The sequence below is a fragment of the Arthrobacter sp. NPDC089319 genome (assembly GCF_040684925.1).
Lineage (GTDB): Bacteria > Actinomycetota > Actinomycetes > Actinomycetales > Micrococcaceae > Crystallibacter.
In genome coordinates, this window is sequence record NZ_JBFBGZ010000006.1 from 227,989 (window position 1) to 281,042 (window position 53,054).

The 53,054-nt window shown below is 66.0% G+C and carries 52 protein-coding genes and 2 pseudogenes; 21 read left to right on the forward strand and 33 right to left on the reverse strand.

The features are described 5' to 3' along the window. The 6 genes and pseudogenes from AB0N75_RS11195 to AB0N75_RS11220 all read right to left on the reverse strand — a co-directional run. A pseudogene (locus tag AB0N75_RS11195) lies at positions 1-305 on the reverse strand (hypothetical protein); the annotation flags it as partial. A gap of 272 nt (positions 306-577) precedes the next feature. After that, the gene (locus AB0N75_RS11200) at positions 578-1,723 is read right to left on the reverse strand and encodes a hypothetical protein (protein WP_364649392.1); all 1,146 of its coding nucleotides are present in this window, start codon (positions 1,721-1,723) and stop codon (positions 578-580) included. 122 nt (positions 1,724-1,845) lie between these two features. Continuing rightward, complete coding sequence (locus tag AB0N75_RS11205; RefSeq protein ID WP_364649395.1) at positions 1,846-3,027, reverse strand: FAD-binding domain; 1,182 nt, start codon at positions 3,025-3,027, stop codon at positions 1,846-1,848. 84 nt (positions 3,028-3,111) lie between these two features. Beyond that, positions 3,112-4,125, reverse strand: a complete 1,014-nt coding sequence (locus tag AB0N75_RS11210; protein ID WP_364649397.1) for an LLM class flavin-dependent oxidoreductase — start codon at positions 4,123-4,125, stop codon at positions 3,112-3,114. 47 nt (positions 4,126-4,172) lie between these two features. Next, on the reverse strand, positions 4,173-4,937 hold the full coding sequence (locus AB0N75_RS11215; RefSeq protein ID WP_364649400.1) for a glucosamine-6-phosphate deaminase: 765 nt from the start codon (positions 4,935-4,937) through the stop codon (positions 4,173-4,175). Between the two features lie 253 nt (positions 4,938-5,190). After that, positions 5,191-6,279 (reverse strand): DNA alkylation repair protein, encoded by a 1,089-nt coding sequence (locus AB0N75_RS11220; RefSeq protein ID WP_364649568.1) that lies wholly within the window; start codon positions 6,277-6,279, stop codon positions 5,191-5,193. A gap of 178 nt (positions 6,280-6,457) precedes the next feature. On the opposite strand from AB0N75_RS11220, the gene AB0N75_RS11225 reads away from it, so the two are divergent. From AB0N75_RS11225 to AB0N75_RS11245, 5 genes are all read left to right on the forward strand, one after another. Next, a complete protein-coding gene (locus AB0N75_RS11225) occupies positions 6,458-7,180 on the forward strand; it encodes an alpha/beta hydrolase (protein WP_364649403.1) in 723 nt (240 codons plus the stop codon). Then, positions 7,177-7,695, forward strand: coding sequence for a YbaK/EbsC family protein (locus AB0N75_RS11230; protein WP_364649406.1), 519 nt, complete (start codon positions 7,177-7,179; stop codon positions 7,693-7,695). The genes AB0N75_RS11225 and AB0N75_RS11230 overlap by 4 nt, the downstream gene beginning before the upstream one ends. Before the next feature lie 84 nt (positions 7,696-7,779). Next, a complete protein-coding gene (locus AB0N75_RS11235; protein ID WP_364649409.1) occupies positions 7,780-8,286 on the forward strand; it encodes a ferritin in 507 nt (168 codons plus the stop codon). Between the two features lie 177 nt (positions 8,287-8,463). Beyond that, positions 8,464-9,165 (forward strand): dihydrofolate reductase family protein, encoded by a 702-nt coding sequence (locus tag AB0N75_RS11240; protein WP_364649412.1) that lies wholly within the window; start codon positions 8,464-8,466, stop codon positions 9,163-9,165. Between the two features lie 72 nt (positions 9,166-9,237). Continuing rightward, the gene (locus AB0N75_RS11245) at positions 9,238-9,441 is read left to right on the forward strand and encodes a cold-shock protein (RefSeq protein ID WP_127512273.1); all 204 of its coding nucleotides are present in this window, start codon (positions 9,238-9,240) and stop codon (positions 9,439-9,441) included. Positions 9,442-9,503: 62 nt separating this feature from the next. Here the strand turns inward: AB0N75_RS11245 and AB0N75_RS11250 are convergent, their stop codons facing one another. Together AB0N75_RS11250 and AB0N75_RS11255 are read right to left on the reverse strand one after the other, a co-directional pair. Further along, positions 9,504-9,875: a VOC family protein gene (locus AB0N75_RS11250; RefSeq protein ID WP_364649416.1), complete on the reverse strand. Its 372-nt coding sequence runs from the start codon at positions 9,873-9,875 to the stop codon at positions 9,504-9,506. 129 nt (positions 9,876-10,004) lie between these two features. Beyond that, positions 10,005-11,570 (reverse strand): amino acid permease, encoded by a 1,566-nt coding sequence (locus AB0N75_RS11255; protein ID WP_364649418.1) that lies wholly within the window; start codon positions 11,568-11,570, stop codon positions 10,005-10,007. 197 nt (positions 11,571-11,767) lie between these two features. On the opposite strand from AB0N75_RS11255, the gene AB0N75_RS11260 reads away from it, so the two are divergent. Both AB0N75_RS11260 and AB0N75_RS11265 read left to right on the forward strand, forming a co-directional pair. Then, complete coding sequence (locus AB0N75_RS11260) at positions 11,768-12,229, forward strand: hypothetical protein (protein WP_364649421.1); 462 nt, start codon at positions 11,768-11,770, stop codon at positions 12,227-12,229. A 17-nt stretch (positions 12,230-12,246) separates the two neighbouring features. Then, entirely contained in the window at positions 12,247-13,050 is an 804-nt protein-coding gene (locus AB0N75_RS11265) for a hypothetical protein (RefSeq protein ID WP_364649424.1), read from the forward strand. Positions 13,051-13,350: 300 nt separating this feature from the next. Here the strand turns inward: AB0N75_RS11265 and AB0N75_RS11270 are convergent, their stop codons facing one another. The 9 genes from AB0N75_RS11270 to AB0N75_RS11310 all read right to left on the reverse strand — a co-directional run bounded on the left by AB0N75_RS11270 (position 13,351) and on the right by AB0N75_RS11310 (position 22,566). Continuing rightward, a complete protein-coding gene (locus AB0N75_RS11270) occupies positions 13,351-13,800 on the reverse strand; it encodes a hypothetical protein (RefSeq protein WP_364649427.1) in 450 nt (149 codons plus the stop codon). Positions 13,801-13,807: 7 nt separating this feature from the next. Further along, a complete protein-coding gene (locus tag AB0N75_RS11275; RefSeq protein ID WP_364649430.1) occupies positions 13,808-14,812 on the reverse strand; it encodes a squalene cyclase in 1,005 nt (334 codons plus the stop codon). Between the two features lie 145 nt (positions 14,813-14,957). Further along, positions 14,958-16,568 (reverse strand): benzoylformate decarboxylase, encoded by a 1,611-nt coding sequence (mdlC, locus tag AB0N75_RS11280; RefSeq protein ID WP_364649433.1) that lies wholly within the window; start codon positions 16,566-16,568, stop codon positions 14,958-14,960. A 34-nt stretch (positions 16,569-16,602) separates the two neighbouring features. Further along, entirely contained in the window at positions 16,603-17,637 is a 1,035-nt protein-coding gene (locus tag AB0N75_RS11285) for a hypothetical protein (RefSeq protein WP_364649436.1), read from the reverse strand. Between the two features lie 167 nt (positions 17,638-17,804). Next, positions 17,805-18,773 carry a zinc-binding alcohol dehydrogenase family protein gene (locus AB0N75_RS11290; RefSeq protein ID WP_364649439.1) on the reverse strand — a complete coding sequence of 323 codons (969 nt, stop codon included), beginning with the start codon at positions 18,771-18,773 and terminating at the stop codon, positions 17,805-17,807. After that, positions 18,770-19,219 (reverse strand): SDR family oxidoreductase, encoded by a 450-nt coding sequence (locus AB0N75_RS11295; protein ID WP_364649442.1) that lies wholly within the window; start codon positions 19,217-19,219, stop codon positions 18,770-18,772. Before AB0N75_RS11295 ends, AB0N75_RS11290 begins: the two co-directional genes overlap by 4 nt. Further along, the gene (locus AB0N75_RS11300; RefSeq protein WP_364649445.1) at positions 19,219-19,800 is read right to left on the reverse strand and encodes an SDR family NAD(P)-dependent oxidoreductase; all 582 of its coding nucleotides are present in this window, start codon (positions 19,798-19,800) and stop codon (positions 19,219-19,221) included. Before AB0N75_RS11300 ends, AB0N75_RS11295 begins: the two co-directional genes overlap by 1 nt. Before the next feature lie 178 nt (positions 19,801-19,978). Continuing rightward, positions 19,979-21,574, reverse strand: coding sequence for an MFS transporter (locus AB0N75_RS11305; RefSeq protein ID WP_364649448.1), 1,596 nt, complete (start codon positions 21,572-21,574; stop codon positions 19,979-19,981). A gap of 293 nt (positions 21,575-21,867) precedes the next feature. Continuing rightward, positions 21,868-22,566 carry a dienelactone hydrolase family protein gene (locus AB0N75_RS11310; RefSeq protein ID WP_364649451.1) on the reverse strand — a complete coding sequence of 233 codons (699 nt, stop codon included), beginning with the start codon at positions 22,564-22,566 and terminating at the stop codon, positions 21,868-21,870. Between the two features lie 237 nt (positions 22,567-22,803). Here AB0N75_RS11310 and AB0N75_RS11315 point away from each other — a divergent pair, with 237 nt between their 5' ends. Then, positions 22,804-23,667: a formate/nitrite transporter family protein gene (locus tag AB0N75_RS11315; protein WP_364649454.1), complete on the forward strand. Its 864-nt coding sequence runs from the start codon at positions 22,804-22,806 to the stop codon at positions 23,665-23,667. 171 nt (positions 23,668-23,838) lie between these two features. On the opposite strand, the gene AB0N75_RS11320 is transcribed toward AB0N75_RS11315, so the two are convergent. Genes AB0N75_RS11320 through nirB form a run of 3 tightly spaced genes read right to left on the reverse strand, consistent with a single transcriptional unit; the run spans position 23,839 to position 28,828 of the window. Next, a complete protein-coding gene (locus tag AB0N75_RS11320; protein WP_364649457.1) occupies positions 23,839-24,966 on the reverse strand; it encodes a uroporphyrinogen-III synthase in 1,128 nt (375 codons plus the stop codon). A gap of 14 nt (positions 24,967-24,980) precedes the next feature. Continuing rightward, positions 24,981-26,009 carry a uroporphyrinogen-III C-methyltransferase gene (gene cobA / locus AB0N75_RS11325; protein ID WP_364649460.1) on the reverse strand — a complete coding sequence of 343 codons (1,029 nt, stop codon included), beginning with the start codon at positions 26,007-26,009 and terminating at the stop codon, positions 24,981-24,983. Between the two features lie 59 nt (positions 26,010-26,068). After that, the gene (gene nirB, locus AB0N75_RS11330) at positions 26,069-28,828 is read right to left on the reverse strand and encodes a nitrite reductase large subunit NirB (protein ID WP_364649463.1); all 2,760 of its coding nucleotides are present in this window, start codon (positions 28,826-28,828) and stop codon (positions 26,069-26,071) included. 381 nt (positions 28,829-29,209) lie between these two features. Here nirB and nirD point away from each other — a divergent pair, with 381 nt between their 5' ends. Further along, positions 29,210-29,593: a nitrite reductase small subunit NirD gene (gene nirD, locus AB0N75_RS11335; protein ID WP_364649571.1), complete on the forward strand. Its 384-nt coding sequence runs from the start codon at positions 29,210-29,212 to the stop codon at positions 29,591-29,593. Beyond that, positions 29,590-30,330: a CbiX/SirB N-terminal domain-containing protein gene (locus AB0N75_RS11340; RefSeq protein WP_364649466.1), complete on the forward strand. Its 741-nt coding sequence runs from the start codon at positions 29,590-29,592 to the stop codon at positions 30,328-30,330. Before nirD ends, AB0N75_RS11340 begins: the two co-directional genes overlap by 4 nt. 44 nt (positions 30,331-30,374) lie before the next feature. Here AB0N75_RS11340 and AB0N75_RS11345 read toward each other — a convergent pair whose 3' ends face one another. The 3 genes from AB0N75_RS11345 to AB0N75_RS11355 are packed head-to-tail and all read right to left on the reverse strand — an operon-like array spanning position 30,375 to position 33,670. Further along, on the reverse strand, positions 30,375-30,887 hold the full coding sequence (locus AB0N75_RS11345; protein WP_364649469.1) for a flavin reductase family protein: 513 nt from the start codon (positions 30,885-30,887) through the stop codon (positions 30,375-30,377). A 9-nt stretch (positions 30,888-30,896) separates the two neighbouring features. Further along, positions 30,897-32,219 carry an NAD(P)/FAD-dependent oxidoreductase gene (locus AB0N75_RS11350; RefSeq protein WP_364649472.1) on the reverse strand — a complete coding sequence of 441 codons (1,323 nt, stop codon included), beginning with the start codon at positions 32,217-32,219 and terminating at the stop codon, positions 30,897-30,899. A 47-nt stretch (positions 32,220-32,266) separates the two neighbouring features. Continuing rightward, positions 32,267-33,670, reverse strand: coding sequence for an LLM class flavin-dependent oxidoreductase (locus AB0N75_RS11355; protein WP_364649475.1), 1,404 nt, complete (start codon positions 33,668-33,670; stop codon positions 32,267-32,269). Between the two features lie 245 nt (positions 33,671-33,915). Here AB0N75_RS11355 and AB0N75_RS11360 point away from each other — a divergent pair, with 245 nt between their 5' ends. After that, complete coding sequence (locus AB0N75_RS11360) at positions 33,916-34,704, forward strand: IclR family transcriptional regulator (RefSeq protein ID WP_364649478.1); 789 nt, start codon at positions 33,916-33,918, stop codon at positions 34,702-34,704. Positions 34,705-34,892: 188 nt separating this feature from the next. After that, positions 34,893-36,599, forward strand: coding sequence for an amidohydrolase (locus AB0N75_RS11365; protein WP_364649481.1), 1,707 nt, complete (start codon positions 34,893-34,895; stop codon positions 36,597-36,599). Positions 36,600-36,618: 19 nt separating this feature from the next. Here AB0N75_RS11365 and AB0N75_RS11370 read toward each other — a convergent pair whose 3' ends face one another. Then, positions 36,619-37,104 (reverse strand): SRPBCC family protein, encoded by a 486-nt coding sequence (locus tag AB0N75_RS11370; RefSeq protein ID WP_364649484.1) that lies wholly within the window; start codon positions 37,102-37,104, stop codon positions 36,619-36,621. 255 nt (positions 37,105-37,359) lie between these two features. On the opposite strand from AB0N75_RS11370, the gene AB0N75_RS11375 reads away from it, so the two are divergent. Genes AB0N75_RS11375 through xdhC form a run of 3 tightly spaced genes read left to right on the forward strand, consistent with a single transcriptional unit; the run spans position 37,360 to position 42,115 of the window. Further along, positions 37,360-38,820 carry an FAD binding domain-containing protein gene (locus tag AB0N75_RS11375; RefSeq protein ID WP_364649486.1) on the forward strand — a complete coding sequence of 487 codons (1,461 nt, stop codon included), beginning with the start codon at positions 37,360-37,362 and terminating at the stop codon, positions 38,818-38,820. After that, positions 38,817-41,192 (forward strand): xanthine dehydrogenase molybdopterin binding subunit, encoded by a 2,376-nt coding sequence (gene xdhB / locus AB0N75_RS11380; protein WP_364649489.1) that lies wholly within the window; start codon positions 38,817-38,819, stop codon positions 41,190-41,192. The genes AB0N75_RS11375 and xdhB overlap by 4 nt, the downstream gene beginning before the upstream one ends. Then, a complete protein-coding gene (gene xdhC, locus AB0N75_RS11385; RefSeq protein WP_364649492.1) occupies positions 41,192-42,115 on the forward strand; it encodes a xanthine dehydrogenase accessory protein XdhC in 924 nt (307 codons plus the stop codon). The genes xdhB and xdhC overlap by 1 nt, the downstream gene beginning before the upstream one ends. A gap of 145 nt (positions 42,116-42,260) precedes the next feature. Here the strand turns inward: xdhC and AB0N75_RS11390 are convergent, their stop codons facing one another. From AB0N75_RS11390 to AB0N75_RS11405, 4 genes are all read right to left on the reverse strand, one after another. Then, positions 42,261-43,289, reverse strand: coding sequence for a D-2-hydroxyacid dehydrogenase (locus tag AB0N75_RS11390; RefSeq protein WP_364649494.1), 1,029 nt, complete (start codon positions 43,287-43,289; stop codon positions 42,261-42,263). Positions 43,290-43,504: 215 nt separating this feature from the next. After that, a complete protein-coding gene (locus tag AB0N75_RS11395) occupies positions 43,505-44,194 on the reverse strand; it encodes a PspA/IM30 family protein (protein ID WP_364649497.1) in 690 nt (229 codons plus the stop codon). 1 nt (position 44,195) lies between these two features. Then, positions 44,196-44,903 (reverse strand): hypothetical protein, encoded by a 708-nt coding sequence (locus AB0N75_RS11400; protein ID WP_364649500.1) that lies wholly within the window; start codon positions 44,901-44,903, stop codon positions 44,196-44,198. A 116-nt stretch (positions 44,904-45,019) separates the two neighbouring features. After that, complete coding sequence (locus tag AB0N75_RS11405) at positions 45,020-45,226, reverse strand: cold-shock protein (RefSeq protein ID WP_127512299.1); 207 nt, start codon at positions 45,224-45,226, stop codon at positions 45,020-45,022. 305 nt (positions 45,227-45,531) lie between these two features. Between AB0N75_RS11405 and AB0N75_RS11410 the strand changes: the two genes are divergently transcribed. Continuing rightward, positions 45,532-46,635, forward strand: a complete 1,104-nt coding sequence (locus AB0N75_RS11410) for an acyl-CoA desaturase (protein ID WP_364649503.1) — start codon at positions 45,532-45,534, stop codon at positions 46,633-46,635. 72 nt (positions 46,636-46,707) lie between these two features. On the opposite strand, the gene AB0N75_RS11415 is transcribed toward AB0N75_RS11410, so the two are convergent. From AB0N75_RS11415 to AB0N75_RS11430, 4 genes are all read right to left on the reverse strand, one after another. Beyond that, positions 46,708-47,538 carry an aldo/keto reductase gene (locus AB0N75_RS11415; protein ID WP_364649506.1) on the reverse strand — a complete coding sequence of 277 codons (831 nt, stop codon included), beginning with the start codon at positions 47,536-47,538 and terminating at the stop codon, positions 46,708-46,710. A gap of 30 nt (positions 47,539-47,568) precedes the next feature. Then, positions 47,569-48,000, reverse strand: coding sequence for a hotdog fold thioesterase (locus AB0N75_RS11420; RefSeq protein WP_364649509.1), 432 nt, complete (start codon positions 47,998-48,000; stop codon positions 47,569-47,571). A 101-nt stretch (positions 48,001-48,101) separates the two neighbouring features. After that, positions 48,102-48,395 (reverse strand): DUF503 family protein, encoded by a 294-nt coding sequence (locus AB0N75_RS11425; RefSeq protein WP_353918177.1) that lies wholly within the window; start codon positions 48,393-48,395, stop codon positions 48,102-48,104. 10 nt (positions 48,396-48,405) lie between these two features. Then, positions 48,406-48,912 (reverse strand): MarR family winged helix-turn-helix transcriptional regulator, encoded by a 507-nt coding sequence (locus AB0N75_RS11430; protein ID WP_364649513.1) that lies wholly within the window; start codon positions 48,910-48,912, stop codon positions 48,406-48,408. Between the two features lie 95 nt (positions 48,913-49,007). Here AB0N75_RS11430 and AB0N75_RS11435 point away from each other — a divergent pair, with 95 nt between their 5' ends. Both AB0N75_RS11435 and AB0N75_RS11440 read left to right on the forward strand, forming a co-directional pair. Beyond that, positions 49,008-49,658 (forward strand): NAD(P)-binding domain-containing protein, encoded by a 651-nt coding sequence (locus AB0N75_RS11435; protein WP_364649516.1) that lies wholly within the window; start codon positions 49,008-49,010, stop codon positions 49,656-49,658. Positions 49,659-49,687: 29 nt separating this feature from the next. Continuing rightward, positions 49,688-50,731 (forward strand): LLM class flavin-dependent oxidoreductase, encoded by a 1,044-nt coding sequence (locus tag AB0N75_RS11440; RefSeq protein ID WP_364649518.1) that lies wholly within the window; start codon positions 49,688-49,690, stop codon positions 50,729-50,731. A gap of 54 nt (positions 50,732-50,785) precedes the next feature. On the opposite strand, the gene AB0N75_RS11445 is transcribed toward AB0N75_RS11440, so the two are convergent. After that, positions 50,786-51,388 (reverse strand): NAD(P)H-binding protein, encoded by a 603-nt coding sequence (locus tag AB0N75_RS11445; RefSeq protein ID WP_364649521.1) that lies wholly within the window; start codon positions 51,386-51,388, stop codon positions 50,786-50,788. 73 nt (positions 51,389-51,461) lie between these two features. Between AB0N75_RS11445 and AB0N75_RS11450 the strand changes: the two genes are divergently transcribed. From AB0N75_RS11450 to AB0N75_RS11460, 3 genes and pseudogenes are all read left to right on the forward strand, one after another. Then, on the forward strand, positions 51,462-52,205 hold the full coding sequence (locus AB0N75_RS11450; protein WP_364649524.1) for an NUDIX hydrolase: 744 nt from the start codon (positions 51,462-51,464) through the stop codon (positions 52,203-52,205). Positions 52,206-52,276: 71 nt separating this feature from the next. Then, complete coding sequence (locus AB0N75_RS11455) at positions 52,277-52,516, forward strand: PLD nuclease N-terminal domain-containing protein (protein ID WP_364649526.1); 240 nt, start codon at positions 52,277-52,279, stop codon at positions 52,514-52,516. Between the two features lie 254 nt (positions 52,517-52,770). After that, positions 52,771-53,054, forward strand: a pseudogene (locus tag AB0N75_RS11460) (ABC transporter permease); the annotation flags it as partial.

Below are 53,054 nucleotides of genomic sequence, written 5' to 3' on the forward strand. Positions count from 1 at the left end.
GGTGCTTCCTCGGCGGGCGCCTCATCAACCGGTGTTACGGGCAGCTCCTCCACTGGCGCCGGCTCCTCAACCGGCGTTTCGGGGGAAACCTGGTTGGCGACCAACAGCGAAGGCGAGATGTACACATTCTCGGCAGTGATGGACACCAACGAATCTTGCGTTTCGGTGACGGCCGAGGTGACTTCTGCTTGTACAGCGGTCGGATTCTCGGCGGCTGACGCGATTCCTGCTCCTGCAGTGGTCACCACTCCTGCGGTAACTACAGCTGCTGCGAGACGGCCGGTCTTGGCAATTCGAAACGACATTCTTTGCTCCAATTCTTTGTGGGAATGTTGCGGTTTAACCGTTACATCCGACATCGGGCAGTCGCAAACGAAGAGGAAATTTAGATGAATTGAGGGTCGGACCCGCTTAACGATCCGGACAAGGCGGCCCTATCTGTGTCACCCTGCTCCTTGCACATCCGACGCGTGCATTCGTCGACTGGAACACCCGGAGCAGCTCAGAATCCGGTGCATCCACGAACAGTCTGCGCACCTGGGCGGCAACGGCTGCCATCCGGCCATAAGCCCGACGGTCAGGGTTTCTTGCCGGCCAAGATGTTCTTAGCAGCCGTTCCGCGTGGTCCCTTGCAGTCTTGCGTGTACCAGTTGACCGCAGCGTTTCGATCGGCGCCCATCCGGTAGGCCATGCAGTCGGCGACCATCTCGACGCCGTTGCTGGACTTGAAGATCTTGTTCAACCGCCTGTCCATCGCGTCCAGACCGTGGCCATAGAGGCGGAAGGTGATGATGTGCGCGCACTCGTGCAGGGCGATCGCCTTGTGCTGGCTGCCCTGGTATCCCGGTGCCATTTCAATCCGGAACGAGCCGGAGTGGGCGGTGCTGGCTGACCCGCCCTTCTTCACAGTGATGATCTGGTTGGGGCAGTACTTCTTCATATAGTCATAGGAAAGCTTGCGGTACCCGGTGTAGCTGCGCGGGTTCTCGTGACGGACGGTACCGGTTTTGGAGGTCCAGCCTTTTTCGTATGCCGACGCGTTCACAACAATCCGATATTTCCGCGTGACGGTGGACTTCGTCTTCGGGGTCTTCGCAATGGCCAGGGGCGGCGTGCCGCTGCTCTTCTTCTTCCAAGAGAGCTTCTGCACGGTGACCCATTTGCCGTCCTTGCGCATTTGCAACGAGCCGGTCCGGGCAGATCTGCCGGTCCAGACGTAGACCCCGTGCCGGGCTTGGTCGCCCGCGGCCACCTTGCCTTCGGCCTCGGCGAACGGCTTGGTGTAGTTCGAGTAGCGGTGTTGGATGGCCGAGCGGTCACGCTTCCAGATGACCTTCTGGGCCGGGCTCGCGGAAAGCGTTCTGCTGCCCTCGGTCGCCGCGATGCGCACCTGTACGGTGCCCTCTTTGGCCATCTTGTAGCCGAGCGTTGTCTCACCTTGCTCGCCCGGCGCCTTGGAGGCGACCGTCTTCCAGCTAGTTCCGCTCTTCTTCTGCAGCGCGATCCGGTATCCGGAGGACTCCGGGCCATGCCAAACCGTGAACTTTTTGGACGGCTCCCAGCGGTAGCTGTTCAAGGAAGATCCGTAGAGGACGGGCGCCTCGTAGGCTGGGGCGGCAGGAATCGTCACGGGTCCCGCAGCGGCGGCCGGCTGTCCGGCAAAGACCATGAGGCCAACCGCGGCGGCGGCCGATGCAAGGGCGACGAGCAGGCGTGCGGACATGGCCTCTTCTTCCGGATGCTTTACCAAGAACGGTGCGTAGAGTCATCCGGACGGGGCAGGCTACGACTCATCGCAATCGGATTCTAGCGGCCCAAAGCGGTTCCACGGCGCAACACGGGGAATCAATCTCGTGGCCAAAGAGGAAGCTCGATCGGGTCGCGCAGACTCCGTCCCATCGCGAGCTTGGCGATCAGCGGGATTCCCATCAGGCCCAGCACGGTGTTGCGCAGCAGCAACTGTCCGCTGTTGCGTGGTGCGAACGCTGCGCCTAGGCCGATCGCCGCATCCTGCTTCACACGTACCAGCGATGCCAACTGCCGCTCGTACGAAGCGAACGCCGCGGCATGCCCGGCTCCCGGTCTCTGCAACTCGGCCGCCAAGACGTAGGCCTCCACCATCGCGAGAGCGGACCCTTGGCCGGCCAATAACGACGGACACGCGGCGGCGTCGCCAATCAGCGCCACCCTGCCGCGCGACCACGCCGGCATCCGGATCTGGCTTGCCCGATCAAGGTAGAAGGTCCGGGCCTCGGGCATCCGCCGCAATATCTCCGAAACTTCCCAGCCGACGCCCCGCAGGCGAGTGCGGAGCAGCTCCTGCTGGGCCGCCACATCCTCCACCGGCACGTCCCCGTCATAGCGAAAGGTGAAGCAGAACATTGTCGCGCCGTCGCGCAGCGAAAAGCGGAGCGCCTGCACGCCCACCTCGGTGTGCGTCACCGCGACCAGCTCGTCACGCGGACCGTAGCCGTCCACGTCGAAGGCGGCCACCGTGATGCCGAGGTGGCGCTCGAACTCCTCCTCGGGCCCGAAAGCCAGCGACCGGACCCGGGAGTGCAGGCCATCGGCGCCGACGACGAGGTCGAATTCGCGGGGAGCGCCGCGGGCAAACTCCACGCGCACGCGCCCGCCGTCGTCGTCGAGCGCCTGGATAGTGTCGCCAAAGATCGTTTCCACCCGGCCGGCCAGCGCATCGTAGAGCGCAGCGGACAGGTCGGAGCGGCCGACGCTGACATACCGGCCACCGGCACCGCCGATGACGTTGCGCGGATCCAGATGAACGATCCGCCGTCCGGCGACCGACACCTCGCGCAGTTCGCGGACCCGATAGCCGTCGGCCATCAGCCGCGGGACGATGCCCATCCGGTCGGCCACCTCGAACCCGGACCCCCAAAAGTCCACCAGGTAGCCGCCCCGCCGCAGCCGGGCAGCGTGCTCAACAAGAGTCGGCTCGTGTCCGGCCCGCCGCAGCCAGTAGGCGAGCGTGGGACCTGCGATCCCCGCCCCGACGATCAGCACCCGCATGCCCGCCGCCCTCAACGATGGTTCCCCGAAGAGTCCCAGACTAGTGCGCGGCCGCTGTCCCCCGGAAGGCCTGCAAACTTCCGGTCAGGGCGTCCGGCCGGCCAGCCCGAAGAGGGCCGCCAAGCGTCGGTCGTTGCCGGTGAGGGCGGCAGTGTCGAAGGTGGTGGTGGTGACCATGAGTTCGTCGGCGTCGGCGGCCTCCAGCAGCAGGCCGAGCCGGTCAGCCACCTGGTCCGGGGTCCCGTGCACCGCGGCGCCCAGGGTCTCGGATACGAGAGCCTGCTGCCGCTCCGACATCGACAAGGCCCGAATGGAGTCCGCCGATTCGAGCGGCGGGAACTCCCCGCGGGTCCGGGACTGCGCCATCGCCCATGCCTCGGGCAGCAACAGTTCCCGCGCGGCTTCGGCCGAGTCGGCCACCGCCACATTCGCCGACGCGATCACGTACGGCTGCGCGTAATAAGCGGAGGGCCGGAAGTTCTTCCGGTACCGCTCCAGCACGCCGCGGGCCAATTCCGGCTTGCGCCCGGTGAAGGCCGGACCCCCAACAACGACGGCGAGGCCCGCCTTGGCAGCGATCTCCGCACCTTTGCCGGTGGACAGCACAAAAGGCGGCGTTGCACCGCCGTCGTACGGGCGGGCCGTGATGGCAGCGGTCCCACCCAGATAGGACAGCAGTTCGGCCAAGTCCTCCGCGAAGCGGTCCGCGGCGTCCTTGTCCTGCCGCAGCGCCGACCGCACCGCGGGCGTGAAGCCCACCGAGCGGCCGATGCCGAGATCGATCCGGCCGGGGAAGAGCGCCTGCAGGGTGGCGGCTTGTTCGGCAACCACCAGCGGCTGGTGGTTGGGCAGCATCACACCGCCGGAGCCCACGCGGATCCGGTTGGTCTGCGCGGCCACCGCGGCCATCAGCACCGTCGGGGCGGAACCGGCGATCCCGGGCACGCCGTGATGCTCGGCCACCCAGAACCGGTGGTAGCCCAGCTGCTCGGCATGCTCCGCCCGCCGGACGGTGGCGGCCAGCGCGTCGGCCGCCGAACAGCCTGCGCGGGCATTGGCGCGGTCCAAGATGGAGACGGGAATCGACGGAAGCTGCATACCAGTCACAACAGGGTCAGCCGGCGGCTATTCCGGCGGCCGGATATTCATGATGCCGGTGCGGCCCCGGCCGGCAGCAGCGAGGCTGCCTCCGGATCGGTGAGGACGGTGACGTCCGGGTGCAGTTGGAGCACGGAGGCCGGGCAGTCCGGGTGGACCGGGCCGGTCAGGGCCTCGCGGAGCGCTTCGGCTTTGTCCCGGCCCTGCACCAGCAGCAGCAGCCGCTTGGCGGCGAGGATGGTGCCGAGGCCCTGGGTGATGCAGCGGGTGGGGACATCGTCGAGGCGGTCGAAGAATCGGGCATTGGCCCGGCGCGTGCTGTGGGTCAGCGCTTCCACCCGGGTGCGTGAATCGAGGGCTGAACCGGGCTCGTTGAAGGCAAGGTGGCCGTTGTGGCCGATGCCCAGGATCTGCAGGTCGATGCCGCCGGCGGAGGCGATGGCCGCCTCGTAGTCAGCGGCCGCCCGATCCACATCCGGCCGGCCGGCGTCCGGCAGCAGAACCGTGGCGGGGTCGAGGCCCAGCGGAGTGATCACTTCCCGTTCGATGACCGCGGCGTAACTCTCGGGATGACCTGCGGGCAGCCCGATGTATTCGTCCAGCGCGAACCAACGGACAGCAGACAGGTCCAGGCGGCGGCGGGCCAAGGATTGATAGAGCGGCAACGGGGAGGACCCGGTGGCCAGCCCAATGACGGCTCCGGGCACGTCTTCCACCAGCCCGGCGACCAAGTCAGCGGCCACCGTCCCGATCTCCGCGGCGTTGTGGTGCGAAATGTGCAGCTTGCGTTGCTGATCGACCGTGGCGTTCATGGGAGCCCCGTCTGTTTCGCCAGTCCGGTGTGGAGGGGGTGTTGAGCGGCGCCCGTTGGCGGGGGCGTGGGCAGGTCAAAGTTCATGACACGTTCCTTCATCGGTACTTGTCGCATCTGCCGGAGGCGGTGTATCCGCTGGCATGACAAAAACAGGTTGCAGAAAGGTTATCGAATGGTGCCGGCCGGGCACCGCGATCAGCCCAGGATCATGCGCTCAGCGAACCCGGGCAGGTCTGCCCCGCCGCCCGCCGTCAGGTCACGACGTCGAAGCCAGCCTGGGGAGACAGGGTTCCGTTGGCCTGGACCTGGACCAAGTGCCGGCCGGGGTAATGCACGCGCGTGGTCATCTGCCGGAAGCCGTGTGATTTGCGGAATCGGCGCATCTCGCCCGGTGCCAGATCGGCCACCGCCAGCTTAAACACCTTCGGGGCCAGTGAACCGTTGGCCTTGACGTAGTGCACCACGTAGTCCACCGCAACGCGCGCCGGCACCGCCGCTTCATTGCGGAGCTCGACGGCGAAGCCCAGTTCCCCGGGCAGGCGGACGATGCTCTGGTCCAGTTGGGGAGCGGACACCGCCACGGCGCCGGAGGTGAAGCCAAGCGTGGCGAGGGCGCCGGGATCGGCTTTCTTCACCAGGGTGCGCAGCCCGTGCCGGACCACCCAGGCCGCGCGGTCGCCCGCCGTCGTGCTCCAGCGCTGGGCGGCGGCCACCGTTTCGGCCGGAGCATGCCGGGAAATGTCGTTCAGATGGTTGGCCACGGAGCGCCGGACGGTCTCGCTCTCATCCAGGTACAGCTCGTCGAGGATCGGCAGCGTCGCCGACGGTCGGGCGACGATGCCGGGTACGCGGACAGCCCAAGGAAGATACGGCCGGGTGCCTTCGCTGGCCAGCCGCCGGACGTGTTCGTCCGGATGCGCCGTCCAGCCGCGGATCACCCCCAGGGCTTGGTCCAGGTCCTCGATGAGCAGCCGCCGGATGGCGAACTCGCTGCTCATCCGCGGAGTCAGTTCCGCGAGCAGGGCCAACGCGTCATCGAAGGCCCGCTGGCCTCCATCCTGCAGTGCCAGAGTCACTGCGGCTTCGCCGACCGGCCACAGGAGCCAGCCGGTGAAGCCGTCATCGGCCAGGGCGGTGCGGAAAGCCGCGGCGGCCCGCTCGTAGCCAGCATCCAGATCGTCGATCAGCGCCGCTGCCAGCAGGCCGGCCCGGGCCCGCAGGGCCAGCGGTTCAAGCCGGTCGCCGGCCCTCCCGAGAGCCGGCCACGCAGGCTGGTCGGCAGCCACAGCCAACGAAGTGCGCAGTTGCGCCACCGCCGACGGACCCAGCAGGTCGTTCATGATCCCCAATGCGGTCCTCCGGGTCGGCTCAGCGATACTGTCACAACCCAGCCTATGGCTCCCCGGCGGCGCCACCCGGCCGCAGCCCGCCGGTAGCGCAGTCCTTAGGACGGCAGCTGTCCTGAATTCGGCTCGAAGGGTGTCCCGGGCCACTGTCCGGGCACTAGAGTCACCAGACATGGACATCATCTTGGTACCCGGATTTTGGTTGGACGCGTCGTCGTGGTCGGAGGTGACTCCGCCGCTGGAAGCCGCAGGGCATCGGGTCTATCCCCTGACGCTGCCCGGGCTGGAGTCCGTGGAGGCGCCGCGGGCGGGCGTCGGCCTGCGGGACCACATCGACGCCACGCTGAAAGCCGTGGACGAGCTGGGCGGGCCGGTGATCCTGGTGGGTCATTCCGGTGGCGGAGCCATCATCCACGGCGTGGTGGACCAGCGGCCGGACCGCGTTCTTCGCGCCATCTATGTGGACAGCGGCCCGTTGGGGGAAGGCGGCGTGATCAACGACGAACTGCCCGCCGAAGGGGACGAGGTGCCGCTGCCGGACTGGAGCCTCTTTGGCGACGAGGACCTGACCGATCTGGACGAGGGCCTCCGGGCTGCGTTCCGGGCCCGCGCCATTCCGCAGCCGCGGGGCGTGGCCCAAGACCCGCAGCATCTCTCCGATGAGCGGCGATTCAACGTCCCGGCCACGATCATCACGTGCGAGTTCACGCCGGAACAGCTGCAGGGCTGGATCGACTCCGGTGCCCCGCAGATGGTGGAACTGACCAGTATCAAGGATGTGGAATACGTCCATCTCCCCACCGGCCACTGGCCGCAATTCACCAAGCCGGCCGAACTGGGCGAGGCCATTCTGGCCGCAGTCACCAAGACGGCGGGGGCAACGCAGGCATCATGAGCGATGCCGCCCTGCTGCCCGCGGTTGCGGCGGCGCTCGCCGAGCACGGCCTGTCCTATGAGGTTTTGGCCTGCGATCCGGACCTGGCGGACACCGCAGCGTTCTGCGACCATTACGGCTTCTCCCTGGACCAGTCTGCGAACACCATCCTGGTGACGTCCAAAAAAGTGGAGCCTGCCAAGTATGCAGTCTGCGTTGTGCTGGGAACCACCCGGCTGGACGTGAACAAGGCGGTCCGCGAGTTGCTGGGAGTCAAACGCGCCTCCTTCGCCGATGCGGAAACCACCCAAGCGGTAACCGGGATGGAGATCGGCGGCGTGACCGCCATCGGCACCTCGGGCCACACCGTCTACATCGATGCGGCGGTGCTGCAGCGGGAGCGCGTGGTGATGGGCGGCGGCAACCGCACCAGCAAGCTGCTGCTCAAGCCGCAGGAACTGGCCAAGCTGCCCACCGCCGTCGTTGTTGAGGGCCTGGCCAAGCCCGCCGTGCCCGTCCCCGCCACCGGTAGCTGAGCGCACGGATAGCGCAGGCTTCCCTTATCTTGGCTTGCCTTACCTTGGTGGCGGTGATACAAACCGGCACATAATCTGGGAAGCATGGGACTCACAGGAAAACTTGCAGAAGCGTTTAACGACCAGGTCACGCTGGAACTTCAGGCCTCCGTGGTCTACCGCCAGCTCGCCATTGAAATGGACGCGGTCGACCTGCCCGGCATCGCCGGCTGGTTCCGGGCCCAAGCCGAGGAAGAGGTGGTCCACGCCAACAAGTTCATCGACCACATGATGGACCGCGGCGCGCACCCGAAGATCCAGGCGATCACCGCTCCCATGGTGTCCGCCGGGACCGTGCTGCAGGCGTTCGAAGCCTCACTGGCGCACGAGAAGAAGGTCTCCGAATCCATCCGCGACCTGTACCGGCTGGCACAGCAGGAGGGCGACATCGACTCGATCCCGCTGCTGAACTGGTTCGTCGAGGAACAGCTCGAAGAAGAAGCCGCCGTCGGCGAGATCATCGGCCGGGTCAAGCTGGTCAACGACGACGGGCCCGGCCTGCTCCGCCTGGACGAGCAGCTCGGCTCCCGCAAGGCCGCCGAAGACAGCTAACGCCCCGAGGTTCGCCGCCTCAACCACAACGCAAAGGACGACGTCGGTGCTCACCTGGGCGCCGACGTCGCCCTGTGAGCGGGGCAGGACCCTTGACAAGGTGTCGTTTCCCGGGTCGACTCGGGCTCAAGCTGCTCGGCGAGGAGCCGAGTCCGGAGCAGACCAGGAGAATCGAGCATGAGTACGGTTGTGGTGCAGGCGTTCATCACATTGGACGGCGTGGTCCAGGCGGGCGGCGGACCGGATGAGGACCGCGCAGGGGGCTTCGAGCACGGCGGCTGGCAGGCAGGTTACGACGATGGGGACATTGTCAGCGAGTGGGAGAGCAGGACCGAGGCGCTGCTGCTGGGCCGCAAGACCTACGAGATCTTCGCCGGCTCCTGGGGCGTGTGGGATGAGAATGCCGAAGGCCTGTTGGGGGAGCTGACCCGCAGATACCACCGCATCCCGAAGTACGTTGCATCGCGCACGTTGACCGATCCCGGCTGGAAGAACTCGCAGCTCCTGGGCCCCGACGTGCCGGCGGCAGTGCAGCAGCTGCGTTCCGAGCCGGGCGGCGAGATCCGCGTCTGGGGGAGTACCCAGCTGATCAGGACGCTGGCCGAGCACGACCTGGTCGACGAGTACCGGCTGGTTGTCTACCCGCTGGTGCTGGGCGCCGGCAAGAAGCTGTTCGGCGACGGGTTCCCGCTCAGCAGGTTCAGCCTGGCCGAGTCCCGCGCCTTGCCATCCGGCATCCTGATCAACATCTACAGGCGCACAGACGCTGGCTACGTTGCTTCCGCTTCTGCGGCGACAGAGCTCACGCCGGCCCACAAATGGTGTGCTGCTTCCATTGAGGTCCGCTGGGGTCTTGCCGCCGGTGTTCGAGGCCCCTAGGTTGGAGGTGGACGCCTGCGGGGATAGGTTCCCGACCGGGAGCCGGCGGTGCGCCCAAGAAGGATAATCAGCATGGCAACAGGCACCGTCAAGTGGTTCAACGCCGAAAAAGGTTTCGGCTTCATTAGCCAGGATGACGATGGACCGGACGTGTTCGCGCACTTTTCGGCCATCTCCTCTGGCGGCTACCGTTCCCTGGAGGAAAACCAGCGGGTGGAATTCGACGTGGTTCAAGGCCCGAAGGGCCTACAAGCCGAGAACATCCGCACGCTCTAACGACCCTAACGAACTGCGCCCCCGGATCCCTGTGGTCCGGGGGCGCAGTCGTGGATCGCTGCTTAGATGTGCTGGTCAACGATGATCGGGTTGCCGTCCGGGTCCAGCAGCATGAAGCTCGCGGGACCGGCCGTTTCCTCGTCGGCTTCCGACAGGAATTCCACGCCCTCCGCTTTCAGCTCCCGCTGGAGTCCACGCACGTCCGTGAACGAGTCGAGCGTCTTGGCATCCTGGTCCCAGCCCGGATTGAAGGTCAACGCGTTCTTCTCGAACATGCCCTGGAAGAGTCCGATGACCGTCTCGCCGTTCTTCAGGATCAACCAGTTCTGCGTGATATCACCGCCGTGATCGCTAAAACCGAGCTTCTTGTAGAACGCAGCGGAAGCCGCGATGTCCTTAACGGCGAGGCTGATCGAAAAGGCGCCGAGTTCCATGGGCTACTCCACTCTGCAGGCTGATGAATTCCCTCCGATGATAGCCGCGGGCCAGCGTGGCCAGTGACGATACGGGACGAATCGATGGGCTGGCGGCAAGGAGCAGGTCATCCCTTGCTGCCTGACAGGCTACGGCCCCGGCGGGTGCCGGTGTTCCTTTCGTTCACGCACACGCTGCTCGTGGTCCAGTCGGTGGTGTTCCTCGCGCTCGTGTTCCACCGGGATCAGTTCCGGATGGTTCAGCCTCGAATGTCGACGGCCGTACAGGAAGTAGATGGCCAGGCCGATGACTAGCCAACCCGCGAAGCGCAGCCAGGTGAGCGTGGTCAAGTTCAGCATCAGCCAGAAGCACAGCACCGCGGCAAGGATCGGCACCACCGGCGATCCCGGCACGCGGTAGGCGCGCGGCAGGTCCGGCCGCTTCTTCCGCAGCACGACGACGCCGATGCTCACCAGGATGAAGGCGGAGAGGGTGCCGATGTTGATCATCTCTTCCAGCACGTCCACATTGGTGAAGCCTGCGACCAGGGCAACCAAGGCTCCAGACAGGATTTGCACCCGGGCCGGCGTCTTCTGATGCTCGGTGGTGTGGCTCAGCCAGCGCGGCAGCAGGCCGTCGCGGCTCATCGCGAAGGCAACCCGGGCGAGGCCCATCAGCAGGACCATGATGACGGTGGTGAGCCCGATCAGGATGCCGACCGAGATGACCTGCGCGGCCCAGTCTGCCCCGACGTCGATGAACGCGGTGGCCAGGGAGGCCTCATCAGCCTGCGCAAGATCCTTATAGGAAACCATTCCCGTCAGGGCCAGGGCCACCAGGATGTACAGGACGGTCACGATGGCCAGGCCACCGAAGATGCCCCGGGGAAGCGTCTTCTGCGGGTTGCGCACCTCTTCCGCGCTGGTCGCAACGACGTCGAAACCGATAAAGGCGAAAAACACCAGCGCCGCGCCTGCCAGAATGCCCAGCACACCGTACTGCTGAGGCTCAGCACCGCTGAGGAAGGAGAACAGCGACTGGGTCCAGACGCTCCCTCCGGTGCTCGCGGTGGGAACCGGATCCGGTACGAACGGTGTGTAGTTCTCCGCCCGCACGTACATGAAACCGATGACGATCACGAACAGGACAATGGCCACTTTGATGATGGTAAAAACGTTATTCACCCGGGCCGAAAGCTCGGTGCCGAGCACCAAGAGCGTGGTGAAGATGGCAACGATCAGCAGCGGGCCCCAGGTCAGCTCAAGGCCGAAGACACTGACGGTGGAGGGGACATCCATGCCGAAGAGCAGGAAGACATTGCTGAGATAGATCCCCCAGTACTTGGCGATAACAGCCCCGGCGGTGAACAGCTCCAAGATCAGGTCCCAGCCGATGATCCACGCCAGCAGCTCGCCCAAGGTCGCGTAGGTGTACGTATAGGCGCTCCCTGCCACGGGAATGGCCGAAGCGAACTCGGCGTAGCACATGATGGCCAGCGCGCAGGTGACGGCCGCCAGAACGAATGACAAGGTCACGGCAGGGCCGGCAAAGCTGCCCGCAGCCTTCGCCCCGACGGAGAAGATGCCGGCCCCGACGGCAACCGCTACGCCGAGGATCATGAGGTCGAAGGTGCTCAGGGTGCGTTTAAGCTCCCGCCCCGGCTCCTCCGAATCCGCCATGGACTGTTCGATTGACTTGGTCCGAAAGAGGCTCATGGGACCAGTATTCTCAGGATGGCCTGTCACGGATAGCTCTTTTTTGCTGACCAGTGCGGGGCGGACAGCCCGCAGTCCCGGCCCTGATGGCTCGTCTCATTGAGGAAGTTATTGCTTCGCAACCTCGAATACCCTCGCGTACCTGTGGACCCGCGGCTAGCCTGAGACAAACATTGCCACGAAGAAGGGCGAAGCGCGTGAGAAAGCACCCGGGGAACCACTTCTATGCGGTGGCCGTACTCGGGCTCCTTGGAATCGTCTCCGCCTGCGGTAGCGAAGGTGCTGCCGGCCAGGAGTTGCCGGAATTCGCGTCGCTGGATGACGCGTACCAGGCCGTCGACGCGGTGTTGGGCTGCGCGGCCGATGTGGGCGATCCGCCGACCAAGCACCCCCTGTCGGGTGGGCCAACCGGTGAATCGGTGTTGTGTACAAAGACGGTTGAAGTTCTTTGGTTCGACAGCCAGGAAGCCTACGACAACGTGTACGCGTTGTATGCGGCCGCGGCGGGCAACCCCGGCTCGGTTTACCTCGTGCAGGGCCAGAACTGGTTTGTTGCGGACGTGGCGGAAGTGGCAATCGGCGTTGAGGATCCGCAAAGGAATACGAAGCTGGAAGACCTCGCCGAGAATCTCGGCGCCAAGTACGCAGTGAAGCGATAGTACTCACAGACAGGGGCATGATGCGCACACTGACCAAACTGACAGCCGGTGCCGCCGTACTCCTGGTGCTGGCAGGCTGCACCAGTGGAGCAAGGTCCGAGCCGTCGAATCCGGGAGCCTCGGCTGATTTGATCGACGCCACCGCAGCCGATTCCGGGAACGGGGCCGTCCAATCTTCCAACAAGCAGCTACTGGCGGAGGAAGGCGGTTACAAGTTCTACTCCTTGGTGCCGCTGGCGGGCAGCTCCGAGAGCAGCGGCGGCGCCAGCCTGTGCGTGGTCATTCAGGAGGGGACGAGCGAAGCTGTTGGATGCGGCGACTCCGCCACCTCCTACGTAGGCTGGGGGGTTGACGGAACTTCCGGCTTTCTTGAAGCGAAGCTGGCCTTCAACGGCTATGACGCAAGTAAGGACTTGGCCCAAGGCTGGCGCTACTTGCACCCCAACCTGTTGGTGCGCGGCCTGGATGATCCGCAGCCCCGGCTGGTTGCTCTCGAGGCTCCGGAAGAGCCGGACGACACTTTGACCGGCGACGCCAAGCATCTCTTCGGTGTGAAGGCAGACAGCGCGCGGCTGCTGGTCAAGGACGACGATCACGCGTTCTACGCCGCCATACCGAACGCACCGGATAAGGGCGATATCTGTTTGGTGGTGGAGAACCTGGCCACCGACATACCGTTTGCCAGCTGCGGTCGTGTCCCCAGCACGGAACTGAGCGCCGCTGGCGTGAAGGCGAAGCTCGTGGTCGATGACTACGACGCCAGCAACGAACTGGCTGGAGGCTGGCGCCAGCTGCACAAGAACCTGCTGGTGAGTCCCTGAGCAGCACTGTTGCCCACACCTCATTCCCGCTCATACTCTGAGCTCAACGACAGGAGACAGGCATGGAATTTGCCATCATATTCGCCGTCCTTTGTGCGGCGTGCATCGCCTGGGTGGTTCTCGGTGCCCGCGCTGACCGCCGGTCGGGACGGAGCAGGAGTTCCCGGGCTCCCGTGAACACGGAGGCAGCAAGCACGGCAGGCTTTGGAGCCACTGCCTACGGTGGAGACGCCGGAGGCGGCGGTGGTGGCGGCGACTGCGGCTGAGGGTTTGCCCGTAGTGCATCGTGATCGATCGCGGCTAGTCGATGAAGGCTGCCTTCGAGCTGTACTCCTGATAGAGCCTGGCGGCATCGCCGAGCGGCAGTTCACCGTACTTCAAGGCGGTCAGCAGCCCGTCGAGCTGCGCGCTGGCCGATTCTGCCGTCGAAATCTGGTCGGCGCTGTTGCGCGAGTTGGCAAGGCTGGACGCTATGGCAGCGACGAGGGAGAGGATCGAAGCCAGGATGCAGATGACCTGCCAGACGATGGCAGGGTTGGAGAGCGAGAAAACGCTGGCCACGGCTGCATTGAAACTGTCCTGGCCGAACCCCGGTCCGGCGGTCAACGCGGCGACGACGGCGCTGGAGACGATGCTGACGGTGGTCAGCCGGTTGCGTCTGGGACGCGCGTGGCGGAGAAAGGCCCTGATGTCATCACGCCGCTGGTCGATTTGCCGAGTCAGGTCCTGGCGGTTCTGTGCGTCATCCATGATGTCCTCATCCCTCGGCATCCCGTGATGCCGGCAGTTCACTGTGGTGGTCCCACCACGCCAAGATTCGGGTGCCGTAGAAGGTGAGCCATTTGGACGGTTCGCCGGGCGGCACATCGACCTCGAACCAGACGCGTCCGGGGTGGCGTCGTTCCTGCAGCCACGTCCCGTCGGGCCGGCGGGCGGAGCGGATCACTTCCACCGCATCGGCGAGCCTGGAGTCGGGTGCGCCGCCGTCGTTCAGGTAGGAAGACCTGAAATAGTCCACGGCGTGCAACGCACTGTGGACAAACCGGAACGGGTAGGCGAAGTGGGTGGCCCACGGGCCGACGATTTCTCCGGTGGACTTGCGGTAGATCAGGCGGCGTTCCAGCAGGTAGTTCTCGCCGGTGTGACGGGTGGCGCGAAGTTCGTCCGATCCGCCGGTGGCGGACTCGTAATACAGCAGCCCTTTCAGCGTGTTCAGGGTGGAATGGAACGAGGAGCGGGTGGAACCCTCGACCCACTGGCAGTTCCAACCGCCGTCGGGCAGCTGATGCTCAACGAACCAGCCGGCAATTCCGCTGACATCGGCGCCGAGCCAAGCGCCGTTGGCGAGCGTGAACGCGTTGATGCAGCAGTCCACTTCGCCGTCCCAGTAGGGCAGGTTGTCATATTCCCAGCGGCTGTGGACGGCGAGCCGTTCGGCGGTGCCGTCGAGCGCGGCCGCGTCGAGGCCCCAATCGCGCAGCGTGTTCAGCGTCCAGGTGGTGGCCGTCCACGGCTGCCCGGCGTCCTCGGCTGCTTCCGGGCCATCGAAGTTGAAGTCGGCCGGGAAGTAAGCGCCCCCGGCCCACTGGCCATCGGGGTCCTGATGCGCCAGCAGCTGCGCCCCGAAGCCCTCGGTTGCCACGCGGGCCCTGGTCGCCGTCCACTGGCGGGGCGGCGCGTGCGCGAGGTCCCGTTCGACCTGCCAGCGCAAGGCCGGGTCGGAGTCGAGCATCCAGTCGAGCGGCACCGTCTCGGGGTCCATGGGGAACAGAGTAGCGGCCGACCGGACCGAACAACACCGGCCGGGAGCCGCGGCGGCAGAAACGGTGGGGAAACCACAAGGACGGCGTCGGCACCCGGACGGGCACCGACGTCGTCCTCTCAAGCGCGCCGGGCGCTGTTCGGAATCAGCCGCCGACTACTTGCGCGTCGATCAGCACCGGGCCGGTGGCTTGCAGCGCCTTCTGGTAGGCCGCGTCGAACTCTTCGCGGGTGCTGGTGCGCTCGGCGGGCACGCCGTAGCCCTCGGCGATGGAGACGAAATCGATGCCGCCGAGCTTGAGGCCTGGCACGTCCGGCACACCCATCCGCTGGGCGAAGCCGGCGAGGGCGCCGTAGCTGGAGTTGTTGACGATGACGAAGACTGTCCGGGTCTGCCGCTGGGCTGCGGTGTACAGCGCCGTGATGCCGTAGTTCGCGGAGCCGTCGCCCACGGTGGCCACGATGGTCTTTCCGGGATCGCCGAGGGACATGCCGACCGCCACCGGCAGGCCGAAGCCCAGGCCGCCCGAGGCCGGGAAGTTGTACATGCCCGGCCGGTCGATGGCGATGCGCTCCAGGTAGTCCAAATCCAGCGTGGTGGTCTCGTTGACGTAGGCGACCGTGTCATTGACGTGGGCGTTCAGCACTTCGAGAATTTCCGTGCCGGTCATGCCGTCCGGGGAGGTCTTGGCCGCCGGCAGCTCCCGGCTGCCGGGCTCGCCGCGCCGCTGGCCCCGGTCCTTCACGCCTTGGGCCAGCGCCTTCGCCGCGCCTGCCACATCGGCGACGACGGACCGGCCGAACGGCGCGCGGGTCGCCTCGCGGGGGTCTTGGGTCAGCTGGATGACCTGGGTCCCGGGCGCCAGGTAGTTGCTCGGCTCCCAGCGGTGATAGCGGAAGACGGCGGCACCGAGAACCAGGACCACGTCGTGGCCGGTGAGGCGGTCGCGCACGGACTGGATGCCCGGGACGATGACACCTTTAAAGTTCGGGTGGGTGGTGGGGAAGGGGCCGCGCGAGGGCGACGGGGCGACGAAGACGGAGGCATCAGTTTTCTCCGCCAGCGCCACGACGGCGTCGAACACGCTGGGATCATCGACGGCGGCGGCGTCCACCTGCGGGCCGACGACAAGCGCGAGCCGTTTCGCGCCGTCGACTGCCGCGATGAGTTCCTGCGCCAGGGCATCGGTGAGGCCGCCGGCGGTGACCATCGACCGCTCGGTGAGCAGGACATCGTCGTCGAGGGCTGGTTCCGCCCAGTCATCGAGCGGGACCGAGACGTAGACCGGCCCGCGCGGCTGGGCGGAGGTCTCGAATACGGCCTGGGAGAGCGTGCGCGGAACGTCCGCGGCGGCCAGCGGTTCGTGAGAGTACTTGACCAGCGGGGCCGGCAGGATCGAGGCGTCGGCACTGGCCAGCATCGTCTCCTGGCCCACGGTGCGGCGGACCTGCTGTCCGGCCAGGATGACCATCGGGACATGGCCGTAGTGCGCGTTGGTCAGCGCGCCCATGGCGTTGCCCGACCCGGAGGCGGCGTGCAGGTTCACCAGCGCCGGCCTGCCGGTGGCGCGGGCGTAGCCCTCGGCCATCCCCACCACCACCTGCTCGTGCAGTCCCAGGATGAAGTCGAATTCATCGGTCAGGCCGGCGAGGAACGGGAGCTCATTGGACCCGGGGTTGCCAAAGATGGTGGTCATGCCGTGCGCACGGAACACATCCAAGGTCGTCTCCAGTACCGTCTTCTTTGTGCTGGCCACTGGTATGCCTTCCTAGTCTTTTCGTTGTCTGCGGTTACTGCGTTGGTCGGCCGGGGCGGCCCGGCTCTTGTGAAAGTTCTTGCGAATAACCTTGCGTGAGGGCGGCTGCCTCCCGCACGGACGCCGCGGCTTTGACGAGGGCCGCCTGCTCCTCGGCGGAGCCCTGCCACTCAGTCAGCTTGGCCCTGCCGGAGCTCATCGTTACCGGCAGGGCGATGAAGGCTTCAGCGAGGCCTTGGGCTCCCGCGGTCCACGCGGCTGCGGGAAAGGTTTCGCCGCGGGCCATCATGCCGATCATGCGGACCACACCGAGTGGGGTGGTCCAGCCTGAACTCCGGCCTGGTTCCAGCGCAGACCAGCGCTGGAACCAGCCATCGATATCCTCGCGGATGTGTTCCTGCTGGGCAGCGGACAAGGCTACCGGTGCCCCGTCAACCAGCAGGGAACTGAAGCATGGCACCTGTCCATTGCCATGCTCGCCCAGGACCTGGGCGCGGATCCGATGCGGTTCTATTCCGAGTTCCCTGGCTACCGCGGCTTGGAACCGCACAGAGTCGTTGATGCTGTAGCCCAGTATCCGGTCCGGGCTGATGTCGGTGATCCGGTGCAGGCAATCGGCCAGGACGTCGACCGGGTTGGACAGCAACAGGACTACGCCGTCCTCGCCCGAGAGCTTCTCAATTGTGGGGGCCAGCAACCTGAGCAACCGCAGATTCGCGGCCAAGAAGTCGCGCCGGTCCCCGCCGGGCACCTCCGGGGCCGACGCGGCCACGATGACCACGTCAACTTCGTCAAAGGAGTCGGCAGCGGCTGGATTAACAACGCTCAGTTGCGGTGCCCCGACACCGGCCAGGACCTGGGCCTCGGAGATGTCGATGGCATGGGCGCGCGCGACGTTCTCTTTGAGGTCGACCAACTGGATCGTGCTGCCGACACCTGCCAGTGCGAGTTGGTACACCACGCCCGACCCGATGAGTCCGGCAGCACCGATCACGGCGATGCTGCGGGGCCACGCCTGACCTTCGGCCGCGCTTTGCCCGGCACCCGGCGGATTGGTCTCAGCTTTCACAGGCTCTTCTTCCCGTTGAGGAGGAACTGATCGATCCAAGGAACTGATCGTCAATACTAGGGTCTTGTGCAGCATACCCACGTCCGAGCCCGGGTTGCAGCCGGGCGGCAAGTACGGCGCTGGCGCGCAGGTGGGTGAAGGTGCGGCCTTTTCTTGGCTCTCGCGTGTCAGGTGGTGACGACGAGCTTTCCTGTGGTTGTGCCTGCTTCCATGGCACGGTGGGCTTCGGCGATGTCGTTGAATTCGTACACTCGGTCGATCGGCAGGGGAGTCCGACCTGCGGCGACCGCATCCAAGTAGCTCTGCAGGACGTCGGCGGGGAGGTCGCCCGCGTTTCCGGAATATGCGCTGAGCCGGGTTCCGCGCGGGAGGTAGTCAATGGGATAGAAGTTATCCACCGTCCACCGGTTGGAGAGCATACCGGTGAAGCAGGCGACCCCGTGATAGCGGAGCGCGCGCAGCGTGTCCGGCAGCGTCGGAGTGCCGACCAGTTCAAGCGCGGCATCGACTCCTTCGGGGAGGATCGCGCGGACCTTCGAGGCGACGTCGCCGTCGTCCAGGAGCACGTGATCGACGCCGATGCCGGTGAGCGCCGCAAATTTGGCTGGATTACGTGTAGAGGAGAAGACCGTGGCGCCTTGCTGTTTGGCCAGGATGGCCGCCGCCATGCCGACGGAGGAAGTGCCGCCGCGGATCAGGACCGATTGCCCTTCCTGCACATCCATGCCCACGGTGAGGGACCCATAGGCGGTTTGCAGCATCTCCGGCACCGCCCCCAAAGCCGCCCAGTCGAGGCCGCTGCTGAAGGGGACTACCTGCTTGACCGGTACGCAGGTGAACTCCGCGTAACCGCCGTCGAAGGTGCGGCCCATGCCGCCCATCATGGCTGCGACCTGTTGTCCGGGTTGATACTCGCCGCCGGGGCACGACTCCACCACGCCCACGGCTTCGATGCCCAGGACGCGCGGAAACGTGACGCCTTCGGCAAGCCCTATCCGGGTATGAAGTTCGGAACGGTTCAGCCCGAATGCCTTGACCCGGATCAAGACCCAACCCGGTTGCGGGACAGGAATGGGCAATTCCCGAATGGCCAACGCTTCAACGGGGCCCGGAGCGTCCAGGACGATGGCTCTCATGAGCGGCGGCATCTGGCCAACCCTTCCAGTAACTGACGTGGACTTTGGTTCAGCGGATACAAACTAGCACGCAGGCCTATTGGCGCGTGTTGGCGTCGGTCCTGGGAGAGTTCCGGCGGGAGGGGGCGTCGCCCTTCAGGCTGGCGCCGCCTCTGCTCTTGGATGGCGGAATGGACGACGTCGGTGCTCGGGTGAGCATCGACGTCGTCCTTTGGGGCAGGGGAACGTGCCTGAGTTGTGGTCAGTATGAAGACCATACCGCCGTCGACCAGGATCGACTGCCCGGTGATGTAGTTGGAGTCGGGGCCGGCCAGGAACGAGACGATGCCTGCCACGTCGCTTGCCTCGGACAGCCGGTCGAGGGTGATGCCCTTGGTGAACTGTTCCCAGCCCCATTCTTCCGGCTGACCGGCAGACTCGGCAGTCTTTTTTGCCAGATCTTCCATCAGCGGCGTCCTGACGATGCCCGGGCATAGGTGTTGACGGTGATGCCGTACTGCGCCAAGTCCCTGGCGGCCGTCTGGGTCAAGCCCCGGACCGCAAACTTCGTGGCCGAGTACAGTGCGATGCCCGGGTTGCCCACATGACCGGCCTGGGAGGCGGCGCTGATGATCTTGCCGCCGTGGCCCAGTTCCTTGAACGCCTTCGTGGCAGCCTGGATGCCCCACACGACCCCGTTGAAGTTGATGGAGAAAATCTTCGCGATGCTCTCGGGAGTGATGTCCTCGATCGGGGACTGCGGTGCGATCCCGGCGTTGTTGACAATGACGTCCAGCCCGCCGAGCTCGGACACCGTCTGCTCGACGGCGGCAAACACGCTGTCCCGGACCGCAACGTTCACCGGCACGGAGATAGCGCCGCCAGCCTTGCCGCCCAGCTTCGCCGCGACCTTGCCCGCGCTCTCGGTGTTCAGGTCCGCGGTCGCCACCTCAAACCCGTCGGCATGGAGCCGCTCCGCGATGGCCTGTCCGATTCCCTGTCCGCCGCCCGTGACGAGCGCGACCTTGGCTACTTTGTTCTCCGACATTTAACCCAGAAATTGAGGTCCGACGTCGGCGCGCGGGTGAGCACCGACGTCGCACCCTTTGGCTTGGGGGTCTACTTCACCTTGTCCTTGAGGAACTGCACCGAGCGGCTCCAGGCCCGCTTGGCTGCCTACTCGTCAAGCCGGCCTTGCTGCTGTTCCACCCGCCTCGCGCGGAGGCTCAGCCCAGGAGTGTGCCTTCCCCGGCACCGGAGCGCTTGGAATCGGGGAGCTTCACCATGCGGAAGGAGTTGGCCAGGCCGGCGAGGCCGGCGAGTATCGGGATGAAGAGCGCGATTTGCAGTGCGATGGGCCGGGCATCTGTGTTGATGCGGATGATCTCGTCCTGAACGTCCTCCGGTTGGCCGGCGAGGAGTTCCTCGAGTTGCGTGTTGCTCAGTACTTGGGCATCATCTTCCAGCACCTGCGCGACCTGCTGCTGTTCGTCGGGCGCGAGTACCGTGCTCGACGTCGCCATGCTGGTGAAGATGATCGAGAGCGACGCCAGCATGATCGCGCCGGCAAACGCGAGACCGAATGACAGGCCGAACGATCCCGCGGCGGAGTTCACACCCGCGGCCTCGCTGACCCGCTCGTCCGAGATCGGGGACAAGGTGTAATCGTTGAGCTGGGAAACCAGCAGTCCCAGACCGCATCCCGCGATCACCAGCGGGAGCAGGAGCCACCAACCGGAGTCCGCGCGCGGCACCAGGGGCACGAGCACCAACAGGCCCACTGTCAGGATCAGGAAGCCCCACCTGATGAGGCCGGCTGGGCGTCGCGTCGCAGCCTTTTTTCCTGCGAGCATGGCGATCGCGAACATGGTGAGCGAGAGCGGGGCGATCGACAACCCTGCCTGCAGGGCATTGTATTCGAGCACCATCTGGAGGTAGATCGGCAGCACGATCATCGTGCCGCCCAAGGCGATCTGCTGGAGCATTTGGCCGGTGGCACCAAAACGAAAAGCCTTCGATTGGAACAGGTTCGGGTCCAGCAACGTCGGTTTGTCGCGGCGCTTGCGCCGCACGAGCCAGTAGACCAGGCCGCCCAGCGCGACGGCACCGACGGCAATGATTGCGCCCACTGCTTCGCCGCCTTCCTGCCAGACCAGGATGCCGAGCACTATTCCGCCCATTCCTACGAAGGAAAGAACGGATCCGACGACATCGAGCTCCCGCGGCCCCGTATACGGCACGTCGTGGACAAGCCTGATTCCGGAAAGCACGATCGCGATGATCAGGACTTCCAGCAGGAAGGCAACGCGCCATGAAAGGAACGTGGTGATGAAGCCGCCGAGCAGCGGCCCGACGGCCGCGGCGATCGCAGCCGAGGCTCCGACCAAGGCATAGGTCCGCTTCTGTGCCGCTCCCTCGAAATTTCCATGGATGAGGGACTGCATGGACGGAAGCAGCAGCGAGGCACCCAGTCCACCGATGAGCGCCCAGAAGATGATGATGGGGAGCAGGTTTTGGGCCAGCGTCATCGCGACCGCGCCGATGGCATAGCAAGCGAGACCGATCACGTAGGCGCGCTTGCGCCCGAACAGGTCGCCAATCTTGCCGCCGATGAGGATGAAAGCGGCGGATACGAGCGCTTCCAGCGCAATCGTCGATTGGAGGCCGCTGACCGTCGTGTCAATGTCCCTCACCACTGCGGAGATCGAGACGTTCATGATCGATGTGTCGACCACCAGCACGAACATCGCCATGGCCAGCAACAGCGCCAGCCGGCCGTTGAACGGCTCCGCTCGCGTGCCACCACCGGTCGGCGCGCTCATCGATGGCCGCCTGCGCGGCCCGCGGGTTTCAGACTAGTGGCGGACATGTCGCCTCCTCTGGCGTCGCCCCTAGCGGTAGCCGCCAGGGTGCGCGCTGTCCTGCACGAGCACATGAAACCATAACCGGCCGGAAAGCGAAAGGCCTGTGGTGCGGGCCCTGTCTGAATAGACGGCATCCGGGCGACGGCACCTGCGCGGACCCGCCGGAACATGGCCGGTCCCGGACTAGTCCGGAGGAAGGGAAGGCACGACGTCGGTGCCGCACCGACGTCGTACCTTTTGGGCTGTAGGGGCTACTTCACCTTGTCCTTGAGGAACTCCACCGCGCGGCTCCAGGCCAGCTTGGCCGCCTCGGGCCGGTAGTTGCCCTGCGGATTTTCGTCGTTGTGGAAGGCGTGCGGGGCGTCGTAGAAGTAGTAGTTCACTTCCGTGCCGGATTCGCGGCGGATCTGCTCCTCTTGTGCCTTGGCCTTCTCCACCGGGTAGGACGTGTCCTGCTCGCCGTAATGGCCCTGGATGGCGGCGCGGACACCTTCGTAGGACTTGGGGACGGCCTGGCCCACGCCGTAGAACGGCACGGCGGCGCTGATCTTCTCACCCTGCTGCGCGGCCAGTGCGAGGACAAAACCGCCGCCCATGCAGAAGCCGATGGCGCCCACGGTGGAACTGGTGACGGCCTCGTGGGCCAGCAGGTAGCCCACGGCTCCGGCCAGCAGGCGCGCGCCTTCCGCCTCGGGCAGCTTGGACATCATCTGCGCCGCTTCCTTGCCGTCGTGGGCTATGCGGCCGCCGAACAGGTCCGGAGCCAGCGCTACGAAGCCCTCGGCCGCCAGCCGGTCGGCCACGTCGCGGATGTGGTCCACCAGGCCCCACCACTCCTGGATGACAATCACGCCGGGGCCGGACCCTGATTCCGGCAGGGCCAGATAACCGTGGGCCTCGCCGCCTGCGGACTCGAAGGTGACATTCTGAAAGGTCGGGTTTTCAGCCAAAGTCCTACTCCTGATCGCTCGGGGCATACGGCATCAGTCTAGGGAGAGGCGGCGAAGTTGTCTTGCGGCTCAAAGGACGATGTTGGCGCTCGCCGGTCATCGTCCTCCGTAGCGGGGTTCTCACAGCCCTGATTGAGTGCGGTGAGCAGGGCTTTACGAGGGCGACACAGGCCGGCAATTCTGCCGGGACGGGAGGTTCGTACCGTGGCTGGTACCTGTTTCCTTCGGAAGGACATCATGAGTTACATCAAACCAACAGACGTGGTTAATGGGATGGTTGCTGCAGGGGCCGCCAAAGCCGGTGCAGGCACGGGCCAGCTGCTGATCCGCGGCGTTCTGGGCGGTGCGATACTTGCCTGCGCTACCACGCTGGCGTTAAACGCATCGGTCCAAATGAACGGCATAGTTGCCGCGATCGTCTTTCCGCTGGGATTTGTCATGATCGTGCTGCTGGGGCTGGAGCTGGTGACGGGGTCGTTCGCTCTGATTCCTCTTGCGGTACATCGCAAACAGGCTTCGATGGGGGACCTGGCCCGCAATTTCGCTGTGGTGATCACCGGACATCTCATCGGGTGCATCGGGTACGCGACGGCGTACGCTGCGGTGGTCACCAGAATGGGCACGTCGGATGCTGATCCGATGATCCAAATGTTGGTAAACCTAGCAGAAGCCAAAACCGTTGCCTATGCCGGGCTGGGCGCGTCGGGAATGCTTTTGGTGTTCCTGAAGGCTGTGCTGTGCAACTGGATGGTGACGCTGGGCGTGGTGATGGCGATGACCTCGACGTCGACCGGCGGGAAGATCGCCGCCATGTGGCTGCCGGTGACCTGCTTCTTCGGCCAGGGTTTCGAACACGCAGTGGTCAACATGTTCGTGATCCCTGCGGGCATGATGCTGGGCGCAGATGTCAGCATCGGTGATTGGTGGCTGTGGAACCAGGGCCCGGTACTGCTGGGGAACTTTGCCGGAGGTCTGCTGATGACCGGGGTCGGACTGTATCTGGCGCACCGGACGGCCCCTTCCGGGAAGTCCGGGCGAGCGGAGAGGGAGTCGTTGGACCAGGAACTAAGGTCGCTGACCTCGTCCTCCCAGGACATATAGTCGGGCGCGGGCCGGCCCCTGTGCGAAATGTCCCCTGCGTCCCGGCTGCGGCGAGCTTGCTCGTCGTCAGCCGGGACGTCAGTTGGTGGGCGGCTGAACAGCTCGTGCTGTGGACTTGGCCTTTTTACCTGCTCGGGACGTTGACGTTGTCGCATCCGGACCGCAGGATGCCTAAACATTCAGACGGTAACCGCGCTTAATCACGGTTCCCACCAGGGCGGGGTCCGGGAGCGCTTGACGGAGACGGCTGACGGCCATGTCCAGTGCATGTTCCCCGGCGCCGTCGGGCAGGCAGCGAACCATTTCGGCACGGGGCAAGACGGCACCTCCCGCCGCTGCCAACAACCGGAAAAGCGCCATGGGTGCCGGTGTCAGATCAACATAGCGCCCTGCCAAGCTGACGGAGCGGCCGCGGATTTCAACCAAGCCCAGCTGCGTTTCCACCCGCATGATGCGGTGCTGTGTCAGTTGCTCGACCACGAGGCGCACCAAGGCGCCCATCCGATAGCGTTCAGGCATGATCGGGTGAATGCCTGCGTCGAGCAGCGGCTGGGCGGTAACCGGACCTACGGCGGCTGCCACAACGTCACCGTTGCACGCCTCTACCAGGCTGTCATAGAGTCCCAGCTCGTGGGCGCTGCTCAGCAAAGCGTCCACCGCAGGGGCGCTGGTAAAGGTCACCGCATCCAGTTGGCGGGAGATGACGGCTTCGATCAGCTTGCCCAGCCTGATGTCGCTGCCCTCGGGCTTGACCCAACGGTACGGTGTGACGGTGAGAACCCGGGCACCTGCATCGCGCAGCCGCTGCAGCTGCCGATTGTCGGTGTAGCCGTGCAGCTGGACCGCTATCGTCATGCCACGGACGTTGCCCTCCAGCAGCATATCCACCAAGGTTGAAGTGCGTTCGTCGGCGCTGATTCCTGCATCATTCAGCCCTGCAGCCCGGACTGCGCCGCGCGCCTTCGGGCCGCGCACAAAAATCTTCGCGTCCTCGAGCAAGTCGGCCAGGTCTTCGCCCAGCCCGGCTGCATCTGCCGCTTCGGACCAGCGGCGCATGCCGTACGCCGTGGTGATGAGGACGATTTCCGGTCGCTCGCCAAGAATGGCCTCGGTGTCGGCCAGCAGCGGCATGTCCTCGGACACCGGAGCGATTTTCAGTGCCGGGGCGTGCAGAACGGCGGCGCCCCGACGTTCCAGTGCGGAAATCAAGTCGGCGGAGCGGCGGTCGGAAGTGACACCGATGCGGAACCCGGAAATGCTGTCCTGCCCGCCTGCGGCGGCAGGAGCCGGTGCTTGCATTGAGGACGCCGCTTTCATGCCCCGGCGCTCGCCAGTCTGGTGAGCTGGGCCAATTCCTGCCGGCCAGTTCTGCCGTCTGCTTGGCGGACTACTTCGCCGATCACCAAGACAGCCGGAGATTTGATCCGGGCCGATCCCGCTGCTGTCACAACGCCGGCAAGATCCGAGACGGTGGTGCGCTGGGACTCGCTAAAGCCCTGTTCCACGATGGCGACCGGCATGTCTGCCCTCATGCCTTCCCGGCGCAGACCGGCAACAAGTTGAGGGAGCGTGCCCACTCCCATGAGGATCACGAGGGTGCCGCCCAGTCCGGCCAAGTGCCGGTATTCCTCCTCGGCCAGCGGGAGATGCCCGGAGACGACGGTGAACATCCTGCTGACATCGCGATGGGTCACCGGAATACCTGCGGCGCCTGGAACGGAGATGGCACTGCTGATGCCCGGAACCACGGTGACGGGCACCTCGGCCTTAATGCAGGCAGCCACCTCTTCTCCGCCCCGCCCGAAGACGTAGGGATCACCGCCCTTGAGCCGGACCACGTGATGTCCTTGCAGAGCGGAGTCAACCATGCGCCGCTGAATGTCCTCCTGGCACACCGGGTGATGGCCGGGCCGTTTGCCCACGTCGACCAGTTCCGCTCCTGGAGCCAACCAGCGCAGATTGGCATGTGGGCCGAGCCGGTCGAAATAGACAACATCGGCATCCTTCAGGGCGGCCAGGGCGCGCATCGTGAGCAGATCGTCCGGACCCGGGCCACCGCCGATCAGTGTGACCAGACCGCCTCGAACAGCGGTCGCTTCCTTCACCAGCAGCACATGCTGCCGGCGGCAGGCTTCCGGCAGCATGTCCCAGCCGGGCGCGGCGTCTTCCACAGCGACGACCATCGCAACGCTGTCGAGCATCTCCTCCTGGAACGCTTCGGAGGCCGCCAGCGTGTGCACGGTGGCTCCCGCGGCCCGATACCGTCGGATGGCCCGCATCGCTGCCTTGGGGGCGCCGGCAACCAGTACCGTTTGGCCGGTGAGATCTGCGGTGAGGATCATGTCTGCTCCTGGGAATCGGCGGAAGTGGGAACGTCGGCGGGTGACCGGATGTCGAATGGTCAGCTGAGAGGACGAAGGGGGATGGTGGCACCAAGTGCCACCGGTTTCGGTGCAGCTGCCGCAGAAATGAGGGCTGATTGGTGTTCGTCAGCCGTGGCCGGCCGCAGCATGCCTCGTTCCCCGACCCGGATGATCGAATCGTCCTTCTGATCCGGGGCATTCACGAACGAGCGGAACCTGCGCAGCCGGTCGGGGTCCTTGAGGGTGGCAGCCCACTCGTCCTCGTAGTTGTCCACGTGCCTGGCCATGGCTGATTCCAGATCGTCTGCGATACCCAGCGAGTCCTCGATGACTACGGCACGGACGTGGTCAAGTCCGCCGTCGAGGGCTTGCAACCAGTGCGCGGTGCGCTGCAGCCGGTCTGCGGTCCGGATGTAGTACATCAGGTAGCGGTCCACGTAGCGGATCAAGGTCTCGTCGTCCAGATCCTTGGCCAACAGCTGGGCATGCGCCGGGTTTGCGCCGCCGTTGCCGCCAACGTAGAGGTTCCAGCCGTCCGCAGTGGCAATCACGCCCACGTCCTTGCCCCTGGCCTCCGCGCACTCGCGTGCGCAGCCGGACACCCCCATCTTAAACTTGTGCGGAGCACGCAGCCCGCGGTATCGAAGCTCCATCTGGATAGCCATGGCCACCGAGTCCTGCACGCCGTACCGGCACCAGGTGGAACCCACGCAGCTCTTCACATTGCGCAATGCCTTGCCGTAGGCCTGTCCGGATTCGAAGCCGGCTTCCACCAGTTCTTTCCAGATGTCCGGCAACTGTTCCAGCCTGGCCCCGAACATGTCGATCCGCAGGGCGCCGGTAATTTTTGTGTAAAGCCTGTACTTTTCGGCCACTCTGGCGATCACGCCAAGCTTCTCCGGCGTGATTTCGCCGCCCGGGATGCGCGGAACCACTGAATAGGTTCCATCCTTTTGCATGTTGGCGAGTGCACGGTCATTCGTGTCCTGCAGGATGCCGCGCCCGGCGTCGAGCACGTAGGCGCTGTGCTGTGAGGCCAGAATGGAACCGATCACCGGCTTGCAGATGTCACATCCCAGGGGGCGTTGGGCAACGGTGCCTCCGCCTGCCTTTTGCGCATCCACCGGTGTGCCGAAACGCTGCAGGATCTCCTCCGCCGACACCAATTCCAGCGCCCGAACGGCTTCAAACAGCTCGGCCCGGGACATGCTGAAGTGTTCGCAGAGTGCCTTCGAAACGGTAATGCCGGACTTGGCCAGTTCGTTTTCCAGCAGTTTCTTGACCATCGGCACGCAGGAGCCGCATTGCGTACCGGCCCTGGTGCAGGCCTTAAGGCCGGCCAGCTCTTGGACTGGCTCATTCCCCGCGCAACTGTCACAACCGTTGACGGCGTCGCGGATGCTGCCGGCGGAAACGTTGTTGCAGGAACACAAGATCGCGTCGTCAGGAAGCTCCGTGTCCGGGGCATCGCCGCCTCCGGCTGCAGAGAGATAGGCCCCCGGCTCGGCCGGCAGCTCACGGCCCAGGAACGGACGCAGGCTCTGGTAGGGCGCGGCGTCACCGACGAAGATCCCACCCAGCAGCGTCTTGGCGTCGTCGGTCACCACCAGCTTTTGGTAGACACCGCGTGCCGGATCCGCATACACGATCTCCAGCGCTCCGGAATGTGCGGCGTGGGCGTCACCGAAACTGGCAACCTCCACGCCGGAGAGTTTGAGTTTGGTGGCTGTATCGAAACCAGTGAACACTGCCTTCCCGCCGCTCAGCCTGTCAGCGACAATCTCCGCCATGGTGTTGGCCGGGGCTACAAGCCCAACGCACTTGCCACCGAAGTTGGCTACTTCACCCACCGCCCAGACATGTTCGACGTCGGTGGCACAGGTTTCGTCGACCACCACACCGCCGCGCGGACCCGTCCTGAAAACAGGGACGAAGTCCTCATCCTGCAGATCCTCGGCCAGTCTGCCTGCGACGGCGGCGGCTTCTGCTTTGGCGCGCCCATTGACCGCTCGGGCCAGTTCGTCACGAGGCCGGACGCCGATGGACACCACCACCAGGTCTGCGGGAATGATCCGCCCGTCGGCCAGCTCGACCCCGGTGACCTGGGTTTGGCCGTCGTCGTGGACCGAGGTGAGTACGGCCGAGGGGTAAACGCCACCGTGGACCTGCAGGCCGCGTGCGGCGACGAGCCTTCCCATGGCCTGGCCTGCGCCTTCATCGAGTTGCACGCCCATGAGCCACTTGCCACCGTCGATCACCACCGGATTGGCCCCGAGTGCCTGCAGTCCGGCGGCCGCCTCCAGTCCCAGCAAGCCCCCGCCGATAGTGACTGCATTGATCTGGCGGCCTAGCCGCGACGTCAGGGACGTGACCTGCTCGTTGAGGGTCCGGACGTCCTCCAAGGTCCGGTACACATGGGTGTGTTCATTGCCCGGGATGGGCAGCGTGGCCGCGCTGGACCCAGTGGCCAGAATCAACTCGTCATAGCCGAACGACCGACCGTCGGCGGCCACCACTTCCCGAGACTCCAGATTTAGGTCGATGGCGTGAACTCCCGTGACCAAGGCGACGCCGTCGTTTTCCCACAGCGACTTGTCGCCTAGGGTCAAGTCCACCTCCGGTTCAGCTAGTGCCTTGCTGAGGGCCACACGGTCATAAGGCAGATGCGTCTCCTCAGTGAGGACGATGACGCTGGTCTCGTCGCTGAGGCCACGGGAGCAGAGAGCTTCAGTGAATCGGTGGGCGGCGGGTCCGCCGCCCACCACGACGATCCGGCGGGAAGGGCTGGTCTGGCTCATGTCTACCTCGCTGATTTCTGCTGGAATTCCTCGCGATCCTCGGCCGTGCACGCGCTCTGGGCGAGGTGGTTCCACCACGTTAGAGAACCGTCATTGCCGGCCAATTGCCCCTTTGTTTCGACTGGTTGACGCATATCTGAGGGTTTCCCGGAATGACGGTGAGAAGCCGGAAACCTTTCCGAAACATGCGCTGCTTTCGCCCGTCGGCACGATGCTTCCGGCGGGGAATCGGCACAGATCGACGTCCTCACGGGCCTCAGCAGCCGGTGGTGAGACGTGTTTTACGGGGGTGAAACAGGGAGCTGGTGCCAGCGAAACATGCCGTCTCTACCGTGGGAGGACAACAGCCGAACCACACCTGGAGGTACTGCGATGACTCTCATGACTGCGCCCGAGACCAGCTTCGACCACACCGACACTGCCTGGCACAGAATCTGCAGCATGTCAGACCTCGAATGCGGTTGGGGCGAGGCAGCCTGGGTGGCGGGGCGGCAAATCGCGATCGTCAAAGTGAGCGATGAAGCTGTTTATGCGGTCGACCAGCAGTGTCCAGCGACGGGAGCGTTTGTCATGGCCCGCGGGATTGTGGGAAACCGCGGGTCCGCGGCGACTATCGCTTCCCCCCTGCACAAAGAGGTGTATCTGCTCGAAACGGGCGAGTGCCCTGCGGACCCGGACTTGTACCTTTCGACATATCCTGTGCGGATCGAGGACGGCGTTGTCCTGGTGGAGCTGGACGATGCTCAAATCGAGGCGGCTGCATGAGTACCCCAGTTGTATCGCTGACGGCGCCCGCAAGAGTCAAGACGGCGCTGGTCGCCGCGTCGCATGGAACAAGCAGTCCCGTCGGTCAGGCCGCCGTCCGCGGGTTGGTCGACGCGGTAGCACGTCGCCGACCGGAGTTGCACGTGGTCCAATCGTTCGTCGACGTCCAGCAACCAGACGTCCCGGTGACCTTGGCGGGTGTGGACGGGCCGGCACGAGTCGTTCCCTTACTCCTCTCGGCCGGCTACCACGTGCATGTTGATCTCGCGGAGGCCGCCGCCGCATACCGGCGTGTCGAGGTTTCACCGGCGCTCGGTCCGGACCAACGGCTGGTCAACGTGCTGGCACAGCGGCTGAAGGAGGCCGGACTGGGCCGTCACGACCGTGTGGTGCTGGCCGCGGCGGGCTCCACTGACCCAAGGGCGGTGGCCGACTGCGAACTGACCGCGAGGATGTTGGCCAGGACCTTGAATATGCCTGTTGCCACCGGCTATATCTCCGCTGCTCTGCCCAAGTTGGCCGATTCAGTAGTTACTGAACGGGCGGCGCTCAGAAGTTCCAACGGTGAAGGATCACCCGGACGTGTTGTGGTGTCCAGCTACCTGCTGGCTCCCGGCTACTTTGCATCGCTGGCAGCTCGCTGCGGCGCCGACATCGTGACTCGCCCGCTGCTGGTGCCGGAGGAGGAGCCCCCGCAGGACCTGGTCTCGTTGGTGCTGGAGCGCTTCTCCGTCTGAACCGTCACCCGGGTGCGGAGGGACGCCCCGGCTGCGGATTGGCCTCAGGCGGCGGTGCTGTCGCGGAAGCCGCCCAGCCGGCCACCGTGGAAGACCAGGGGCTCGCCGTCGTCGGCCGTCATCTCCAGCACTTTGGCAATGACCAGGACGTGGTCGCCGCCGTCGAGCTCCTGCTGGATGGTGCAGTCGATCCAGCCAAGGGAGCCGGCGATGTGCGGGGTGCCGTATGCGGAGTGTTTCCACTCGATGGCCGCAAACTTGTCCTCGGCCTTGCCCGCGAGAGCTTTGCAGACCGGCTGTTGTCCGTCGGCGAGCAGGTTGACGCCGAACATGACCGAGCGGCGGATCTTCGGCCAACTGGTGGATGTGCGGGCGATGCTGAAGGTGACCAGCGCCGGGTCCAGCGAGAGCGCCTGGAATGTTCCCACGATCAGGCCGCAGGGTCTGCCGGTGGCCGGATCGGCGGCGCAGATCGCCGCGACGCCGGTGGGGAAGTGGCGCATGACGGCGCGGTATTGATCGGGCTGGATTGCCGGGGTGACGGCCGCGAGGCTCATGGCTCTTCCTTAGGTCGTGGGGGCGAGTTCTGCGGTGGCTGTGGTGATGCTGGCCTGGACCTCCCGCGCGGCGCGCAGGCCGCTTTCGATGGCGCCGTCGATGAAGCCGGCCCAGATGTTGGCGTAGTCGCTGCTGGCGAAGTGCAGCACGCCGGTGTTTTGCTGTTGAGCGGTGAGGTACCGGGTCAGCTGGCCCGGTTGCTGGATCAGCCACGTTTCCTGTGAGTACCGATCCGCCATCCAGTCGTGGCCGGTGGTCTCGAGCACTTCCAGGTCATTGCGCCAGACCTGAAGCGCGCTGTGGACGGCCTGGATGTCGTTCACGTCGATCCGTGTGGCATCGGCGCCGAACGCGACCAGCACGGCGTCGGTATCGCTGACGAATTCCGTGCGCACCACCGAGAGCGGGTGGTGCTGGGAGGAATAGGCGAAGAACGGCTTGATCGGACCACGGACCCGGATCCAGGCTTTGACTCCCTGCGACGCGGTTTTCTCAATGCTCGGACGGATCTTTCCCTCCGGCAGCGCGGGTGCGACGTCGAGCTGGTGCAGGGTGTTCTGCGGGACGGTGAGGACCACGCGGGATGCGGAGATGGTGCGTCCGGCGCCGTAGCTGACCACAGCGGACTCGGCGTCGTGCTCGATCGAGGCGACGGGAGAGCCTAGCCGGATGTCGGCGCCAGAATCGCGGGCAATAGCATCCGCCAGGCTGCGGGTGCCGCCGGTGAGGCGGAAGATGGCCGACGCCTCGTGCATCAGGTGCCAGGAACCGGCCGTCGCAGCCGTCCAGCGCAGGGCGTTGGTGTAGGCGCACCGGTCCAGTGGAGCGTTGAAGTGGCCCACCCAGGCCGCTTCGTTGGCATTGCGCTCATCCACGGACAAGTTCAGCTCGTCGAGCTTCTCCTGCAGGTTGAACTGGTCGGCCTCCTCGATTCCGGGCCCCGCCAGTGGCCTGTCCGGGCGGGGGATCCATTTCATCGTGTCTTCGAGCAGGCGGGTCATGCCCGGGTCGATGAGCTGCATGAAGTCCTCAAGGTTGCCGCGGCGCACTTGGCTGCCGGCCAACCAATACGTCTCCTCGGAGCGGGGGCCGCGGGTCACTTCCAGGCCGTAGCGGGTGACCTCCGCCCAGGAATGCGGCTGGGTCCAGTGCAGCCAGGTGCCGCCCATCTCCAGATCGCGGCCGAGCCGGTGGTCGGTCCAGGTGCGGCCGCCGATCCGGTCCCGGGCTTCCAAGACAACAACGTCCAAGCCTTGGCGTGTCAGCTCGCGGGCCGTCACCAGTCCGGCAAATCCGGCGCCGACAACGACAACATCGGTTGTTTCAGTCATCCGTGGTTCTCCTGCTTCGTTTGTTCGAGGGACGTAGCTGGACTGCGTTAGGAGGCGATGGCGACGGCGGTGCCCGCGCGGTGGCCGGTGGCCGGGTGACCCGGAAGGGTGTAGTGATGCCCGGGGCCGTACAACTTTTCGCGGAGCGTCAGCTGCGCGTCAGTGGATTTGGGGGCTTCTGCTGCGAGCCCTTGGCTGCGCAGTTCGGGCAGGGCGTGCTCGATGAAGCGCTTCCAGCTGTCGGGCTTGGTGGCGTAGCTGAGGTTGATGCCGTCCACGTCCGCTTCATCACGCCAGCGCCTGATTGCGTCCGCAACAGTGCTGGGCGAGCCCACAATGGTGCTCCCGGTGCCGCCAATCCCGAGGAACTCGGCGACGGCGCGCGGCGTCCACTCGCGGTCCGGATCGGCCTTGGAGAACATGTCCACGATCGATTGCACGCCGCGGGTCTTGACGTGCTGCAGCGGCGCGTCAAGATCCGCTCCAGACAGGTCGATGCCCGTCCAGCCGGAAAACCGGGCCAGGGCACCTTCGAGGCTGACCTGGGCGCGGGCCTGGTCATGCAGGGCGTCCGCCTCTTCATCGGTCGGCGCTGCGATGACCGTCAGCAGGACCACCACCTTGATGTCGTGGGGCCCGCGGCCGCTCTCGACGGCGGCCTGCCGGATCTTCTCCACGTTGCGGCGGGCTTGTTCCACCGAAACCGCGTTGATGAACACGGCCTCGGCGTGGCGTCCGGCGAAGGCCATCCCGCGCGGGGAGGAACCGGCCTGGAACAGCACGGGAGTTCGTTGCGGGGAAGGCTCGCACAGGTGCATGCCCGGGACGGAGAAGTACTTGCCGCTGTGCTCGATGGGGTGCACGCGGGCCGGATCGACGAAGGTGGCCCCCTGATGGTCACGGACGACGGCGCCGGGCTCCCACGACTGCTCCCACAGCTTGTAGAGGACCTCCATATATTCCTCCGCAAGCTCATAGCGCTCGTCGTGCTCAAGCTGCTGCGACATTCCCACATTCCGTGCCGCGGACTCCGAATACGAGGTGACGATATTCCATCCCACGCGTCCGCCGGTCAGGTGGTCCAGCGTGCTGAAGCGCCGCGCCATCAAATACGGCGGCTCGTAGGTCAGTGAGGACGTGACACCGAAGGTGAGTCTCTCGGTCACCGCCGCCATCCCGCTGACCAGCAGCAGCGGGTCGTTGATGGGGAACTGCGCGGCGTCGCGCAACGCGGCGTCCGGACGGCCCTCGTAAACATCGTGGTAGCCGATGGTGTCGGCCAAGAAGATCCCGTCGAACCCGGCGGTTTCGAGCGTCCGGGCAAGGTCCTTCCAGTACGCCAGGTCCTTGTAGCGGTGGCCCTGGTCCGCCTCGTTGCGCCACGAGCCGGCGGTGAGATGGGCCGGGGAGTTGGTATCGAAGGCGAAGAGGCTCAGGGGTTGGTCTTTCATAGCAGCGACACTTCCTTGCACCATTGAAAAGAGGAGGGCTGTATGTTCAATTTCTGAACGTGGCGTTCAATTTAGCGACGCTGGGCGGTACTGTCAATGGTGTCGTCCCGCTTTGTCGGGACAGGGGTGAAGCGCAGTTTCGAACGCAACGTTCAAGCACGGACGAGGGCGGCGGTCGGTTTGCGTCATAGGGTGGGTAATGACCGTCACAACACGGCCCGCACGGCCGAGAGGAATGCCTGACCATGCCGGAGACAGAATCGAACGCCGAAAGCGTTGATGCGCCGGACCTCACCAACAAGTCCGTCGTCAAGGCGATGACGCTGTTGCGCGAGCTGGGCCGGCACCCCCAGGGGATCACTGTCACTGAACTGGCCCAGAACGTAGGCCTGACCCGGCCCACGGCGTTCCGGCTGCTGTTGAGCATGGAGCAGGTCGGGTTCGTCGACCGGTCCGACAACAACTACACCCTCGGCTGGGAAATGGCGCGGCTCGGCCGGCTGGCCGACCCGACGGCCGGCGTGGGTGCGAAGGTGCAGCCGATCCTTGAACGGTTCGCCCAGGAGATCAACGAAACCGTCACGTTCGCTCTGAACAAGAGCGCCACGGAGTATGACCTCATCGCCGAGGCCTCGGCGTCGAGGATTCTCAGCGTTTCGCAGCTGTATGTGCACCGCCAATACCCGCTGTATGCGAGTGCGACAGGGAAAATCCTGCTGGCCGATCTGGACGACGAGAAGATCATCCAGCTGCTGCCCGAAACGCTGACCCCGATCACCCGGCAGACCATCACCGACCGCGGTGTCCTGCTGCAGGAGATCCACGAAGTCCGGGGGAACGGGTACTCCGTGCTCGACAACGAACTCGAGGAGGGCCTGTTTGCCGTGGCCGTCGCCGTCCGGGATGCCGACGGATTCCTCCTCGGCGGACTCACCGCGACCGGGCCGGACCAGCGGATGAAGTCCGGCCGCCTGCCCAGCATCGTGGAGCACCTGCACACGACCGCCGAGAAAATCGCCAAGGCCCTCGGCTAGACCGGGCCGCACGCGCGCCGTCGTCCCCAGAAACATGCCGGCAGGTGTGCGCTCAGCTCCAAGGATCATGCATCGGTTCACAAGAAGGAGCGGCCGCCGGAGCGTAACGTCGGAGGCTCCACCACCGTCAGGTGCAGGGGCAGTCCACGCGGCGCAGACCCGGGCACCAAGTGAGCCAAGGAGAAAGCATGACTGCAGAGGCATCGATCGACTACGTCGTCGTCAACGGCGTGATCTACACCAGCGATCCCGAGCAGGAATGGGCTGAGGCGTTCGCGGTCTCCGCCGGGAAGGTCGCGGCGGTAGGAACCGAGGATGACGTCCGACGTCTGGCAACGGGCGATACGCCGATCATCGATCTCGGCGGACGCTTCGCCATGCCGGGCTTGGTGGACGTCCATGCTCATCTGGGGCTGGGTGGCCGCCAGCAAGCGTTCGAGCTGCCGATCCTGCCCACCGATTCGGTTCCCGAAATCCTGGACAAGGTGCGGGCATGGACGGAGCGGCTCCAGCCCGGGGAATGGGTCGTGGGAGGCATTGTGGGCTCCACGGTGATTGACGACCTCACGACCGACGATTTGAAAGCGCTGGACGACGCCGCCCAAGGCCACCCGGTGATGCTCCGCGACGATTCGATGCATAATCGCTGGGTCAACTCCCGGGCGCTGGAGATCATGGGGGTAACGGCCGAAACGCCCGATCCCGACGGCGGGTCCTACGTGCGGAATGCCGACGGCGAACTCACCGGCGTTCTGTACGAGCTGGCTGGAAATCTGGCCGAGTCGGCTGTGGCGGAAGCGGTTGAAGATCCTGCCGCGCACCATGCCACCGCCATCAAGACCGCTGTCCAGACCCTGAACTCCTTCGGCATCACCGCCGTCCAAGAGGCAGCCACCATGGACTACGCACTGGAAACCCTGCACCGCCTTGACGAGCAGCAGCAACTCACAGCCCATGTGGTCGCGTCCATGCCCTCCCGCACCTTTATTGAACCCGGCATCACCGGCCCGGAGCTGTACGACGTCGGCGCCCGTCACCGGAGCGCCCATGTGCGGCCGGACTTCTCCAAGTATGTGCTGGACGGGGTGCCGATGACCCGGACCAGCGCCATGCTGAATCCGTACATCTGCAGCCACCACAGCCACGACCGCGACTTCACCGGAGAGCCGCTGTGGGAGCTCGACGAGCTGGTGGAATCGCTGGAGGATCTGGTGGACCGCGGGCTGCACGCGAAGCTGCATGCCACCGGCGATGCAGCCGTCCGTCGGGTCCTCGACGCCGTGGAGCGGGTTCGTGCAAGCCGAGGGGAGGGGTCGATCTTCCAGATCGCCCACGTGGAATACATCGATGAAGCCGACCTGCACCGCTTCGCCGAGCTGGGCGTTGTCCCCGACGCGTCCCCCTACCTCTGGTTCCCGTCGGTGATCCAGGAAAGCATTGCCAAGCAGATTCCGGCGGAGACCTTCGATAAGTCGTGGCCGCTGCGGGACCTCTTCGAGTCCGGTGCACTGGTGAGCGGCGGCTCCGACTGGCCCTGCGCTGCGCCCACGCCCGACCCTTGGACCGGATTGGCGACCATGGTGACCCGGCGCAACCCGGATTCAACGGATCAGGGGGAACTCAACGGAGGCCAGTCCATCGGGATCCAGCAAGCCGTGGCAGCCTTCACCCGCAACCCGGCGGCGGCAATGGGGCTCGGAGACGTAACAGGAACTCTGCGCCCGGGGCTGTCCGCAGACTTTATCGTCTTGGACCGCAATGTTCTCACCGAGAACCCGGCCGCAATCCACGAGACCAAGGTGCTTCAGACGTACTTTGAGGGGCAGTTGGTCTACGAGGCAGCCGACGACGATGCGGCCAGCGTGGCCGCCGATCTAGCCGGAAGCGCCAGCTGAGCAGAGCGGACCTGCTGCACTAGCCGGCGCTGCTTCCTTGCTCGAGAAAGGCGGCGAGATTTGCCAGGGACGAGGCCAGCCCGGCTTCGTGATCAGTGGACGAAATGCCCGACGGAACATTCGTGGCGGCAACGCTCACTAGTGTTCCTGCCGGCTGCGCCTGCAGCTCCCACGTCATGGTCATCGTTCCGGCGAAGTCGGCGTCGTCGGACGTGAACCTGACGTGCTGCACGATCTTCTCGTCCGGGACCAGGTCAACGAACTCGACGTTGGTGACGTCCGTCGTGTCCGAGGTCTTTCCGTGGCCGGAGGCGTCCAGGTAGGTGAGGACCATGCGGAAACCGCCGCCGACTCCCGGGGTGAAATGCTCCACGCTGGCCACCATGCCCTCCGGCGGCAGCCACCTTTCGAGGCTGTCGGGGTCGGTCAGTGCGCGGTAGATCGTTGCCGGCGGCGCGCCGATCTGCAGGCTGCCCCGGTCCACCCTTTGAGCGTTCTCGTCCATGGTCCTGCCTTTGCGCGGTAATGGTCTTCGGGGCTGTGGTTGGCTCCGACGGTAGCAGCCGCGTCCCCCAGCTGCCACGGAACGGAACTCGGCGAACCCGCCGGAGCAGACGATCGCCGTCGTGCCCTGAATTGGGTTTCAGAGCAACCATTCCAATGCAGGTCGTCACGTTTTATCATGGGCAGTTACGGCGACGAGCCGACCGGGGACTGCTGAGATCCAGCCCGTGTTCCGACGGCGGAGGGGCGTGAGGCAATGGAGCCGCATGAGGTGAAGGTCAACGGTGTGCCGCGGGTGCTGGCCGCCGGACCGCAGGTCAGCCTGCTCGACTGGCTGCGCGGCCAGGGGCTGACCGGGGCCAAGGAAGGCTGCGCAGAAGGGGAATGCGGCGCCTGCGCGGTGCTGCTGGCACGCGAGGACGGGCCGGACCGCACCCGCTGGACTGCCGTCAACTCCTGCCTGCCGGCGGCGCTGGCTTTCGACGGCGGGGAGGTGGTCACGTCCGAAGGGCTGGGACGCGCTCCGGGGGCCTGCAGCGCCGAGGAGCTGCACCCGGTCCAGCGCGAGATGGCGGACCGCGGCGGATCCCAGTGCGGCTACTGCACCCCCGGCTTTGTATGCGCGATGGCGGCCGAGTACTACCGGCCCGAACGGCAACCCGCCGCTGCCGGCGAACCGGTGCCGGACCATGGACCCAACGGTTTCGACCTGCACGCGCTGAGCGGAAACCTGTGCCGCTGCACCGGCTACCGGCCGATCCGCGACGCCTCCTACGCGCTCGATGCGCCGGCCGACGGGGATCCGCTGGCCGTCCGGAGGGAGGCGCCGGCGCCGACCGTCCGGCTGACCCGGTTTGTGTCCGAAGGCGCGGAATTCCTCCGTCCCGGGACGCTGCAGGAGCTCCTTGACCGATGGGAGCAGGATCCCGACGCCGTCCTGGTGGCGGGAGCCACCGACGTCGGGGTGGAGCGGAACCTGCGGCACAGCCGCCCGCTGTTGGTGCTGGCCATCGACCGGCTGCAGGAGCTCCGCGGTCTGAACATGGGAGCCGACTACGTGGACATCGGGGCCGCGCTCACACTCACAGAAGTGGAGCAGGGACTGGCCGGGCGGGTGCCGCTGCTGAGCAAACTCTTCCCGCAGTTCGCTTCCCGTTTGATCCGGAACAGTGCCACGCTCGGGGGGAACCTCGGGACCGGATCGCCCATCGGCGACGCCGCGCCGGTCCTGCTGGCCCTCGACGCCACCCTGCTGCTGACCTCAAAACGCGGCGATCGGTCGGTGGCGCTCGCCGACTACTTCACCGGCTACCGCCAGAGCGTCCGGGAACCGGACGAGATCATCCGCGCCGTCCGGGTGCCGCTGCCGCTGGCCCCGAGCACCGCCTTCCACAAGGTGGCCAAGCGGCGCTATGACGATATCTCCTCCGTGGCGGTCGCCTTCGCGGCCCGGTTCGACGGCGCCGTGCTGACCGCTGTGAAAATCGGGCTGGGCGGGGTTGCCGCGACGCCGCTGCGTGCCAGGGCCACCGAGGACGCGCTGACCGGCACGGAATTGACTGCGGAGAGCGCGGCGGAAGCGGCCGGCATCATGGCCGGCGAAGGCACGCCGATGGACGACCACCGGGCCAGCGCCCGCTACCGCACCGCGATGCTGGAGCAGGCGATGCTGCGTTTCTACGCCGAGAACGCACCGGAACTGGAGGTGATCCGGTGACCTCGCTTGCCGACCGGCCCGACAATCCCGCCGTGGGCCAGCCGGTGCCGCACGAAAGCGCGGCGCTGCACGTGACCGGAACGGCCCTGTACACCGACGATCTGGTCGGGCGGATGCGCGGATGCCTGCATGCATGGCCGGTGCAGGCACCCCACGCCCATGCCTACGTGACCGCGCTGCGCACCGAGCCGGCATCGGCCATCCCTGGCGTGGTCAGGGTCCTCACAGCCGATGACGTTCCCGGCGTCAACGACGCCGGAGCCAAGGACGACGAACCGCTCTTCCCTCACGAGGTGATGTATTACGGCCACGCCGTGTGCTGGGTGCTGGGCGAAACCGCCGAGGCCGCGCGGCTGGGGGCGGAGGCCGTTGAGGTGGTCTACGAGGACCTGCCGTCGCTGCTGACCCTCACCGAGGCCATCGATGCGGCCAGCTACCAGGGAAACCAGCCCGTGGTGGCCCGCGGCGACGCCGAGGCGGGGCTGAAGCACGCGCCACGCCGGTTCAGCGGCACGTTCGAGTTCGGCGGCCAGGAGCACTTTTATCTGGAGACCCACGCCTCGCTGGCCCATGTTGACGAGTCCGGGCAGGTCTTCGTCCAGTCTTCCACCCAGCACCCCTCGGAGACCCAGGAGATCGTCGCCCACGTGCTGGGCCTGTCCAACAGCGAGGTCACCGTCCAGTGCCTGCGGATGGGCGGCGGGTTCGGCGGCAAGGAGATGCAGCCGCACGGGCTGGCCGCCGTCGCCGCGCTCGGCGCCGTGCTCACCGGGCGGCCGGTCCGGCTGCGCCTGAACCGCACCCAGGACATCACCCTGACCGGCAAGCGGCATCCGATGCACGCGCGCTGGGAAGTCGGTTTCGACGACGACGGACTCCTCCTCGCGCTGCGCGCCATCATCACGTCCGACGGCGGGTGGAGCCTGGATCTGTCCGAGCCGGTCCTGGCCCGCGCGCTCTGCCACATCGACAACGCCTACTTCATCCCCGACGTCGAGGTCCAGGGCCGGACCGCCAAGACCAACAAGACCTCGCAGACGGCGTTCCGCGGGTTCGGCGGGCCGCAGGGCATGCTGGTCATCGAGGACATCCTGGGCCGCTGTGCCCCGGCGCTGGGCATCGAACCGGCAGAACTGCGCCGCCGCAACTTGTACGCGCCGGGCCAGAGCACCCCGTACGGCCAGCCGGTCCGGCACGCCGAACGGCTGCACGACATCTGGTCCCAGCTGTCAGTGCGCGCGGACGTCGAGCGGCGCCGGGAAGCGGTGGAGCAGTTCAACGCCACCCACGAGCACAGCAAACGCGGGCTGGCGATGACGCCGGTGAAGTTCGGCATCTCCTTCAATTTCACCGCCTTCAACCAGGCCGGGGCGCTGGTACACGTCTACAAGGACGGCTCGGTGCTGGTCAACCATGGCGGCACGGAGATGGGCCAGGGCCTGCACACCAAGATGCGCCAGGTGGCCGCCACCGCCTTGGGCGTACCGCTGGACTTCGTGCGGCTGGCCCCGACGCGGACGGACAAGGTGCCCAATACCTCGGCCACGGCAGCGAGTTCGGGCGCCGATCTCAACGGCGGGGCGGTGAAGCACGCCTGCGAGCAGATCCGCGAGCAACTGGCCGAAGTCGCGGCGCGCAAGCTGGACACCCAGCCCTACAACGTGCGCTTCGTCGACGGCCGCGTGACCGGGCTGGGCTCAACCGAGAGCCTGTCCTTTGCCGAGCTGGCGCACACGGCCTACTTCCAGCGCACGCCGCTCTTCGCCGCGGGCTTCTACCGGACCGAGGGCATCCATTGGGATTCCGCAAACATGCAGGGCGAGCCATTCAAGTACTTCTCCTACGGCGCCGCAGTCTCCGAGGTGGAGGTGGACGGCTTCACCGGGGCCTACCGGTTCCTGCGCACCGACATTGTGCACGACGTCGGCGACAGCCTGTCCCCGCTGATCGACCAGGGCCAGATCGAAGGTGCTTTCGTCCAAGGAGCCGGCTGGCTGACCCTGGAGGAACTGCGCTGGGACACGAGCGCGGGGCCCGGCCGGGGCCGACTGGCCACACAGGCGGCCAGTACCTACAAGATCCCCAGCTTCTCCGAGATGCCCGAGGAGTTCAACGTCCACTTGTATGAACGGGCCACCGAAAGCGGTGTGGTGTACGGGTCCAAGGCAGTGGGGGAGCCACCGTTGATGCTTGCCTTCAGCGTGCGCGAAGCCCTGCGCGCCGCCGCTGCTGCCTTCGGGCCGGCGGGCCGTCCGCTCGAGCTGCCTAGCCCGGCGACGCCGGAAGCTGTCTTTTGGGCTGTCCAAGAGGCCCGGGCCGCCGCCGGGCATGCCGTCCCCGCGACGACGCCCGCCGCATCGGGAGCTGGCTGATGATGGACTGGTTGGCTGCGGTGCAGAATCTGCGCGACGACGGACGCCCCGGCGTGCTCGCCACCTTGGTCTCCGTGCGCGGCCATGCACCCCGCGAGGCCGGAGCCAAGATGGTCATCGCCGCGGACGCCCTGTGGGACAGCATCGGCGGCGGCAACTTGGAAGCCGAGGTGATCGACCGCGCCCGCCGGATGATCGCCGAGGCGTCCGGCGCGCCCGAGACTTTGACCTTTGCGCTCAACGAGCATGCGGCAAGCCAGCACGGACGCCAGTGCTGCGGCGGCGAAGTGCAGGTACTGCTGGAACCGCTGCGCCATGATCCGGTGGTGGCGATCTTCGGTATCGGGCATGTGGGATTCGAGCTGGCCAGGATCCTCTCCCGGCTGCGCCTGCGGCTGCACCTGACCGACAGCCGGGCCGGGCAGCTCGATCCGCTCCGGCTGGCCGACGTGTCCGCGGGCAGCGCCGCGGTCACGGTCCATCACACCCCGGCACCGGAGACTGTACTGCAGGCCTTGCCGGCCGGCTCGCACGTCTACATCATGACCCACGACCACGCCGAGGATTTCCTGCTGTGCGACGCCGCGCTGCGCCGGGGCGGCCTGGACGTTGGCCTGATCGGCTCGACTGCCAAATGGGCTCGGTTCCGCCAGCGGCTGAGCGCCGAAGGGCATGAGGACGTGGACTCCATCCGCTGTCCGATCGGCCTGCCCGGCATCGGCGGCAAAGCGCCAGCCGCCATCGCGGTTTCGGTCGCGGCGGAACTGCTCGGCAGGCTGGGCAGCGCCGTTCCGGAGGATCCGGGCCGGCCACCCGCCCGGTCTTGGAAACCTCCGGTCCAACCGGCCGCGCGGTGCCCGAAGCATCCAGACCCGCCGCCCGCGAGGGCAGGGTTAACCCGTCAGGGCACGGTTAATCGGTGAGGGCAGTATCCATGGACACTGCCCTCACCGAATTACCCTGCCCTGAAGGTGACTGCGCTCTCCGGTCCAGGTAAGTGCTGTCGGCGTCCCTAAGACCTCTCGGTAGAACCCACGGGTCGTCCCAAACAGGTTTAAGTCGGTGCGGCTAGGACGGTGCGGCGAAGCCCAGCTTCTTGTCGATCACGTTCTCCAGCGGCTGCTGCCGGACGTAGCGGCCGAAGTTGTCCGCGAACTGGCCTGCGAGCTGCGGCAGCCAGCCCCGGGAGTCGCCGCTCAGGTGCGGGGAGATCATCACGTTGTCCATCGCCCACAACGGGTGGCCGGCCGGTAACGGCTCGACTTCGAACACGTCCAGGGCGGCTCCGGCGATGTCACCGGCCTGCAGCGCCTCCACCAGCGCCTCGGTATCCACGCTGGCGCCGCGGCCCACGTTGATCAGCCGGGCGGTGGGCTTCATGGCCTTCAGTACGGGCGCGTCGACCAGATGCCGGGTCTGCGCGGTCAGCGGTGCCACCACCACCAACCAGTCAAAGCCATCGACCACGGCGGCCAGTTCGGACGAGGCGTAGACCTCGCCGAAATCGGGATCACCGCTGCGTGCCGTGCGCCCGGCCCCGGAAACGCGCAGGCCCACAGCCTTGAGGACGCGGGCGATCTCGCGGCCGATGGCCCCGGTGCCGACGATGAGCGCGTGGCTGGATTCGAGCCGCTCGGTTTCCCGATGCTGCCAGCTCCGCTCACGCTGCAGGGACAGCAGGCCGGGCAGGTTCTTGGCGAAGGCCAGCATCACGGCGAGCACGAATTCGGTCATCGGCCGGTCGAAGATGCCGCGGGCGTTGGTCACCAGCACCCCGGATTCCCGCAGGTCCTCGAACAGGAGCTTGTCCACGCCGGCGGCGGCCACATGGATCCATTCCAGCGAGCCGGCGGCAGACCAGGCATCCTCCAGCGCCGCGGAGAAGAAGTCCCAGAGCAACAGCACCTGCGCCCCATCGAGAGCCTCGGCTAATTGGTCCGAGGTGGCATACCGTACCTCGGCGGCAGCTTCCACGTCCGCCATCCCAGGCGGGAGGGTGTCCTTATACAGGACGACGACCACCGGCTTGCCCGCCGCCGTCACGGTCGCCGCGCCGAGGGGCTCGAGGGCTTTGCGTTCCGTCAAGGTCTCGTGCATTCCAGCCATCTCCATCTTTCCGTTGCCGCGCTGCCCTGGCCCCGGTGGGCAGTGACCATCCTAGAGGAGCCGGCGGTTCCGATGCGGCCCGAGGATGCCGGGCTTGAGGCCCGCCGGGGTGCTGTTGGCAGATTCTGCGGGCAGGAGCCACAGGGTATCCGCTGTCCGTGCCGCCAAGGACAGGACAGCCAGGCGCTGTGCCGCCAGCCAAAGTTTCAGGTGCGGGGCGGCTGGTTGCCCTTGGTCTTGAGTTCTCCCAGCTGGCCCTCGACTTCCGCGCTGGCCTCCAGCCATTCGAAGGCGGCCTGTACCTGGGGCGAGTCCGGGTCCGACCAAGCGATTTCATTACGGGCGGCGGCCTCGGCCTCGATCCGCCGGGTCTCCCGCTCGGCGTCCCGGGCAGCCGACTGCATGTCGGTGGCGCTGCCGGCGGCAGCCGATGCGGCCTGCTGCATGCCGAGCGTGGCCTGAGCCACGCTGTGGCGGGCCTGAAGGGTCTGGAACTGCATCCGGCTTTCATCAATCCGCAGAGACAGCCGGCCCAGCTCGCCGTTCAGTTGGCGCCACTGTTCAGCCATGCGTTCATACTGGCGGGAGAGCGCTTGCACCCGCTTGGACGCGGTGATGCTGCGGTGCAGGGCCTCGCGGGCACCGTCGTCGTCGCCCCTGGCTACGGATTCTTCGGCGTAGCGGTCGCAGTACGCCTGCTCTGCCTTGGCCTCGTCCAGCAACAACTCGATCCGCCGGCAGTCGGCGGCGATGTCGGCAACGCTGCGGCGGGCTTGGTCCACGGCCTCAAACTGTTGTTGCTGGCTGGCCGCGATGGTGGCCAGAGGGTCCACCGGTGCCTCTTTGGCTGTGCGGTTGGCACGGATAATGCGTCCGATGCGGCGTTTGATGGACACATTAGCTCCTGGTGGGGTTGGGCCGGCGCTGCGCCGGGGCGGGCCGACGGCGCGGCCGGACGTCCAGCCAGCCGCGAAGCGGGACAGTGGGGATGTAACTGCCGTGGCTGCCGGATGTGCCGCGGTAGGCCGAAGACCACGCGTGCAGCGCCTCGATCTCGCGGGACAGATGCTTGCCCGCCAGCTCCAACTGTTCGGCATCGGCGGAATAGCCGGCTTCCATCAGATTCTGCCGCAGTTCGCCGGAGAGCCGGTTCAGCTGTTGGACCCGGGAGTCCAGGCTGGCGGCCAGGGAACGCTTCACTCCCGGCTCCGGCTCTCCCTCGGCCAGCTTCAGTTGTTCATCGAGCGACCGGGATGCGGCATGCAGTCGGTCCGCCACCAGCGGCAGTTCGCCGACGAAGCGCCTCTCCGCGAACGCGGCTGCCAAGGCGCGCCGCGTCGCTTCGGCCGAGCGCTGCAGACCGAGCCGTTGCCGCGCAAGGCGGCGGCCGGCGTCGTCCTTGGTGTAGCTGCGCACGGTCAGGGCACCCGAGCGCAGTCCGTACCGGAGCCTGCGCGAGCGCCGGATCCGGCGGATCACCAGCCACAGGCCCACGGCGGCGGCAGTGCCGACGCACAGCATGGTGATGCCGGTGAACAAGAGGATCTGCAGGACCATGTCGGCCAGGAAAGATTCGGAACTGGCGGTCGCTGGGATCATGCTCATGCCTACAGTTTGCCCCCGGAGGCCCGGTTGCTGCCAGTAGGAGGAAAACAATGGAGCCGGTTCCCTTGCGGGAACCGGCTCCATCGGAAGACTAGTGCGGCGTTGCCGCTGCCGTCTTAGAGGCCGCGGATGTTTGCAGCCTGCAGGCCCTTGGGGCCCTGCACGGTTTCGAATTCGACCTTCTGGTCTTCACGCAGTTCGCGGTATCCGCCACTGTTCTCGATAGCCGAGTAGTGAGCGAAAACGTCGGCCGAGCCGTCGTCCGGAGCGATGAAGCCGAAGCCCTTTTCAGAGTTAAACCACTTGACGGTTCCAGTTGCCATTTTTGTACTCCTCCGAGTAATTCACGATCCGCGGACTTCACGAATCGCTTGCAGCGGTGTTTTTTCGTCCGCCGTTCAGAGAAGCACAAACCCTTCGGTGAAGGGTCTGTTGCTCAAAATCAAATGCGCAACACAACAACTACAAGATTCACTGTACAGGATAGCGGCCGGGATGCCGAATGGCACTACCACGCCGCGCTGCGTTCAGCGCGCGTTCAGCAAGGCAACGTAGAGTGATCTTCATCTACGGGGTAACCGCCCTACTGAAGCGGCTGGGAAGTCGGACCCGATCGACCGAAGGCCGCATGAGCATATCTGTATCTCCACCCGCAACCTCCACGCGCAGCAAGCGTGGTTCGTCGGCAGCCACCGGCTACTCCCAGCTTTTGAACACGGTGCGGGACGCCGGCCTGCTCAGGAAGCGCCGCGGCTTCTACATCAGCCTCTTTGCGGCGCTGGTGCTGGGGCTCGGCGGCGCGGTGACCGGGTTCGTGTTGTTGGGCCACAGCTGGTTCCAGCTGCTGATTGCCGCAGCACTCGGGATCCTGTTCACGCAGTTGGCGTTCCTGGCCCACGAGGCGGCCCACCGGCAGGTCTTCGAGTCCGGTCCCGCCAACGACCGCGCCGGAAGGTTCCTGGCGAACGCCGTGGTGGGAATCAGTTTCCAGTGGTGGATGAACAAGCACAGCCGCCACCATGGCAACCCGAATACCATCGACAAAGACCCGGACATTGAACAGGACACCATCTCCTTCCTGCCGGAGCAGGCGGCCAAGCGCAAGGGGCTGATGGCGTGGTTCACCCGCCGCCAGGGCTACCTGTTCTTCCCGCTGTTGATGCTCGAGGGCATCAACCTGCACGCCACATCGATCAAGTCGCTGTTTGCCCGCGGCCAGGTCAAGGGCCGCAAACGCGAACTGTCCATCCTCTTCGCGCGCCTGTCCCTCTACGTCGCCGCGATCTTTGTCTTCCTGCCCACCGGCATGGCGTTCGCCTTCATCGGGGTCCAGCTGGCCGTCTTCGGCGTCTACATGGGTGCGTCCTTCGCACCGAACCACAAGGGCATGCCGTTGATCCCCAAGGACTCCAAGGTGGACTTCCTCAGCCGCCAGGTCCTGACCAGCCGCAACATCATCGGCCGCACCCGGCTGGGAAGCGGCTCCATCAACGCCTTCATGGGCGGGCTGAACTACCAGGTGGAGCACCACCTCTTTCCCAGCATGCCGCGGCCCAATCTGGCCAAGGCCGCCGAGATTGTGCGCGAATACTGCGCCACCCACAAGATCCCTTACACGGAAACGTCGCTGCCCAAGTCCTACGGAATTGTGGTCCAGTACCTGAACAAGGTGGGGCTTTCCGCCAGGGATCCGTTCGACTGCCCGATGGTGGCCGAGTACCGCCGGCTCTAGCGCTCAGCCGCCAGCGCCCACCAGCTTCGTCCGGTTGCCGGTGTCCAATGCGGACACCGGCAACCGTCGTTTCTAGAGCTGGGTGAAAGCGGCCGTGGCCGGATCGGCGCCCACGCGGCCGTCGGCGTCGAGCGCCGTGATGGCGGCCAGGTCGTCCGCGTCGAGGGTGAGCCGTGCTGCGGCCAGGTTCTTCGCTATCCGGTCCGGATTGGCGGATTTGGGAATCACGATGGTGCCATTGGCCAGATGCCAGGCGAGCACCACCTGGGCCGGGGTCGCCAAATACTTTGCGGCGATGGCGGTGACCGTCCGGCTCTCCAGATCGGCGCCCTGGCCCAGCGGGCTGTAGGCTTCAACGGCGATGCCGTGCTTGCGGCTGAGCGCCGCCACTTCGCGCTGCTGGAAGGTCGGGTGGATCTCGATCTGGTTCACCGCCGGCACCGTGCCTCCGGCCGCCAGCAGCGTCTCCAGGTGCTCGGACAGGAAGTTGGAAACGCCGATGGCCCGGCTGAGGCCTTCGGTGTAGATCCCTTCCAGCGTCTGCCACGCCTGCACGTACAGGTTCTGCGAGGGCACCGGCCAATGGATCAGATAGAGGTCCACGAAGTCCAGGCCGAGTTCGCGCAGGCTGTTGTCGAAGGCCAGGCGGGCGTCGGCCTGTTCGCCGTTGCGGAGCTTGGTGGTGATGAACAGATCCTCACGGGCGATTCCGCTGGCCTTGATGGCGGCACCGACGCCGGACTCGTTCCGGTACGCCGCGGCCGTGTCGATGTGGCGGTAACCCGCTTCCAGGGCCGCTTCCACCGCCTGCTGCGTTTCGGCCGGCGGCACCTGGAAAACGCCGAAGCCAAGCTGCGGGATGGCGACGCCGTTGTTGAGGTCGATCGTGGGCACAGTGATCATGTGATGCTCCTTCGCGCGGGGGATGTGGAACTACTTCTTCGGGACCAGCACGCCGAACACGCGCAGTTCGGCCAGATGCTGCCCGTCCTGGTCGTGGATGGAAATATCCACAATGTTGTTGCGGCCGAAGCGGGTGCGCTCGACGCCGGTGGCGACCAGCCGTGAATCCGCGGCACCGGGGGCGATGTAGGTGATTTCGGCCTGCCGGGACACGGACGGGCGGCCCAGAGACTCGCACACAAACGCGAAGCAGGTGTCACCCAAGGTGAACAAGTATCCGCCGTGCAGAATGTGGTGGCCGTTCAGCATGTAGTCCTGGACAGGCATGGCCATGACCACGCGGCCCTCTTCGGCCTCGAGTACCTCAATGCCGAGGTGCTGCGATGCTTTGTCGGACGCGTAACGGTGGCGGACAAGGTCCTCGACCGTGGCAAACTGCGCGTTGGCGGCGGGGGTGGTCAACGGGGTCCTCCCGGACGTGGCGTGGATCATTGGCGTGACCCACGCTACCAAGATCCGTCGCGCACGATGCGCCCGGTGGCCGCCGGGGGTGCTGCCGGACGTCAGTCCTCGCTGGAGAGGACCTTCCGCCGTGTGCTGAGCAGGTCGACGCCGGGCCGGTAGGCGATGTAGTTTTCGGCCGTGTCCAGCACCTGCACTACATGGGCCCGGTCGGCGCCGACCAGGCCGATGCCCACCTCCGCGCGCCGGTAGAGGCTTTGCTGGCCGACCTCGGCCACGGAAACATCGAACCGTTTCCGCACCTCGGCGATGATCGGCCGCAGCACCGAGCGTTTTTCCTTCAGCGAATGCACATCGCCCAGGAGCAGGTCGAACTCTATCCAGCCGATCCACATGGGGACGAGTCTAGGGCAGGTGGTCCATCGCCTCGCACGGGTTGGAGTTCGGCTGCGCGCGGTGGATTTCCATGGCCAGTCGCCGAATAAGTCCGGACAATTGGGCGACCTCGTCCGTGGCCAGGCCCGAAAGCAGGCTCTGCTCGGCAGCGGCCACGCGGACCTCGTAGCGCGAGAGCACCGTGCGGCCCTGTCCGGTCGGGACGATCTTCCGTGCGCGCCGGTCGTTGGCCGCCGGGACGCGTTCCACCAGCCGGGCAGCCACCAGTTTGTCCAGGAGGTAGGTCAATACCGTCCGGTCGATGGCCAGATGGGCGCCCAGTGCCTGCTGGTTGGGCGGATCCCGGTGGACCACGGCGGAGAGGACCTGGTAGCCCCGGATCCCCTCGGGCATGTCCGCAACCGCCTCCTCGAACCGGGACTGATAGCCGCGCAGCACCATGCCCAGGTTCCAGCCGAGATCGCCGGGTATCTGGCCGTGCGTCGGTTCGGCGGCCGCCGCCGGTGCTCCTGTCATGCCACACATCATAACCGGTTACACGAAGTTGCGCAGATAATCTGCGGGACATATAGTCTGTCCAGCAACATACTTTCTTGGCAAGTGGAGTTGACATGGAGCTTGGCGAAATTGGGATTCTGGGAGCGGGACGGGTGGGCACCGCCGTGGCCCGGCAGGCGCTCAAGGCCGGCTACCGGGTGAAGATCGCCACGGCCAAGCCCGCAGCCGAGATCGCCTTGCTGGCCGAAATCATCACGCCGGGAGCCGAAGCGGTTGATGCGGCCGAAGCAGCGGCGGCGGACCTCGTCGTCGCGGCCGTCCCGCTGCACAAGTACCGCACGCTGAGTCCGGACCTGTTGGCCGGCAGGACCGTCGTCGACGCGATGAACTACTGGGCGCAGACGGACGGTGTGATTGCCGACTTCGACGACGACGGACGCGGCAGCAGCGAGGTCATTCAGGAGTTCCTGGCCGGCGCGCGGCTGGTGAAATCCCTGAACCACATCGGTTACCGAGAGCTTGAAGTCGACGGCCGCGAATCCGGCTCCGCCGATCGCCGGGCCTTAGCGCTGGCCTCCGATGACGGCGACGCCAAGGCACTGGTCGCCGGATTCATCGACCGGCTCGGTTACGACCCGATCGATGCCGGCCCGCTGTCGGCCGGCCGCCTCTTCCAACCCGGGACCGACATCTTCAACGCGGCCCACACCGCCGAGCAGCTCCGCGGCCTCTTGGCCGAGGCAAGCGAACCAGCCCTTCCCTGACGACGTCAGCGGGCAGAACAGGAAACAGCATGGAAATCGGTGCCTACAGCTTCGGCGACACGCAGCTGAATCCGGACGGCTCGCAGCGCGCCACGTCCGAGGCGGTACGCAATCTCTTCGAGGCGATCGTCCACGCCGATGGCGCCGGGCTGGACTACTTCGGGATCGGCGAACACCACACCACCAGCATGCCCGCGTCCTCACCCGGAGCCATCGTGGCAGCAGCCGCGGCCGCGACGAAGCAGATCAAGCTCGGCAGCGCCGCCAGCATCATTTCCACCGACGACCCCGTCCGCGTCTTCCAGCAGTTCGCCACCGCCGACGCGATCTCCGGCGGCGGCCGGATCGAAATCACCGCTGGCCGCGGTTCGTCGGTCGAAACCTTCCCGCTCTTCGGCTACGACCTGGGTGACTACGACGAGCTCTATGCGCAGAAGCTGGACCTGCTGATGACCCTCAACAACAGCACCGCGCCCGAGGTGAGCTGGAGCGGCTCCCGGCGGCCGGCCATCGCGGAGCTGGCCGTGGTGCCGCGCCCTGCCGCCGGCCGGCTGCCCATCTGGCTGGCCACCGGTGGCAATGCCGGTTCGTCGGCCCGGGCCGGACAGCTGGGGCTGCCCGTCTCCTACGGGATCATCGGCGGTGCCCCGCACCGGTTCGCACCGCTGGCCGAGCTGTATCGGCGCAGCGCCGCACAGGCCGGCCATGCGGGCCCGGAGATCAAGGTGTCCGTGGCCGCCCTGGGCCTGGTGGCACCGACCAAGCAGGAGGCCCTCGACAGGTTCTACCCGGGCTGGCACAACCTCAATGTGGAAATGGGTCGGCTGCGCGGCTGGCCGGCGCCGGACAAGCGCGCCTTCCAGGCGCAGGCGGATGCCCCGGGCGCCTACTACGTGGGCGGCCCGGACGAAGTGGCCGAGCGCATCGTCCACCTGCACGGCCATCTGGGTCACATGCGCCACTTCCTGCAGACCGACATCGGCGGGCTGCCGCACGAACACCTGCTCGAATCCATCACGCTGCTGGCCACCGAGGTGAAGCCGCGGGTCGAACGGCTGCTCTCCCTGAAGTAGGCGTGCCAGGGCGCCGGCACTGAAGAGTGCCGATGCCCTGGCCACGGGGAGTTCCTAGTTGGCTACCGTGAAACGGCGGTTTTCATGCTGCGGGTTCTCCAGCTCGTCCAGCACAGCCACCGCAAAGTCCTGCGTGGAGACGCTCTCGCCGGCAGGGGAGTCGGCGCCCAGCTTGTAGCTGCCGGTGCGCTCGCCGGGTGCGATCTGCGGCGCGGGGGCCAGCATGGTCCATTCCAGGCCGGACGCGGAGCGATACAGTTCCAAAACTTCGGCCATGGTGGTGGCCTCGGGCTTGTAGTCCTCGGGGAAGCCGGGCAGGTCCTTCAGCTGCACGCCGTCCACTTCGGTGGCGCCGGCGCCGCCCACCACCAACAGCCGTGCAGGAATGAGGGTCTCCGAGATTGCCTCGTGCGCGTCCACGAACGGCGCATGGGATTCTCCGGTGCGCGACGGCGGGATGGAGAGGACGACGACGTCGTGCTCGCCGGCAATCTGCTTGTAGGTCTTCACATCGGACAGCTCCGCAGCCAAGGCCGTGGCGCCGTCCATCGCGGTGCCGCTGCGCGAAATCGCGGTGACGTGATGGTCGCGGCGCAGTGCCTCTGCGGTGATCTGGCTGCCGACCATGCCGGTGGCGCCGTAGACGGCAATCTTCATCTGGAAGTCCTCTCGTGGGGTGAAGCGGTCGACTGGAACCAACCATTTCGGCCACGGACCTAAGCTAGGGGACGTGGACAATGCGGTGGACAGTCAGGCGAACCAGGCGGAGCTGGCGGCAACGGTCGTTTTGTTGCGCGACAGTGCGGACGGACTCGAGGTCCTGATGCTGGAACGGCCTGGCAAGGGAACCTTCGCCGGGGCCTGGGTATTCCCCGGCGGCAAGGTGGACCCGGAGGACTACGTGGCGGCCAAAGCGGAAGCCGGCGGGCCCGCGGCGGCGGACACCGCCGTCGTCAATGACCTTGCCCAGCAGTTGGCGGCAGCGAGGACTGCGGGCGTCCGTGAGACCTTTGAAGAGACCGGGCTGCGGATCTCCGGGCAGGAGCTGGTGCATCTGTCCAACTGGGTGCCCCGGCACAGCCTGGTTCGCCGCTTCCAGACATGGTTCTTCGTGGCGGCAGCGCCGGTTGGTGAGGTCCAACTGAACGACGCCGAGCTGGCCGGCTACGCGTGGCTGTCGCCGCGGGAAGCGCTCAGCCTGCACCAGTCCGGCAGCATGCATCTGGTCCCGCCGACTTGGGTCACGCTGCACGAACTGAGCGGATTAGCCACCGTGGCCGACGCCTTGGAGGCGGCCCGCGGGGCGCAGCCGTTCGATTTTGAGAGTTACGTGATCGAGGATCCGGACACCGGCCATGCCATCGTCTGGGCGGGCGACGATGCTTACCCGGGCCCCGGCGCGGCCGCTTCGGCCGGGGCCAGGCACCGGCTCTCCACGGGTTCGCTGCCGTGGCGGTACGAACGGGACCGCTGACCCCCTACTCCGTCTGCCGGTGCGCGCCTAGACTGTTGGCACCTGCTGCCTGAATAGACCGGGAGACCGCCATGAGGAACGCACTGAAGAGGGCCACCAAGAAAAAGTCCTTCAAGGATCTGAGCGGGGGCCAGAAACTGCGTGTTGCCGCGACGGCCGCGGTGCAGATTGCCCTGCAGACCGCCGCGCTGAGGGACCTGAAGAAGCGCCCGGCGGCTCTGGTCAACGGACCGAAGCCGGCGTGGTTCGCGGCGTCGTTCCTCAACTTCATCGGGCCCGCGGCCTACTTCATCTTCGGCCGAAAGCGCTGAATCTCCAACCACAATCCGTTGACTATTTCAATTCTGGTGCCTCAAACAGCGTCAAACACTGTCTTGTGGTTTCGGCTGCGTAACGATGCCCTAGAGTGTTTGACGTCACTGAGTGGCATCGACCACACTTGAAATAGTGAACGCGTGTTCGGTCAGCGAACAAGCGTGGTCTGAATCCCCGTTCTCCTCGGGGCAGAAGGAGTGGAAATGAAATGTGCGCTGAATAAAGCGCCGCACCGGGATGAGCTGCTGCCATGAGCGCTCCGGCGGTGACAACGGACAGCCAGGGCGCCGCGGCCAGTCGTTCGCGTAAACGCCCGGCGAGGAAGCGGCCCACCAAGCAGCTGCTGGGCGTGGCCGGAATTCTTGCGTTCTTGCTGGTGTGGGAACTGGTGCCGCGGGTGGGGATTGTCGAGGCGCGGTTTTTGCCGCCGGCGTCCGAAGTCATCGCGATGCTGTTCAACGACTTCGGGCTCACCGCTTTCTGGTTGGCCGTGGGCGAGACCATGCTGGCGTGGTTGCTCGGTCTGTTGATGGC

Coding starts and splice junctions, on each gene's coding strand:
- AB0N75_RS11290 (WP_364649439.1), bottom strand. CDS start 18,773: ATGAGAGCCATCGTCCTGGACGCTCCGGGCCCCGTTGAAGCGTTGGCC.
- AB0N75_RS11200 (WP_364649392.1), bottom strand. CDS start 1,723: ATGTCCGCACGCCTGCTCGTCGCCCTTGCATCGGCCGCCGCCGCGGTT.
- AB0N75_RS11425 (WP_353918177.1), bottom strand. CDS start 48,395: ATGTGGATCGGCTGGATAGAGTTCGACCTGCTCCTGGGCGATGTGCAT.
- AB0N75_RS11295 (WP_364649442.1), bottom strand. CDS start 19,219: ATGGAAGATCTGGCAAAAAAGACTGCCGAGTCTGCCGGTCAGCCGGAA.
- AB0N75_RS11390 (WP_364649494.1), bottom strand. CDS start 43,289: ATGCACGAGACCTTGACGGAACGCAAAGCCCTCGAGCCCCTCGGCGCG.
- AB0N75_RS11400 (WP_364649500.1), bottom strand. CDS start 44,903: ATGAGCATGATCCCAGCGACCGCCAGTTCCGAATCTTTCCTGGCCGAC.
- AB0N75_RS11275 (WP_364649430.1), bottom strand. CDS start 14,812: ATGGACCCCGAGACGGTGCCGCTCGACTGGATGCTCGACTCCGACCCG.
- AB0N75_RS11355 (WP_364649475.1), bottom strand. CDS start 33,670: ATGAAAGACCAACCCCTGAGCCTCTTCGCCTTCGATACCAACTCCCCG.
- AB0N75_RS11220 (WP_364649568.1), bottom strand. CDS start 6,279: ATGAACGACCTGCTGGGTCCGTCGGCGGTGGCGCAACTGCGCACTTCG.
- AB0N75_RS11210 (WP_364649397.1), bottom strand. CDS start 4,125: ATGCAGCTTCCGTCGATTCCCGTCTCCATCTTGGACCGCGCCAATGCC.
- AB0N75_RS11345 (WP_364649469.1), bottom strand. CDS start 30,887: ATGAGCCTCGCGGCCGTCACCCCGGCAATCCAGCCCGATCAATACCGC.
- AB0N75_RS11455 (WP_364649526.1), top strand. CDS start 52,277: ATGAGGAACGCACTGAAGAGGGCCACCAAGAAAAAGTCCTTCAAGGAT.
- AB0N75_RS11225 (WP_364649403.1), top strand. CDS start 6,458: ATGGACATCATCTTGGTACCCGGATTTTGGTTGGACGCGTCGTCGTGG.
- AB0N75_RS11440 (WP_364649518.1), top strand. CDS start 49,688: ATGGAAATCGGTGCCTACAGCTTCGGCGACACGCAGCTGAATCCGGAC.
- AB0N75_RS11350 (WP_364649472.1), bottom strand. CDS start 32,219: ATGACTGAAACAACCGATGTTGTCGTTGTCGGCGCCGGATTTGCCGGA.
- nirD (WP_364649571.1), top strand. CDS start 29,210: ATGACTGCGCCCGAGACCAGCTTCGACCACACCGACACTGCCTGGCAC.
- AB0N75_RS11360 (WP_364649478.1), top strand. CDS start 33,916: ATGCCGGAGACAGAATCGAACGCCGAAAGCGTTGATGCGCCGGACCTC.
- AB0N75_RS11270 (WP_364649427.1), bottom strand. CDS start 13,800: ATGGATGACGCACAGAACCGCCAGGACCTGACTCGGCAAATCGACCAG.
- AB0N75_RS11230 (WP_364649406.1), top strand. CDS start 7,177: ATGAGCGATGCCGCCCTGCTGCCCGCGGTTGCGGCGGCGCTCGCCGAG.
- AB0N75_RS11430 (WP_364649513.1), bottom strand. CDS start 48,912: ATGACAGGAGCACCGGCGGCGGCCGCCGAACCGACGCACGGCCAGATA.
- nirB (WP_364649463.1), bottom strand. CDS start 28,828: ATGAGCCAGACCAGCCCTTCCCGCCGGATCGTCGTGGTGGGCGGCGGA.
- AB0N75_RS11235 (WP_364649409.1), top strand. CDS start 7,780: ATGGGACTCACAGGAAAACTTGCAGAAGCGTTTAACGACCAGGTCACG.
- AB0N75_RS11375 (WP_364649486.1), top strand. CDS start 37,360: ATGGAGCCGCATGAGGTGAAGGTCAACGGTGTGCCGCGGGTGCTGGCC.
- AB0N75_RS11215 (WP_364649400.1), bottom strand. CDS start 4,937: ATGAACGCCACGGTCGATCAGCAACGCAAGCTGCACATTTCGCACCAC.
- cobA (WP_364649460.1), bottom strand. CDS start 26,009: ATGATCCTCACCGCAGATCTCACCGGCCAAACGGTACTGGTTGCCGGC.
- AB0N75_RS11370 (WP_364649484.1), bottom strand. CDS start 37,104: ATGGACGAGAACGCTCAAAGGGTGGACCGGGGCAGCCTGCAGATCGGC.
- AB0N75_RS11305 (WP_364649448.1), bottom strand. CDS start 21,574: ATGAGCGCGCCGACCGGTGGTGGCACGCGAGCGGAGCCGTTCAACGGC.
- AB0N75_RS11265 (WP_364649424.1), top strand. CDS start 12,247: ATGATGCGCACACTGACCAAACTGACAGCCGGTGCCGCCGTACTCCTG.
- AB0N75_RS11445 (WP_364649521.1), bottom strand. CDS start 51,388: ATGAAGATTGCCGTCTACGGCGCCACCGGCATGGTCGGCAGCCAGATC.
- AB0N75_RS11410 (WP_364649503.1), top strand. CDS start 45,532: ATGAGCATATCTGTATCTCCACCCGCAACCTCCACGCGCAGCAAGCGT.
- AB0N75_RS11205 (WP_364649395.1), bottom strand. CDS start 3,027: ATGCGGGTGCTGATCGTCGGGGCGGGGATCGCAGGTCCCACGCTCGCC.
- AB0N75_RS11340 (WP_364649466.1), top strand. CDS start 29,590: ATGAGTACCCCAGTTGTATCGCTGACGGCGCCCGCAAGAGTCAAGACG.
- AB0N75_RS11255 (WP_364649418.1), bottom strand. CDS start 11,570: ATGAGCCTCTTTCGGACCAAGTCAATCGAACAGTCCATGGCGGATTCG.
- AB0N75_RS11415 (WP_364649506.1), bottom strand. CDS start 47,538: ATGATCACTGTGCCCACGATCGACCTCAACAACGGCGTCGCCATCCCG.
- xdhC (WP_364649492.1), top strand. CDS start 41,192: ATGATGGACTGGTTGGCTGCGGTGCAGAATCTGCGCGACGACGGACGC.
- AB0N75_RS11435 (WP_364649516.1), top strand. CDS start 49,008: ATGGAGCTTGGCGAAATTGGGATTCTGGGAGCGGGACGGGTGGGCACC.
- AB0N75_RS11315 (WP_364649454.1), top strand. CDS start 22,804: ATGAGTTACATCAAACCAACAGACGTGGTTAATGGGATGGTTGCTGCA.
- AB0N75_RS11250 (WP_364649416.1), bottom strand. CDS start 9,875: ATGGAACTCGGCGCCTTTTCGATCAGCCTCGCCGTTAAGGACATCGCG.
- AB0N75_RS11245 (WP_127512273.1), top strand. CDS start 9,238: ATGGCAACAGGCACCGTCAAGTGGTTCAACGCCGAAAAAGGTTTCGGC.
- AB0N75_RS11365 (WP_364649481.1), top strand. CDS start 34,893: ATGACTGCAGAGGCATCGATCGACTACGTCGTCGTCAACGGCGTGATC.
- AB0N75_RS11300 (WP_364649445.1), bottom strand. CDS start 19,800: ATGTCGGAGAACAAAGTAGCCAAGGTCGCGCTCGTCACGGGCGGCGGA.
- AB0N75_RS11405 (WP_127512299.1), bottom strand. CDS start 45,226: ATGGCAACTGGAACCGTCAAGTGGTTTAACTCTGAAAAGGGCTTCGGC.
- AB0N75_RS11320 (WP_364649457.1), bottom strand. CDS start 24,966: ATGCAAGCACCGGCTCCTGCCGCCGCAGGCGGGCAGGACAGCATTTCC.
- AB0N75_RS11240 (WP_364649412.1), top strand. CDS start 8,464: ATGAGTACGGTTGTGGTGCAGGCGTTCATCACATTGGACGGCGTGGTC.